The 54,212-nt window shown below is 43.7% G+C and carries 43 protein-coding genes, 7 tRNA genes and 1 pseudogene; 43 read left to right on the top strand and 8 right to left on the bottom strand.

Annotated elements, in window-relative coordinates; all coding sequences use genetic code 11:
• Positions 1-237: pseudogene (locus K5R16_RS17230) on the bottom strand (IS4 family transposase); the annotation flags it as partial.
• A gap of 506 nt (positions 238-743) precedes the next feature.
• On the bottom strand, positions 744-2,411 hold the full coding sequence (gene ettA, locus K5R16_RS17225) for an energy-dependent translational throttle protein EttA (protein WP_220738949.1): 1,668 nt from the start codon (positions 2,409-2,411) through the stop codon (positions 744-746).
• Between the two features lie 610 nt (positions 2,412-3,021).
• On the opposite strand from ettA, the gene glyA reads away from it, so the two are divergent.
• The 9 genes from glyA (at position 3,022) to K5R16_RS17180 (ending at position 10,769) form a co-directional block, all read left to right on the top strand.
• Positions 3,022-4,278, top strand: coding sequence for a serine hydroxymethyltransferase (glyA, locus tag K5R16_RS17220; RefSeq protein WP_220738947.1), 1,257 nt, complete (start codon positions 3,022-3,024; stop codon positions 4,276-4,278).
• Positions 4,279-4,396: 118 nt separating this feature from the next.
• A complete protein-coding gene (nrdR, locus tag K5R16_RS17215; protein ID WP_020911503.1) occupies positions 4,397-4,846 on the top strand; it encodes a transcriptional regulator NrdR in 450 nt (149 codons plus the stop codon).
• A gap of 46 nt (positions 4,847-4,892) precedes the next feature.
• Positions 4,893-6,014, top strand: a complete 1,122-nt coding sequence (gene ribD / locus K5R16_RS17210; protein WP_220738945.1) for a bifunctional diaminohydroxyphosphoribosylaminopyrimidine deaminase/5-amino-6-(5-phosphoribosylamino)uracil reductase RibD — start codon at positions 4,893-4,895, stop codon at positions 6,012-6,014.
• 4 nt (positions 6,015-6,018) lie between these two features.
• Positions 6,019-6,684 (top strand): riboflavin synthase, encoded by a 666-nt coding sequence (locus K5R16_RS17205; protein WP_220738943.1) that lies wholly within the window; start codon positions 6,019-6,021, stop codon positions 6,682-6,684.
• Between the two features lie 147 nt (positions 6,685-6,831).
• On the top strand, positions 6,832-7,935 hold the full coding sequence (gene ribBA / locus K5R16_RS17200; RefSeq protein WP_220738941.1) for a bifunctional 3,4-dihydroxy-2-butanone-4-phosphate synthase/GTP cyclohydrolase II: 1,104 nt from the start codon (positions 6,832-6,834) through the stop codon (positions 7,933-7,935).
• A gap of 145 nt (positions 7,936-8,080) precedes the next feature.
• Positions 8,081-8,557 (top strand): 6,7-dimethyl-8-ribityllumazine synthase, encoded by a 477-nt coding sequence (ribE, locus tag K5R16_RS17195; protein WP_220738939.1) that lies wholly within the window; start codon positions 8,081-8,083, stop codon positions 8,555-8,557.
• A 14-nt stretch (positions 8,558-8,571) separates the two neighbouring features.
• Positions 8,572-8,979, top strand: a complete 408-nt coding sequence (gene nusB, locus K5R16_RS17190; protein WP_220738937.1) for a transcription antitermination factor NusB — start codon at positions 8,572-8,574, stop codon at positions 8,977-8,979.
• A gap of 336 nt (positions 8,980-9,315) precedes the next feature.
• Positions 9,316-10,275 (top strand): thiamine-phosphate kinase, encoded by a 960-nt coding sequence (thiL, locus tag K5R16_RS17185; RefSeq protein ID WP_220738935.1) that lies wholly within the window; start codon positions 9,316-9,318, stop codon positions 10,273-10,275.
• The gene (locus tag K5R16_RS17180) at positions 10,275-10,769 is read left to right on the top strand and encodes a phosphatidylglycerophosphatase A (protein ID WP_220738933.1); all 495 of its coding nucleotides are present in this window, start codon (positions 10,275-10,277) and stop codon (positions 10,767-10,769) included. Before thiL ends, K5R16_RS17180 begins: the two co-directional genes overlap by 1 nt.
• An 84-nt stretch (positions 10,770-10,853) precedes the next feature.
• On the opposite strand, the gene recN is transcribed toward K5R16_RS17180, so the two are convergent.
• Together recN and K5R16_RS17170 are read right to left on the bottom strand one after the other, a co-directional pair.
• The gene (gene recN, locus K5R16_RS17175) at positions 10,854-12,515 is read right to left on the bottom strand and encodes a DNA repair protein RecN (protein WP_220738931.1); all 1,662 of its coding nucleotides are present in this window, start codon (positions 12,513-12,515) and stop codon (positions 10,854-10,856) included.
• A 268-nt stretch (positions 12,516-12,783) separates the two neighbouring features.
• Positions 12,784-13,740 carry an AEC family transporter gene (locus K5R16_RS17170; RefSeq protein WP_220738930.1) on the bottom strand — a complete coding sequence of 319 codons (957 nt, stop codon included), beginning with the start codon at positions 13,738-13,740 and terminating at the stop codon, positions 12,784-12,786.
• Positions 13,741-13,882: 142 nt separating this feature from the next.
• Here K5R16_RS17170 and K5R16_RS17165 point away from each other — a divergent pair, with 142 nt between their 5' ends.
• Positions 13,883-14,788 (top strand): LysR family transcriptional regulator, encoded by a 906-nt coding sequence (locus K5R16_RS17165; protein WP_220738928.1) that lies wholly within the window; start codon positions 13,883-13,885, stop codon positions 14,786-14,788.
• A 69-nt stretch (positions 14,789-14,857) separates the two neighbouring features.
• On the opposite strand, the gene K5R16_RS17160 is transcribed toward K5R16_RS17165, so the two are convergent.
• Positions 14,858-15,466 carry a YjaG family protein gene (locus K5R16_RS17160; protein WP_220738926.1) on the bottom strand — a complete coding sequence of 203 codons (609 nt, stop codon included), beginning with the start codon at positions 15,464-15,466 and terminating at the stop codon, positions 14,858-14,860.
• Positions 15,456-18,263, bottom strand: a complete 2,808-nt coding sequence (gene barA, locus K5R16_RS17155) for a two-component sensor histidine kinase BarA (RefSeq protein ID WP_220738924.1) — start codon at positions 18,261-18,263, stop codon at positions 15,456-15,458. Before barA ends, K5R16_RS17160 begins: the two co-directional genes overlap by 11 nt.
• Before the next feature lie 97 nt (positions 18,264-18,360).
• Between barA and rlmD the strand changes: the two genes are divergently transcribed.
• The 13 genes from rlmD (at position 18,361) to rpoS (ending at position 32,244) form a co-directional block, all read left to right on the top strand.
• Positions 18,361-19,698 carry a 23S rRNA (uracil(1939)-C(5))-methyltransferase RlmD gene (gene rlmD, locus K5R16_RS17150; RefSeq protein WP_220738922.1) on the top strand — a complete coding sequence of 446 codons (1,338 nt, stop codon included), beginning with the start codon at positions 18,361-18,363 and terminating at the stop codon, positions 19,696-19,698.
• Positions 19,699-19,836: 138 nt separating this feature from the next.
• Entirely contained in the window at positions 19,837-22,044 is a 2,208-nt protein-coding gene (gene relA / locus K5R16_RS17145) for a GTP diphosphokinase (protein WP_220738920.1), read from the top strand.
• Positions 22,045-22,060: 16 nt separating this feature from the next.
• Positions 22,061-22,864, top strand: coding sequence for a nucleoside triphosphate pyrophosphohydrolase (gene mazG / locus K5R16_RS17140; protein ID WP_220738918.1), 804 nt, complete (start codon positions 22,061-22,063; stop codon positions 22,862-22,864).
• A 115-nt stretch (positions 22,865-22,979) separates the two neighbouring features.
• Complete coding sequence (locus K5R16_RS17135) at positions 22,980-24,617, top strand: CTP synthase (RefSeq protein ID WP_220738916.1); 1,638 nt, start codon at positions 22,980-22,982, stop codon at positions 24,615-24,617.
• A 129-nt stretch (positions 24,618-24,746) separates the two neighbouring features.
• Positions 24,747-26,048 (top strand): phosphopyruvate hydratase, encoded by a 1,302-nt coding sequence (gene eno, locus K5R16_RS17130; RefSeq protein ID WP_220738914.1) that lies wholly within the window; start codon positions 24,747-24,749, stop codon positions 26,046-26,048.
• Between the two features lie 89 nt (positions 26,049-26,137).
• On the top strand, positions 26,138-26,434 hold the full coding sequence (gene ftsB, locus K5R16_RS17125) for a cell division protein FtsB (protein WP_044555715.1): 297 nt from the start codon (positions 26,138-26,140) through the stop codon (positions 26,432-26,434).
• Between the two features lie 30 nt (positions 26,435-26,464).
• Positions 26,465-27,160, top strand: a complete 696-nt coding sequence (ispD, locus tag K5R16_RS17120) for a 2-C-methyl-D-erythritol 4-phosphate cytidylyltransferase (RefSeq protein ID WP_220738912.1) — start codon at positions 26,465-26,467, stop codon at positions 27,158-27,160.
• Positions 27,161-27,214: 54 nt separating this feature from the next.
• The gene (gene ispF / locus K5R16_RS17115; RefSeq protein WP_220738910.1) at positions 27,215-27,694 is read left to right on the top strand and encodes a 2-C-methyl-D-erythritol 2,4-cyclodiphosphate synthase; all 480 of its coding nucleotides are present in this window, start codon (positions 27,215-27,217) and stop codon (positions 27,692-27,694) included.
• 16 nt (positions 27,695-27,710) lie between these two features.
• The gene (gene truD / locus K5R16_RS17110) at positions 27,711-28,775 is read left to right on the top strand and encodes a tRNA pseudouridine(13) synthase TruD (protein ID WP_220738908.1); all 1,065 of its coding nucleotides are present in this window, start codon (positions 27,711-27,713) and stop codon (positions 28,773-28,775) included.
• On the top strand, positions 28,775-29,524 hold the full coding sequence (gene surE / locus K5R16_RS17105; protein ID WP_220738906.1) for a 5'/3'-nucleotidase SurE: 750 nt from the start codon (positions 28,775-28,777) through the stop codon (positions 29,522-29,524). Before truD ends, surE begins: the two co-directional genes overlap by 1 nt.
• A 76-nt stretch (positions 29,525-29,600) precedes the next feature.
• A complete protein-coding gene (locus tag K5R16_RS17100) occupies positions 29,601-30,236 on the top strand; it encodes a protein-L-isoaspartate(D-aspartate) O-methyltransferase (RefSeq protein WP_220738904.1) in 636 nt (211 codons plus the stop codon).
• Positions 30,237-30,302: 66 nt separating this feature from the next.
• Positions 30,303-31,199, top strand: a complete 897-nt coding sequence (locus tag K5R16_RS17095) for a peptidoglycan DD-metalloendopeptidase family protein (RefSeq protein WP_220738902.1) — start codon at positions 30,303-30,305, stop codon at positions 31,197-31,199.
• 76 nt (positions 31,200-31,275) lie between these two features.
• A complete protein-coding gene (gene rpoS, locus K5R16_RS17090; protein ID WP_220738901.1) occupies positions 31,276-32,244 on the top strand; it encodes an RNA polymerase sigma factor RpoS in 969 nt (322 codons plus the stop codon).
• Between the two features lie 58 nt (positions 32,245-32,302).
• Here rpoS and mutS read toward each other — a convergent pair whose 3' ends face one another.
• Positions 32,303-34,885: a DNA mismatch repair protein MutS gene (mutS, locus tag K5R16_RS17085; RefSeq protein WP_220738899.1), complete on the bottom strand. Its 2,583-nt coding sequence runs from the start codon at positions 34,883-34,885 to the stop codon at positions 32,303-32,305.
• Positions 34,886-35,205: 320 nt separating this feature from the next.
• Between mutS and recA the strand changes: the two genes are divergently transcribed.
• From recA to K5R16_RS16985, 20 genes are all read left to right on the top strand, one after another.
• Complete coding sequence (recA, locus tag K5R16_RS17080) at positions 35,206-36,273, top strand: recombinase RecA (RefSeq protein WP_220738897.1); 1,068 nt, start codon at positions 35,206-35,208, stop codon at positions 36,271-36,273.
• A 645-nt stretch (positions 36,274-36,918) separates the two neighbouring features.
• On the top strand, positions 36,919-39,543 hold the full coding sequence (gene alaS, locus K5R16_RS17075) for an alanine--tRNA ligase (protein ID WP_220738895.1): 2,625 nt from the start codon (positions 36,919-36,921) through the stop codon (positions 39,541-39,543).
• Positions 39,544-40,017: 474 nt separating this feature from the next.
• The gene (gene csrA / locus K5R16_RS17070) at positions 40,018-40,215 is read left to right on the top strand and encodes a carbon storage regulator CsrA (RefSeq protein WP_020911533.1); all 198 of its coding nucleotides are present in this window, start codon (positions 40,018-40,020) and stop codon (positions 40,213-40,215) included.
• Positions 40,216-40,414: 199 nt separating this feature from the next.
• Positions 40,415-40,506, top strand: a tRNA-Ser gene (locus K5R16_RS17065).
• Between the two features lie 21 nt (positions 40,507-40,527).
• Positions 40,528-40,604: transfer RNA gene (locus K5R16_RS17060), tRNA-Arg, on the top strand.
• Positions 40,605-40,636: 32 nt separating this feature from the next.
• A tRNA-Arg gene (locus K5R16_RS17055) sits at positions 40,637-40,713 on the top strand.
• Positions 40,714-40,750: 37 nt separating this feature from the next.
• Positions 40,751-40,827: transfer RNA gene (locus K5R16_RS17050), tRNA-Arg, on the top strand.
• Positions 40,828-40,857: 30 nt separating this feature from the next.
• A tRNA-Arg gene (locus tag K5R16_RS17045) sits at positions 40,858-40,934 on the top strand.
• Between the two features lie 20 nt (positions 40,935-40,954).
• Positions 40,955-41,031 (top strand) — tRNA-Arg (locus K5R16_RS17040).
• An 8-nt stretch (positions 41,032-41,039) separates the two neighbouring features.
• A tRNA-Ser gene (locus K5R16_RS17035) sits at positions 41,040-41,131 on the top strand.
• 972 nt (positions 41,132-42,103) lie between these two features.
• The gene (locus K5R16_RS17030) at positions 42,104-43,654 is read left to right on the top strand and encodes an arylsulfatase (protein WP_220738893.1); all 1,551 of its coding nucleotides are present in this window, start codon (positions 42,104-42,106) and stop codon (positions 43,652-43,654) included.
• 102 nt (positions 43,655-43,756) lie between these two features.
• A complete protein-coding gene (locus K5R16_RS17025; RefSeq protein WP_220738891.1) occupies positions 43,757-44,734 on the top strand; it encodes a MoxR family ATPase in 978 nt (325 codons plus the stop codon).
• Positions 44,731-45,663 carry a DUF58 domain-containing protein gene (locus tag K5R16_RS17020; RefSeq protein ID WP_220738889.1) on the top strand — a complete coding sequence of 311 codons (933 nt, stop codon included), beginning with the start codon at positions 44,731-44,733 and terminating at the stop codon, positions 45,661-45,663. Before K5R16_RS17025 ends, K5R16_RS17020 begins: the two co-directional genes overlap by 4 nt.
• Positions 45,660-46,130, top strand: coding sequence for a DUF4381 domain-containing protein (locus K5R16_RS17015; RefSeq protein ID WP_220738887.1), 471 nt, complete (start codon positions 45,660-45,662; stop codon positions 46,128-46,130). Before K5R16_RS17020 ends, K5R16_RS17015 begins: the two co-directional genes overlap by 4 nt.
• A complete protein-coding gene (locus tag K5R16_RS17010; RefSeq protein WP_259649916.1) occupies positions 46,120-47,148 on the top strand; it encodes a VWA domain-containing protein in 1,029 nt (342 codons plus the stop codon). Before K5R16_RS17015 ends, K5R16_RS17010 begins: the two co-directional genes overlap by 11 nt.
• Positions 47,138-48,703: a VWA domain-containing protein gene (locus tag K5R16_RS17005; RefSeq protein ID WP_220738883.1), complete on the top strand. Its 1,566-nt coding sequence runs from the start codon at positions 47,138-47,140 to the stop codon at positions 48,701-48,703. The genes K5R16_RS17010 and K5R16_RS17005 overlap by 11 nt, the downstream gene beginning before the upstream one ends.
• Entirely contained in the window at positions 48,693-49,946 is a 1,254-nt protein-coding gene (locus K5R16_RS17000) for a BatD family protein (protein ID WP_220738882.1), read from the top strand. The genes K5R16_RS17005 and K5R16_RS17000 overlap by 11 nt, the downstream gene beginning before the upstream one ends.
• 515 nt (positions 49,947-50,461) lie before the next feature.
• Entirely contained in the window at positions 50,462-50,707 is a 246-nt protein-coding gene (locus K5R16_RS16995) for an OadG family protein (protein ID WP_220738880.1), read from the top strand.
• 18 nt (positions 50,708-50,725) lie between these two features.
• Positions 50,726-52,534, top strand: a complete 1,809-nt coding sequence (oadA, locus tag K5R16_RS16990) for a sodium-extruding oxaloacetate decarboxylase subunit alpha (RefSeq protein ID WP_220738878.1) — start codon at positions 50,726-50,728, stop codon at positions 52,532-52,534.
• A gap of 8 nt (positions 52,535-52,542) precedes the next feature.
• The gene (locus K5R16_RS16985) at positions 52,543-53,673 is read left to right on the top strand and encodes a sodium ion-translocating decarboxylase subunit beta (RefSeq protein WP_220738876.1); all 1,131 of its coding nucleotides are present in this window, start codon (positions 52,543-52,545) and stop codon (positions 53,671-53,673) included.
• 297 nt (positions 53,674-53,970) lie between these two features.
• Here K5R16_RS16985 and K5R16_RS16980 read toward each other — a convergent pair whose 3' ends face one another.
• On the bottom strand, positions 53,971-54,159 hold the full coding sequence (locus K5R16_RS16980; protein ID WP_220738874.1) for a hypothetical protein: 189 nt from the start codon (positions 54,157-54,159) through the stop codon (positions 53,971-53,973).
• Positions 54,160-54,212 lie beyond the last annotated feature (53 nt).

The raw sequence follows: 54,212 nt of genomic DNA, 5'->3' as shown, positions 1-54,212 counted from the left end.
GGTATAAATGAACTCGATATCGCGATGTAAATAGGTGTTACTACAAAGCCTATCTACGCGTTTAATCTTATGTTTTTCCATGGCTTTGCTCTCAATCTCACGACCAAGACCTGTGATTGAAAGTGAAGCACCGTTCATTGAACTTTCTATTGATGAGAATAAACTTTGTCGGCGAGTTTTGTGCATTAACGGGGTGACAAGGGATAGGCATTTTGATAAAACTTGTTTCGCATTCATGGCATTTACTCGTGGTAATTTTTGTTTGGCGATAAATTTGATCACCAAATGCCATGAATGTTCCTTATTATTTTGCCTATCTCATTATTTCTATTTGTCTTTTTGTGGGGATTCGTCAGGCTCAGAGTCTATATCATATTGGCTTTCAATTTGCTCAAACAGACCCTCTTCGGTAGGGGGAATCACTTTTAATTTTGCAAATGAGTTGCTTGAGAATCAACAAATAACCGCAAGGGGAATTAAACCGTATCTCACTGAAAACTCAGTTTAAAATTATTCACAGAATGACCAACGTTGGTAGTCTCGATGTACCAAAAACTCATCGAAGATTGTTTATGGTGGTATAATGCATAAAGTATATTGCTGCAGTTAAATTAACTATACAATTAGATTGTGCATTGTTGCGCTATTAATTTGACGGCAGGCAGAAAACTGGCGTGACAAACAGGCTGGTAGAAACAAAAACAGAGACCGAAGTCTCTGTTTTATATGAACTGAAGTTATGACTATTTAGTCATGCGTTTGTACTTTAAACGGTGCGGTTCAACAACATCAGTACCCAAGGTATCTTTTAGCCACGTCGAGTATTCGGTGTAGTTACCTTCGTAGAAGTTAACCTTACCTTCGTCGCGGTAATCAAGAATGTGCGTCGCAATTCTATCTAAGAACCAACGGTCATGGGAAATAACCATGGCACAACCTGGAAACTCTAATAACGCTTCCTCAAGTGCACGCAAGGTTTCAACATCTAGATCGTTGGTTGGTTCATCGAGTAGTAATACGTTGCCGCCAGCTTGTAATAACTTAGCCAAATGCACACGATTGCGTTCACCGCCCGATAGAGTGCCGATAATTTTTTGCTGATCGCCACCACGGAAATTAAAGCGGCCTACATAAGCACGGCTTGGGATTTCTGTGTTGTTGATACGCATGATATCTTGGCCTTCAGAGATCTCTTGCCATACCGTATTTTTATCGTTCATTGAATCGCGGAACTGCTCTACTGATGCTATTTGTACTGACTCTCCTAGCTCAACACTGCCGCTATCGGGTTGCTCTGCACCTGAAATCATCTTGAACAGCGTCGACTTACCGGCACCGTTAGCACCGATAATACCGACAATTGCGCCTTTAGGGACTGAGAAGCTTAAATCATCAATCAGTACTCGGTCGCCGTATGATTTAGTCAGGTTATTGATCTCAATAACTTTGTCACCCAAACGTGGCCCTGGTGGAATAAACAGCTCGTTGGTTTCGTTACGCTTTTGGTAATCGTTGGTATTAAGCTCTTCAAAGCGAGCCATACGCGCCTTACCTTTAGACTGGCGCCCTTTAGACCCTTGACGTACCCACTCTAGCTCTTTAGCAATCGTTTTTTGACGAGCGCTTTGGGTGGCAGACTCTTGTTGTAAACGAGCATCTTTTTGCTCTAACCAAGAAGAGTAGTTACCTTCCCACGGGATCCCTTCACCGCGATCGAGCTCCAAAATCCAACCCGCGGCATTATCAAGGAAGTATCTATCGTGGGTAATTGCCACCACAGTACCGGTATAATCTTGTAAAAATCGCTCTAACCAAGCAACAGATTCAGCATCCAAGTGGTTGGTCGGTTCATCGAGTAGCAGCATATCTGGCTTTTCAAGCAATAAGCGACAAATCGCGACCCGGCGTCTTTCACCACCTGAGAGTACTTCAATTTTTTCATCCCAATCTGGTAAGCGAAGTGCATTGGCTGCACGTTCTAATACCACATCAAGGTTATGTGCATCTTGTGACTGGATGATGGCTTCAAGCTGGCCTTGTTCTTTAGCTAGCGCATCGAAATCTGCATCTGGTTCAGCATAAAGAGCATAAACTTCGTCTAAGCGTACCAGTGCGTTTTTAGCATCAGAAACTGCTTCTTCAATCGCTTCGCGCACTGTTTGGGTCGGATCGAGTTTAGGTTCTTGCGGTAAGTAACCAATTTTAAGATCTTGCATTGGTCTAGCTTCACCTTCGATTTCGGTATCGAGGCCGGCCATAATGCGAAGTAGGGTTGATTTACCTGAACCGTTTAGACCCAAAACACCAATTTTGGCACCTGGGAAAAAGCTTAAGGAGATATCTTTTAGAATTTGCTTTTTAGGCGGAACAATCTTGCCCACTCTAAGCATGCTGTATACAAACTGAGCCATTTCATTTCTCTTTGACTGGGAATGGCGACAATTCTACTCGAATCATCACTGAACTTACAGCCGTTATACCTCAACAAAAGTGAAATCAATGAGAGTTCAATAGCTGTTCAGTGGGAATTTAAAGTGGATTAAACACTGCCTTACTGCTCGAGGCTGAACCTCATTATATCGATTTAGTTGAACAAGACTTTGACCGCAGTGGCACGCTGACCACGATTGATGACTGGTCTTTTTCATTTCGTGATGATGGTGATACCCCTACTCATCTGAAGTGCCTTTAATTATTAACATATCGATTATAGTGGGGATTATCCGGTGAACTGCTGACGCTATATCAGCAGACCGAAATGAATTAATAAGTGGTGAATCGACCCATTTTTAGAACAGAGTTTTCTGTGCTTACACTACAAGGTGATGAATCAATAGGGTAAAGGTGTTTTTACTATGTAATACAATCGCTGCGGCCGTTCATGTTTGCAATTTTGACTTCCCTAAACGCTACTCACTATTAAATGCAAGTAATTTCATGTTTCTAATGCTGGGATTGTGATCAATTGCGCTGTATCATACCGCGCAACCCTACTATAAGAATTTACAGCTGGAGTGAATAATGCTGAAAAAAGACATGAATATCGCGGATTACGATCCACAACTGTTTGCAGCGATTGAAGATGAAACTCGTCGTCAAGAAGAGCACATCGAACTCATTGCTTCAGAAAACTATACAAGTCCTCGCGTTATTGAAGCACAAGGTACTCAGCTTACTAACAAGTATGCCGAAGGTTACCCAGGCAAACGTTATTATGGCGGTTGTGAGCATGTAGATATCGTTGAAGAGTTAGCGATTTCACGCGCAAAAGAGTTGTTTGGTGCAACGTACGCAAACGTACAGCCACACTCAGGCTCACAAGCTAATGCGGCAGTGTTCATGGCACTTCTAGAAGGTGGTGATACCGTTCTAGGTATGAGCCTTGCTCATGGTGGTCATTTAACTCACGGTTCACACGTTAGCTTCTCTGGTAAGTTATATAATGCTGTTCAGTACGGTATTGATGAATCAACAGGCAAAATTGATTACGCTGAAGTTGAGCGCTTAGCTGTTGAACATAAGCCTAAAATGATTATTGCAGGTTTCAGTGCATACTCAGGTATCGTTGATTGGGGCAAGTTCCGTGAAATCGCAGATAAAGTCGGTGCTTACTTATTTGTCGATATGGCTCACGTTGCAGGTCTTGTTGCTGCAGGTATCTATCCAAACCCATTGCCGCATGCGCATGTTGTGACAACCACAACGCATAAGACACTAGCAGGCCCACGTGGCGGTTTGATCTTATCAGCCATTAATGACGAAGCTATTTACAAGAAGCTTAACTCTGCTGTATTCCCTGGTGGCCAAGGTGGTCCTTTAATGCATGTTATCGCTGCTAAAGCGGTTGCATTTAAAGAAGCACTTGACCCAGAATTTACAACATACCAAGAGCAAGTAGTTGTTAACGCAAAAGCAATGGCACGCACTTTCATTGAGCGTGGTTATGATGTTGTTTCTGGCGGTACCGATAACCACCTATTCTTGCTTGATTTGATCAGCAAAGATATGACGGGTAAAGATGCTGACGCCGCATTGGGTAACGCAAACATCACGGTTAACAAAAACTCAGTGCCGAATGACCCACGCTCACCATTTGTAACATCTGGTCTGCGTATTGGTTCTCCTGCTATTACCCGTCGTGGTTTTGGTGAACAAGAATCAGTATTACTGACTAACTGGATGTGTGACGTCCTTGATGATATTACTGATCTTGCAGTTAGCGAGCGAGTGAAAGCGCAGGTTCTTGAATTATGCGCTAAGTTCCCTGTTTACGGTTAACCTTAAGCGTTAAATCAGGTAAACTTTAATGGCCGCATTTATGCGGCCATTTTTGTTGGCATTTCAGCCAAATTTGATACCCGTATTTTGTTCCATTTATTAACTGACCGGAGGCCAGATGCATTGTCCATTTTGCAGCGCAACAGACACTAAAGTGATTGACTCGCGACTCGTCGCTGATGGTCATCAAGTACGTCGTCGTAGAGAGTGCGTGCAGTGCCATGAGCGTTATACTACTTTTGAAGGTGCTGAACTTGTTATGCCTCGAGTGGTGAAGCAAGATGGCAGTCGACAGCCTTTCGATGAAGAAAAGCTCCGTGGCGGCATGCTTCGAGCCGTAGAAAAAAGACCGGTATCGATGGATCAAATTGAACAGTCTTTAACTAAGATTAAATCAACACTACGCGCAACCGGCGAACGCGAAGTCAAATCAGAAATGATTGGTAACCTAATGATGGACCAATTGGTTAATCTCGATAAGGTGGCTTATATTCGTTTTGCATCGGTTTATCGCGCGTTTGAAGATGTGTCTGAATTTGGCGAAGCTATCGCGAACTTACAGAAATAGTCATACCCATTTATTATCTAATTGATTAATCGGAACTCGCTACATTATGTGGTCAACTGAAGACAATCAAATGATGAGCCTCGCTATTGAATTAGCACAAAAAGGGCTCTACACCACCAGACCCAATCCGTGTGTTGGCAGCGTTATCGTCAAAGATAGCGTGATTATCGGCGAAGGTTATCATATACGCGCAGGCGGTCCCCACGCTGAAGTTTACGCCCTTAATATGGCGGGGGATGACGCCAAAGGCGCAACAGCCTACGTTACTCTTGAACCCTGTAGCCATTACGGCCGCACCCCTCCTTGTGCTAAAGCACTGATTGACGCCGGAGTGAGCCGCGTTGTCGTTGCGGTTACAGACCCTAATCCGCAAGTATCGGGCCGCGGTATCGCGATGTTACAAGCGGCTGGAATTAAGGTTGATGTTGGTTTACTAACCGATGTTGCTAAGCAGGTTAACCTTGGTTTTTTAAAGCGTATGGAGCAAGGCTTGCCATGGGTAACGGTTAAGTTAGCCGCTAGCCTCGATGGTAAAACGGCATTATCTAACGGTGAGTCAAAATGGATTACAGGTCCTGAAGCTCGAAGGGATGTGCAGCGAGTTCGTGCGAGACACTGCGCTTTGATCACTGGCGTTGAAACGGTCTTAGCTGATAACCCTAGTTTAAATGTCCGTCACAGTGAATTAGGTTCTTTAGCAAATGAGATCGCACCAGCAGAAGTGCACCAGCCTTTACGTGTAATATTAGATAGCCAAGCTAGGCTGGGGGCTACGTTGAAAATGTTTAGTGTTACTAGCCCAATATTGCTTGTGAGCACTCGCGACTATCCGGAATCTGTAAAGTCAGAATGGCCTGCTCATGTGAGTCATCAAGTGTTGCCAGCTACAGATAATCGAGTGGATCTTAAAGCTTTACTCTCTCTGTTAGGTAAAACCTGTAATTCAGTGCTAGTGGAGGCTGGAGCCACGCTTGCCGGTGCGTTTGTAGCAAGTCATGCTGTCGATGAGATTATTTTATATCAAGCGATGAAGATACTAGGCGGTGGCGGTAGAGATCTACTCGCGCTGCCCGATTTCGAGAAAATGTCCGAAATCCCAAGTATTGATGTAATAGATGAACGAAAAGTGGGTAAAGATACCCGCTTAACATTAAGAATGAGTAACTAACCTTATGTTTACTGGAATTATTGAATCGGTAGGTCATCTGCGTAAAGTAGAACGCCGTGGTGATGACATTAGATTAACGGTCGCAAGTGCAAAACTTGATCTGTCGGATGTAAAGCTAGGTGATAGTATTGCGACAAACGGTGTGTGTTTAACGGTTGTAGAGCGTCTAGCTGATGGTTATGTTGCCGATATATCTGCCGAAACCGTTAGCTTAACTGGCTTTGCTCATTACGCCGTTGGTACTGCTGTAAACCTAGAGAAAGCGGTTACACCAACAACCCGTCTTGGTGGGCATATGGTTAGTGGCCATGTTGATGGAATTGCCCGTGTAGATGACAGGCAAGTGCGAGGCCAAGCCATAGAATTTTGGCTGACGCCTGCTGCTGAGCTCGGTCGCTACATTGCGCATAAAGGTTCAATCACAATCGATGGTGTCAGCTTGACGGTTAATGAAGTGCAAGGGCATCGTTTTAGATTGACCATCGTGCCTCATACCGCAGGCGAAACAACGTTAATAAATTTGAAGGCAGGGGATAGTGTCAATATCGAAGTTGATCTTATTGCCCGTCACTTAGAAAGGTTGATGAGCTATTCATCAGAGCAGCAAGCAGAGCAACCTAAGTCAGAAGTTACTATGGATTTGTTAGCTCGCTCAGGTTTTTTAAGATAAAAACTGGCTTAAGACTATTTTAACGATAGAATTTGTCATTAGAAAATCCTACAAAATAATCATTACATTTATTTACTGCTGTGCCACAAGCGGCTTATTGATTAGCGACCTCAGCTAACGCAGTAATACAAAAATAAAGGTCTAAACATGGCGTTACATAGTATAGAAGAGATCATTGAAGATATTCGTCTAGGTAAGATGGTTATCTTGATGGATGATGAAGACAGAGAAAATGAAGGCGACCTTATTATGGCTGCTGACATGGTGACGCCTGAGGCTGTTAACTTTATGGCTACCTTCGGCCGTGGTCTTATTTGCCAGACATTAACCAAAGAGCGCTGCCAGCAGTTAAATCTTCCGCTGATGGTGACAAATAATAATGCACAGTTTTCAACTAACTTTACCGTGTCTATTGAAGCGGCTGAGGGTGTTACAACCGGAATATCAGCTCAAGATCGTGCAGTGACTGTTAAAGCGGCTGTCGGTAAAGATGCAAAGCCTGCTGATATCGTTCAACCAGGTCATATTTTTCCATTGATGGCGCAAGAGGGCGGGGTGCTTATTCGCGCTGGTCACACTGAAGCTGGCTGTGATTTGGCAAGGCTTGCAGGCTTTGAAGCATCATCAGTTATCGTTGAGATTCTAAACGACGACGGCACAATGGCGCGTCGTCCCGATCTTGAAATCTTTGCTGAAAAGCACGGTTTAAAGATGGGCACCATTGCTGACTTAATTGAGTATCGCAACACGAAAGAGACCAGTGTGGTCCGTGAAGCACAGTGTAAGTTACCGACTCGTTTTGGCGAGTTTGATATGCTCACTTTCCGTGACACTATCGATAACCAATTACATTATGTGTTAGTTAAAGGTCCTGTTACCGAGAATGCTCTGGTTCGTGTTCACCTACAAAATACCTTTAACGACTTATTGCATTCTGAGCGTGATCAGCAGCGTAGCTGGCCGTTAGAGAAGGCAATGCAGCGTATTGGTGATGAAGGCGGTGTGCTTGTGTTGCTTGGTCATCAAGAGCATAGCAGTGATATTTTAGCTAAAGTTAAAGCATTCGAAGCTGAAGATAACGGCAGCGCACCTATTACAGCTAAGTGGCAGGGTACGTCTCGCCAAGTTGGTGTTGGCTCTCAAATACTCGCTAATGTGGGTGTAACGTCTATGCGTCTGTTGAGTTCACCAAAGCGTTACCACTCACTCTCTGGCTTTGGTCTAGAAGTGACTGAATATATAGCAGAATAAATTTTGCTCGCGGTGATTATTATTGCCCGAGGTACAATTTCACACTTTTCTTATAAATTGCATAGGGATCAGCGTTAGTGGCTGTGGTATCATACCGCCTCTTCCGCCCCCATGCTGGGTAATTAAGCTAATTTAGGTAAGATAAATGAACGTAGTTCAAGGTAATATCGAATCGAAAAACGCAAAAATTGCGATCGTAGTTTCACGTTTCAACAGCTTTGTAGTAGATAGTTTGCTTGATGGTGCGGTAGACACTCTAAAGCGTTTTGGTCAAGTTGCAGATGAAAACATCACTGTAATTAAAGTGCCTGGCGCTGTTGAACTGCCACTTGCTGCCCGTCGTGTTGCGGCAAGCGGAAAATTTGACGGAATAATCTCACTTGGTGCGGTTATCCGTGGTGGTACACCTCATTTTGATTTTGTTGCAGGCGAATGTAATAAAGGGTTAGCTCAAGTTGCACTTGAGTATGATATTCCTGTTTCATTCGGCGTTTTAACCACAGATACCATTGAACAAGCTATTGAGCGTTCAGGTACTAAAGCAGGTAACAAAGGCGGTGAAGCTGCTTTGGGTCTGCTAGAGATGGTTAACGTTTTGCAAGCACTTGAAGAACAGCTGTAATTTAGGACAATTTAATGAAGCCTTCAGAGCGCCGAAAGGCACGTCGTTTAGCGGTTCAGGCCATTTACTCTTGGCAGCTAAGTGGCAACAATATTGCTGACGTTGAGCATGAGTTTCTAACTGAACAAAATGTTGATGGTGTCGATATAGCTTACTTTCGTGAGCTATTAGGTGGCGTCGCAACAAAGAAAAGCCAATTGGATGAGCTTATCACTCCATTTTTGGTTCGTCCTATGGATGAAGTTGATCCGGTTGAGAAAGCGATTGTACGCTTAGCGACTTATGAATTGACTTTCCGTAAAGATGTTCCATATAAGGTAGCGATTAACGAAGCTATCGAGCTTGCCAAATCATTCGGCGCTGAAGATGGACATAAGTTCGTTAACGGTATTCTGGATAAGTTAGTAGCAAGAACTAAATAGTCAAAACGGCATCTTCGGATGCCGTTTTTGTATGGCTAAAAGAGCACCTTTGTTGCATAGCTCGTGGCGAGTACCAATCAGTATATAAATTTGAATACTCGGCTTTAATGAGTGTTTTTAGGCCTAGTTTAGCGCTGAATGAACGCATAATGGCATAGCCATTATGTCATCCATTGGTCTTGAATTAGTTCGCGAGAAATACTCTGAGTCGACCAAGTTCTTATACTGATTGGTATGATATGGCACCACTAGGTTACCGCTATTGGAATAGTTGCGATCCCCGATGACTATTTGGTTCTCTTTTTATCCGCCCACTTTTATATTGTGATTGGTATTGTGAAAGAATTTCAATTAATCGAAAGCTTTTTTACTGGGCGTGCCCAGTCTCGAAAAGACGTGGCAGTCGGCATCGGCGATGACTGCGCTATTGTTGAGCCTGCTGTTAATAAGTCTGTAGCGATATCTTGTGACACGCTAGTAGAAAACGTGCACTTTTTCCCAGATATGCCTGCTGATGCACTGGGATACAAATCTCTGGCGGTTAACTTGTCTGACCTTGCTTCTATGGGAGCGGAACCTGCTTGGATGACATTGGCGCTTACTCTACCTGAGGTTGACGAAAGTTGGCTGGCGGATTTCAGTTCTGGTATGTTTGAAATTGCTGAGTATTACGGTGTTGCGTTAGTGGGCGGTGATACGACTCGCGGGCCTCGCTCAATCACCATTACGATCAATGGCCAAGTACCTAAGCACACCGGTCTGACACGCAGTGGTGCAAAAAATGGTGACTGGATCTATGTTACGGGTACTCTAGGCGATTCAGCATTAGGCTTGGATCTGCTGCGGGACAAAGCACAGTGTAATGAGGCTGATAGAGCGTACCTTGTCAATCGCCATTACCGACCGACGCCAAGGGTGTTAGCGGGACAAGCACTACGAACCTTAGCTTCAAGCGCTATCGATATCTCTGATGGTTTAGTCTCTGATATACAGCATGTACTAAAAGCTTCTAATATTGGTGCTATGGTCAACGTCGATAAATTGCCTTTATCTAAAGAGTTGAAAGCCAATGTCACTGAAGAGATGGCATTGAGTTACGCTTTAACCGGCGGTGAAGATTATGAACTACTCTTTACTGTTTCTGAGGCGCAAAAGGGCGCATTAGAAATTGCATTGGCTGAAACGGGCGTTAAGTTTACTCAAATTGGCCAAGTATGTACTGGTGGTAAGCTGAATTTGCTGTTAGATAACCAGCCATTCGAACCTATTAACCTTGGATTTGAGCACTTTAATTGATGGATTTACTCTCAAAAGATAAAGCAGTGGCTAAGCTTTCCCTTAAGAACCCAATCCACTTTTTAGCATTGGGCTTTGGCTCCGGTTTAGCAGCAAAAGCGCCTGGCACGTTTGGCACCATCGCCGCGATCCCTGTCTTTTTACTTATGGCACCATTAAGCCTACCTTGGTACATAGGGCTTACGTTATTTAGTGTGTTAATTGGCTTTTATATCTGTGATAAAGCCGCTAAAGACATGGGCGTTCATGATCATGGCGCGATTGTATGGGATGAAATAGCAGGTTTACTCATTACCATGATTGCAGCCCCAGCTGGCTGGCAATGGTTGTTAGCCGGTTTTGTATTGTTCCGCTTTTTCGATATTTTGAAACCTTGGCCAATCCGTTGGCTTGACGCTAAAGTACATGGTGGTTTCGGTATTATGATTGATGACGTACTAGCGGGTATATTCTCGCTTATCTGTTTGCAAGTGGCCGCTTACTACTTGATTTAATCAAGTTTAGGGCATTAAAAAAGGAGCTTATTAGCTCCTTTTTTAATGCCCTAAACTTTCCAATGGCACTTAGTCCAATGGCATTTAGCTTAGCAGTAGCTCTTTAGCGTTAGCCAAGGTGTTGCTAGTTATGGTATCGCCGCCTAATAAGCGCGCCAGTTCTTCAACGCGTTGCTCTTTATCTAACTGCACCATTGAGGTTTCTGTCTTCCCCGCTTTGCTGCTTTTGTTTACAAACATATGTTGATGACCGTTACCAGCAACCTGCGGTAAATGGGTGACACAAAATACTTGTGTGGACTCGCCTAGACTACGCAACATTCGGCCGACAACTGCCGCTGTTGGACCTGAGATCCCTACATCAACTTCATCAAAAATTAGTGTCGGTGTCGCTACTTTCTTAGCGGTTATCACTTGAATTCCAAGCCCTATACGAGACAGTTCACCACCAGAGGCAACTTTTGCTATTGGTTGTAAAGGTTGTCCGGGATTGGTGGTGACTAAAAACTCTATTCCATCACAGCCGTGTGGGCTAATAACGCTTTCATTAAAGTTGACCGCAATACTGAACTTTCCTTTGGGCATACTCAGTTCATGTATTGATTGGGTGACCTTTTTATCTAGCTCTTTAGCGTAACGATTGCGGCTTTGGCTTAGTTTTCTTGCGTGGTTTAAGTAGGCTTGCTGGCTATTACCGAGTTGATTACGGATCTCATCAAGCTTATCTTCATCGGAATCTAAGTCATTAAGCTCTGTTAATAGAGCCTGATGATGAGCATATAGTTCCGCGGCGTTGACATGGTGCTTGCGTGCTAATTGCAACGCCTTAGATATGCGCAACTCTAACTGCTCAAAGTATTCAGGATCTAACTCTAAGCCATCTAAATAACGTTCAAGTTCGCTACTGGATTCTTGCACTTGGATCAGCGCTTCATTTAGCATGGCAACGACACTGCCGAGTTCAGCATCATAGCTCTCTAAATCTTGGCCCTGGCTGATAGAAGTATTGAGCAGAGACTCTACACTGCCTTGATCATTTTCTTGCAATATCTGTAACTGACTGCGGCACAGCTCTATGAGTGCAGTGCTGTTGGCAAGCTTTTTATGTTCGGCTTCAATGGTCTCAAATTCACCTTCGCTAATGGCAAACTCGTTAAGCTCTTCCACCTGATATTGCAGTAATTGCTTACGCGCCAATCTTTCGTGTTGAGCAAGCTCTAGCTGCTGCAGCTCTTTCTCTATCGTTTTACAGCGGTGATAACTTGCTGAAACCGAATCGAGCAGCATTTTATGGTTGGCATAGCTATCGAGCAATGTAAGCTGGTGCTCACTTTTAAGCATTGCATGGTGAGCATGTTGGCCATGGATCCCGATAAGCAGTTGGCCTAGAGATTTAATTTGGGCTAGTGGTACTGGATTACCATTAATGTATGCGCGAGAGCGTCCATCACTATTAATCGTACGCCTTAAGATGCACTCATTGTCTAGTTCGAGATCATGGTCCTCTAACCAGCGTTTAGCCAGAGGAATATCAGATAGGGAGAAGCGAGCACTAACCTCAGCTTTTGTGGCACCGGGCCTAATAGTATTGGCGTCAGCTCGATTGCCCAGACATAGGCCTAATGCATCAATCGCAATAGATTTACCCGCACCAGTTTCACCGGTAATACTGGTCATTCCGGCTTTAAAATCGAGTTCTAAAAAACGCACAATAGCAAAATTGTTAATGCTGAGTTGGCAAAGCATAGTGATGTCCTATCCAAAACACTGTATTTATAAACAGTATATACTGTTTTTCTATACAGTAAACTATTTGTTGCTAAATCAATCAATGTTTAACTTTTTACGATTGATTGAATATTAATATTTAATCTTTTCAGGGTGTTGTGCCATTAAATAGTATCCAAGCCATAGTGAAAATATATAGCCAGATTATAGCTCATAGTTAATCTAGTCGATGACACTGTACTTAGTTGCTGTTGTAGTAGCATCGAAAAATCGGTGTTAGTTAACTTTAGCCGAGCAACAATGCTTCTAATAACGGCAAACTTATGAAGGTCACAAGCGTGCCAAATAGTATTCCTTGAGCACTGGTTATCACTAGAGTGTTATAACGCTGGGCGAGTAAGTAAACACTTGCAGCCGTCGGCAGCGCCGCAAGCATAACGCCCATCGAAATTAACTGTGAGTCTACCTTTAAGCTGGTCATCAGCAGGAAAGTGATACAAGGCTGTATGAACAACTTAACCATGTTTACTGCGCTGATATCAATCAACTGTTGATAATTAATAAGCTGCTTTGATGTTTGATGTTGTGCAGATTTGGCTAATACCATACCTATAGCAAATAGTGCACAGGGACTTGATGTCATACCGAGTTGCTTAATCATAAGCGCCAGACTATCCGGCAAGGTCACAGTCATTGCAGATAGGCTTATCCCGATAACGCTGCCGACGACAATGGGGTTTCTAATTAAGGCGAGAGTAACGATTTTTAATGCCGAAGTCTGATTGTTGCTGCCTAAGACTTCTAAAGACACCAAAGCAAGGGCAAAAATTAACACCGACAATAGGCTGGCAATCGCTGCTGCGGCCAACGCAACTTGATTACCAGGAAATAGTATTGCCATGAGTGGCATACCGATGAAAGCGGTGTTGCCAAAGGTGGCATTAAGCGCTCGCATGGTCGCGACGGCTTTTTGAGTAGGGCTTGCAAGCAATGAGACGGCAAATGTTATGACGTAGCTAATTAGCATCGCAACGCTAAACCCTGCAATATATCCCCAGTGGAGTATGTCGTTGATAGGGGTTTGCGCAAGCGTGATAAGCATGATGGCCGGAAACGCAATATAATAAACATATTGGTTTAATACTTGGTCTGTCTCCAAGGGTAATAACTTTGTTTTTTGTACCAAAGTTCCTATCAACATAATGCCAAATACGGCGAGGAGCGGCGTCAATACTGCTGGCATGCTTTCTCTTCACTTGGGGATAATATGCGTTAATTACGGCTAACATTGAGCTAGAACATTATCATAGTTGCACTTTGGTATACTATTGACCTTAGGTCGTAGCCGCTCGTCACTTTATGTTTTAAACGCTAGGGTTTTATCGATGAATAGCAATTTAGGATTGGAACTACAGCTGATCTACCAATTTGTTCACTTAGTTAATGCAGGAAGCTTTTCCCAAGCAGCGAAAGAGCTTGAGATGCCAATTGCAACGGTGAGCCGTAAACTGACAAAATTGGAAACTCTGCTCGATAAACAACTTTTAATGCGTAATACGCGTAAGCTACGCTTGACCGAGGAGGGAATAGCACTGTTCCAGCAGTATCAGGCTATTGTGTCTCAGTTTGATAGCATTCGTGGCGCAGCGATCGATACGCCTGAAGGCACCCTTCGGATTGCAGCGCCAGTGTCAATTATCTCGATGATATTCATACATGCTATTAATGAGTTTTGTGAGAAGTACCCTGATATTCAGTTGCATATTGTGCAAAACAATAACGTGATTGATTTGATTGATGAAGGTGTTGATGTTGCCATCGTTGGTGGTACTCAGCCCGATTCATCTTGGATCTCAAGCTCTCTTGGCGTGCTTAACTACGGTTTATTCGCATCGCCTGATTATATTGCAAGTGCCGCTCCTTTTACTCACCCTAGCGAACTGGATAATCATGCATTAATCAAAGTATGGCCTCTTTTTAACTGGACGCTTAAGCACCCATCAGGAGAGAACTTTTACTATGATGGACCCGCTAAGTTAACATTGAGTGAGCTTAATGGTGCAGTCAGAGCGGCTGTGGATAATGGGGGAATACTGTATGGTCCTGCGCTTTTTGTAAAAAATGAGCTCAACTCTGGTCAGTTACAGAGCTTATTGCCAGAGTGGATTGGAGAAAAAAGACGGATTTCGATCTTATATCATCAGCGTAGTCATCAGCCGTTAAAGGTAAAGCTGTTTATTGAGTTTATGCATTCGAAAGCGGAGCAGCTGTTCTCAATGGAAAGTAAATAGCCTGATTAACAATAACTACGAGCAATAAAAAAGCCGTTCAGTGAACGGCTTTTTAGTATTGTCTTTTGTTTACGCTTCTGTGTGGCTAATGCCGATATTTGAAATGCCGACGGCGACAATTTCGCGGCGTAACTCTTTGACAAAATCAGCTTTAAGATGAGGGTTTTCTTCAATTGCTTGTAGAAGAATTGCTTGCATCTCTTTTTCTTCAACCATCACTTCATGGTTGAAAATATAGTCATCTAATTCAGATTCTTTATCAAACTCTTGCTCGCAGGTCGCTTCAATATAGTTAGCAACAGTGGCTGATGAAAGCTTACTGATATTAGTAATATCTTCCTCTACCTTGCTCTCTAATGCACTTAGCAAAGAGGTCAACGCGACAGCAGCATCCATTGCAGGGTAGACGCCATATACGTCAAAGTCAGCGGGCTCTGGTGTATTCTCTTCAATACGTTCCATTTGTAGCTCAATGTTCAGCTTAAGCTTATTGTCATACATAGACTGCCAAAGTAGATTAAGCAGTGTATCGAGTACTTTGGGGTTGCCAAATTCACACACTTCAGAAAAAAGCTGATAATTGGGCAGCATACGTTGACAGAGTGCAATAGCAAAAAGTTTCTTTTGCGCTAGCGTTAGCCCTTTAAGGCGTTGAAAAAAGCCCGTCTTATTTGTCATCTTTTACATCCACTGATAGCTGGGTGATCACTTGATTAGCCGCTGATTCTACCTTAGTTAACTCATCAAGTAACTCAAGGATTTCAGGTTCTACGTCTTCTACAGCAATGCCTTTCTTTAATCCTGACTCAATCTCTTGGCATAGCTGTTGTGTCGTCGGCACGCCGCAATAACAACTTGCACCGTGCAACTTATGTATACAGGTCAACATGCCTTGTTGATCGAAGCTCGCCAGTGCACTATTTATATGTTCAACAGACTCTGGCAACGACTTTAATAGCATCTTCAACATATCGAGTGCTAAGTCTGGCTTATTATTCGCCTGCGTCAAACATAGTTCCCAGTTAAGGGTACGCTGGTCAAAGTGAGTAAACTTAGGTTTGTTTTTCCATTTGTGGATAACATCTTTAAGTGCTGTTTCATCAATAGGCTTCGGTAGGTAGCCGTCCATTCCGCTAGATGATATGCGTTCGCGCTCTTCGGCAATAGCATGTGCGGTCACCGCAATGATTGGTGTGTTACGGTTGGCCGAGTTTTGTCTTATCTGTTTAGTGGCACTAATACCGTCGGTACCCGGCATCTGTATATCCATAAAGATAAGATCGAAGCTACGCTGCTTTGCCAGTTGTACGGCCGCATCACCGTTGTCAGCTATATGAACTTGAGTTACCAGTTCCTTGAGCAGGGTGTCAATTAACTTCAAATTGGCAGGATTATCGTCAACAGCCAGTACGGTCAAGTTCTCTTTTGCCGCGGGAATAGCAAATGGCATCGGCAGTGGCAAAGCTTCAGCTTCTAGCGTTGATTGCGGATCAATTAAGCTACTCGATAGCCTTTTTTCACCAATGGGCATAGTGAGTTGCTTATCGATGTAGGGGCGAAATTGAGAGAATACGTCTTCGCTTTCGACACAATTGGTGATCAACATTAAATAGTTAATCTTAGGCTTAGTTACCTTGAGTAATTCCGCTGCGTTACCTGAAGCTGCTAAGCCTTTACAGCTAAACAGGCCATAATCGAATAAGTGGCTCGATTGAGTGACTATAAATTCTAGTTGTTTGCTGGTGGCAGCTTTGGTGACTCTTAACCCCCAACGTACAAGCATTCGTTCAATAGCGTGATGTGATAACGGATTTGGTTCGAATACCAGAATACTTTTATTTTTCAACGTACCTAGGGGTAAAGTATCGCTAATAGGGTATTGGCTTAAATTTAACGGTAAAGAGAACCAGAAGGTCGAGCCTTGCTGCGGCTCTGAGTTACAGCCAATTTGGCCGCCCATTCGATTAACTAAACGCTTGGTGATCACCAGTCCTAAGCCTGTTCCACCAAAGCGCCGTGAGATAGAAGAGTCTGCTTGGCCAAAAGCTTGGAACAAAGATGCGAGTTTTTCCGCTTCGATGCCTATACCTGTATCAATAATCTCTGTGCGAACATGCACCTTGCCGTCAGCTATCTCTTCTAGTTGCATTTTTAGCTGTACGCTACCACTGTCAGTAAACTTGACCGCATTGCCAACTAAATTAGTAATCACTTGGCTAAAACGCATAGCATCGCCAGTGACATCCTCTGGAATGCGCGGGTCGACATCTATCACTAGATCGATCTCTTTTTCTCTGGCACTACTCGAGAGCATCGTCACCGTTTCTTCGATGACCTCCCGAAGTGAGAATGGCATATTCTCTAATACCATTTTACCGGCTTCGAGTTTAGAGAAGTCCAAGATATCGTTAATGATACTCAAAAGGTTCGTCGCACTGCGCTCGATCGTACGAATGTAGTCTTGCTGACTAGAGTGCAGTGGCGTTTTCAACAGCTGTTTAGCGAACCCTATCACTCCATTAAGTGGGGTACGTAACTCATGCGACATATTGGCAAGAAATTCAGATTTAATCCGGCTGGCTTCTAAGGCTCGTTTCTTTGCCATATCAAGCTCGACGTTTTGAATTTCAATCTGCTCTAATGTCTCACGCAGATCGGATGTGGCTTGGTCAATATTTTGCTGCATTTCGTCGTGATATTCAGACAACGAACCCGCCATGGCATTAATACCACGCTTGAGGAGGTCAAGTTCACCAATCAAATTACCCGTTAGCCGAGTATCAAGTTTGCCTTCTCGAATTTTGGCGACAACTCGTACCATCTCCGTAATAGGTTGGGTAACGTTTTTAACCAAACGAAAAGTAAAGAAGAGGTTTAGTTGAACCCCGATTAACACAATAATAAATGCCGCAACCGCAGCACGATGTTGCTCTAGTAGGGCATTCTCTTTATTGATCAATATAGATATGTAGCCCAATTTTATGACTTCAGGCTCAATGCGCTGGTTGTTCTCATCAAAGGTATCGATAGGCTTGATGGCACTATTATTAAAAATAGGGCTGCGTAAAATCATACTATCGCCAACTTGTTCAAGTTCGGTTCTTAGCATCGAGCTTAATGGCTTGTCATATCTCATGACTTCATGATTTTTGTAATGATGTGAGGTGACAACGACGCGGTTGTTGACGTCAAAAATGGCAATGAATTGCACTAAAGAAGCTTTATTGAGCTGAGCGGCAGTGATTAATCGCTTGGTGGTTTCAAAATCTTTACTGTCTAAACCAACCTCTGCTGCAATCGCCAGCGGTTCGATAATATTACTCGCTTGATCGATGAGCGTTTCTTCAAGTTCATAGAATCTATTTATGGTAAAATAGCTGCCCAATAAAATACCCACTAAAATAGTTGGAGCTAACGCCAATACCAGAACCCATGAACGTAGGCTGTATTTGGTCATATTGTTGGCTTCATTCATGAGATGATTGCGTTACCGATAAATATAGTGTGAGTATTCGATAGACTGCCAGTAACAGCCTGTGTTGGCCAGTTTTTTTATCTATTTAGAGAGTAAAATGGCACAATTTTTTAAAGCAAAACCAAATAGATCTAAACAATTATCGTCAAAGTTATCTTTGAATGTTACTCAGTTAGATCATCTTGGCGCAGGTATCGCTCACCATCAAGGCAAGATTGTTTTTATCAATGGTGCATTGCCAGGCGAAACCGTGCAGGTACAACTGACTGAGCAGAAGAAGAAGTTTTCCAGAGCTAAGCTATTAAAAGTCGAAACTGCGTCGAGTGAACGTGTTGCCCCCTTATGTGTTCATTATGAAAAGTGCGGTGGCTGTGATCTTCAACACCTTAATGTTGAATCACAACGAGCACATAAAGCGAAAGCACTGCAAGAGTTAGTCGCTAAGTTTGCCCAAACAACGGCAAGTCAAGTCTGTGAAACCTTAAGTGATTCGCCGTGGCATTACCGCAGGCGCGCTCGTTTAGCGACCTGGTTTGATAAAAAAACTAAGCATATCAGTTTAGGTTTCCGCGCGAGCAGCAGCAGTGATGTGGTTGAGATCCAATCTTGTGCTGTGTTGGCTAAACCTCTGTCTGCATTAATCCCTCAACTGGCTTTTTTACTCAATCAATTAAGTGGTAAAAAGGCGCTCGGCCATGTTGAACTCACGCTGGCTGATAACGGTATTTTTGTGGTGCTGCGAGTCACTAAAGCGTTATCGGATAAAGACCGTCAGCGTTTAGCTGAGTTCGGTGAGTCTCAATCATTAAATTTACTGCTACAAGATGACGATGCCAACACCGAGCATTTAAGTGGCCACGGACTGCAGCCGTTTTATGGTTTTAATGATTGCGATGCGGAGCTTAAATTCTCAGCGGGTAATTTTATTCAGGTCAATGCTTCAGTCAACCAAGCTATGGTTAAACAAGCGGTGGATTGGTTAGCGCCGCAAGCTGGCGAACGAGTGCTGGATCTTTTTTGTGGTATCGGTAATTTCAGTTTGCCGTTAGCTAAAGATGGTGCAGAAGTTATTGGTGTTGAAGGTGTGCCTGCAATGGTTGAACAGGCAACGATTAACGCTAAAAATGCAGCGTTAGATAAAGTTTCTTTTTACCATGCAGACCTAAGTGCTGATCTGTCACAACAGCCATGGTTAGGAAAAGTCGATAAGATGCTGATTGATCCTGCGAGAGCTGGCGCTTATGAGAGCATGCTGTCGCTCAATAAACTTAAGCCTAAGGCGTTAGTCTATGTCAGTTGTAATCCAGCCAGCTTGGCCCGCGACAGTGAAGTGATTTTAAAGCAAGGTTACACACTGAAAAAAATTGCGATGGTGGATATGTTTCCACAAACACACCATTTGGAATCGATGGCGCTATTCGAACTTGGTAAATGACACTTTTAGTTACGATAGTCAGCGTTTGTTCATTGACAATAAACGCTGAATGCTGAAGATAGAGAGTCTTAATTTTAAAAGGATTAGATTAGCCGTTTTAAGTTAATCAGCCTTAGGATTTTAAAGGAATAACAGATAATGGTATCAGTTCGTGAAGCACATTTTAGCGACCCAGACTTTCAACTCGAAGAGTGGGTGAAACGTTATATAAGTGATTCCAACGAAGCCAACACTCTTTTGGAGTTGATTGAGCAGGTGGAGCTGTTAGTTGGTCAAGACAAAGAGACCAAAGCGCCAGTGCTCGAACGTGCCCGAGAGATGATAGAGATCCTTGCTCCGCTCAATATGGACATTGAAACCCTGCAAGCGGCAATTCTGTTTGTCGTTTTTGATGCCGACTTGATCTCTGAAGAGGAGATCCAAGAGCGCTTCGGTGCAAAATTAGAGATTTTAGTTTCCAGTGTCCAAACCATGAATGCGATTGGCGCATTGAAGGTAGATAACCAAACTCGCAACGGCGAACCCCAAATCGACAATATCCGTAAAATGCTATTGGCGATGGTTGAAGATGTACGCGCCGTGGTCATTAAACTTGCCGAACGTATTTGTTTACTGCGTGAGATAAAAAACGCCGATGAAGAGGTCAAAGTACTCATCGCCAGAGAGATTGCCGATGTTTATGCGCCGCTGGCAAATCGCTTAGGTATTGGACAGTTAAAATGGGAGCTTGAAGATATCTCTTTTCGCTACCTGCATCCACAAACCTATAAAGATATTGCCAAGCAGCTTGATGGGAAGCGAATTGATAGAGAAACCTTTATCGATGACTTTGTCAGCCAACTACAAGCACGGTTAGATAAAGACCAAATTCGCGCCAAAGTTTATGGCCGACCAAAACATATCTACAGTATCTGGAAAAAGATGAACGGTAAGCAGCTTAAGTTTGATGAGCTGTTTGATGTGAGAGCGGTGAGAATCGTTACTGATAGGCTGCAAGATTGCTATGGTGCGCTCGGTGTTGTACATACGCTTTGGCATCACATTCCACGCGAGTTTGACGACTATGTGGCGAATCCTAAACCTAATGGCTATCAATCGATCCACACTATTGTTGTGGGGCCAGAAGGGAAGACTGTCGAGATTCAAATCCGCACCGAGCAGATGCATGAAGATGCTGAGCTAGGTGTCGCTGCGCACTGGAAGTATAAAGAGGGCAGCGCGAGTGGTAAGCAAAGCGGCTATGAAGAGAAAATAAATTGGTTGCGTAAGATTCTACAGTGGCAAGAAGATGTTGCCGAAAGCGGCAATTTAGTTGATGAAGTGCGCAGCCAAGTGTTTGAAGATCGCGTCTATGTGTTTACCCCAAGCGGCGAAGTCGTCGACTTACCACTCGGTTCCACTGTGCTCGACTTTGCCTACTATATCCATTCTCATGTCGGGCATAAGTGTATTGGCGCTAAAGTTGACGGCCGCATTGTGCAGTTTACTTATCAAGTTGAAACTGGCCAACGTATTGAGATTATTACTTCTAAGAATCCTAACCCGAAAAGAGACTGGCTAAACCCTAATTTGGGTTACATCAAAACATCTCGGGCGCGCTCTAAGATCCAGCACTGGTTCAAACAGCAAGATAGAGACAAGAACATTGTCGCTGGACGTGAGATGTTAGAAACCGAACTTGCGCGGACTAATTTAAAAATTAAAGATGCTCAATCAGCAGTAGAGCGCTTCAATATGGTAAGTATGGATGACCTACTTGCAGGTATTGGCGGTGGTGATGTTCGTCTTAATCAAGTGGTTAACCACGTACAAAGCAAGCTGCGCACCAACGAGCTGTCTGATGAAGAAGTGCTCGAAGATCTGGTTAAAAAGAGCCAGAGCAAGCCTGCTCGAAAAGGTAAAGGTCAGGTAGAGGTTAATGGTGTGGGTAATCTTATGAGCCACATTGCTAAGTGTTGTCAGCCTGTGCCGGGTGATGAAATCTTTGGCTTTATTACCAAAGGCCGAGGGATCTCTGTGCACCGCGCCGATTGTGATCAGGTTAAAGAGCTTATTCGTGCTCATCCTGAACGCTCTGTTGAAGTGGTTTGGGGAGAGAATTACTCTGGTGGCTACAAAATACGTATACGGGTTATTGCAAGTGATAGATCTGGATTACTAAGAGACCTGACCTCAGTATTAGCTGCAGAAAAGTCTAACGTATTATCGATGACATCTTCATCAGATGTTAAAACCCAAACAGCAGCCATTGAGCTTGAACTCGAACTGTATAACCTTGATGGCTTATCTCGGGTGATTGCCAAGCTGTCGCAGGTTGACGGTGTCAGCGAAGCGCGCAGAGTATAAAGGCAGAACAGAAGTTATGACAGTGCAAACCGGAAACATGCAGCCTTTGCTGACCATTATGCAAAAGCTGCGCGACCCAAAATCTGGTTGCGCTTGGGATAAAGCGCAAACCTTTCAAACCATCGTGCCGTTTACCTTGGAAGAAGCTTATGAAGTGGCGGATACGATTGAGCGTTTGGCGCTTGATGAGTTGCCTGATGAGTTAGGCGATCTGCTGTTTCAAGTCGTGTTCTATTGCCAGCTAGGCAAAGAGCAGGGCATGTTTGACTTTGATACTGTCGTTAGCCGTATTTGCGACAAGTTAACCCGCCGACATCCCCATGTATTTGCCGGTTTGGAAAATACTAGCAGTGAGCAGATTAAACACAACTGGGAACAAATTAAGGAATCCGAACGCGCAGAGCGAGAACTGCACTCTGTGTTAGATGACGTTCCCTTGAGCTTACCGTCGCTTTCTCGCTCGATAAAGATTCAAAAAAGAGTGGCTCGTGTAGGATTTGATTGGCCTGATTTGCCTCCAGTGGTTGCTAAAATCCACGAAGAGATAGATGAAGTGCTATTTGAGGTGGAGCAGGAAAAGGTTGTCCAAAGCAAAGTTGAAGATGAAATGGGCGACTTATTGTTTGCTGTTGTAAACCTCGCGAGGCATTTAGGTGTCGAGCCAGAAAAGGCCTTAAGGCAAGCAAATCAAAAGTTTGAAAGACGCTTTCGCGGTGTCGAAGAGTGTGTTGAGCAAGATGGCAGAGGCTTTGATAAACATACATTAGACGAGCTTGATGCATACTGGGATAAGGTTAAACAGAGCGAGAAGAGTAAATAAACTGAATTTTAGGTTAATTCTAGTTTGTCGAATCGGTGATGCTTTGGTATAATATTGCCCCGTCCTAGTGCTTTCTTACAAGCACATATTTCCAACTCATTTTCTCAGGTTCAGCATGACTACAAGGTATATCTTCGTTACTGGTGGCGTGGTTTCATCACTAGGTAAAGGCATTGCAGCAGCATCTTTGGCTGCAATATTAGAGGCTCGCGGCCTCAACGTAACCATTATGAAGCTGGATCCATATATTAACGTCGATCCAGGTACCATGAGTCCAACACAGCACGGTGAAGTGTTTGTGACAGAAGACGGCGCTGAAACTGATCTAGATTTAGGTCACTACGAGCGTTTTATTCGTACCAAGATGAATCGTCGTAATAACTTTACCACTGGCCGTATTTACGAAGAAGTATTACGTAAAGAGCGTCGTGGCGACTATTTGGGCGCAACCATTCAGGTTATCCCACATATTACTAACGCAATTAAAGAAAAGGTACTTGCTGGTGGCGAAGGCCACGATGTTGCTATCGTTGAGATTGGCGGCACGGTAGGTGATATTGAATCACTACCTTTCCTTGAGTCTATTCGTCAACTTGGCGTTGAGCTAGGTCGCGAAAGAACACTATTTATGCACCTAACGTTAGTGCCGTTCCTCGGCGCTGCTGGTGAAGTTAAAACTAAGCCGACTCAGCACTCAGTTAAAGAGCTCCGTTCAATCGGTATTGCTCCTGATGTATTAGTTTGCCGTGGTGATCGAGCGATTCCAGCTAATGAAAAAGCGAAAATTTCGCTTTTCTGTAACGTAGAAGAGCGCGCGGTTATCTCACTTAAAGATGTTGATAGCATCTATAAGATCCCTGCTTTACTTAAAGCACAAGGTCTTGACCAACTTGTGACTAAGCGTTTTGGTATTGATTGCCAAGAAGCGGATCTGCACGAGTGGGAAAATGTTATCTACCAAGAAGCCAACCCAACGGGTGAAATTACCATTGGTATGGTGGGTAAGTACATTGAACTGCCTGATGCCTACAAATCAGTAAATGAAGCATTAAAACATGCTGGTTTGTTTAATCGCGTTTCAGTAAACATTAAGTATATTGACTCACAAAACGTTGAAGCTAAAGGTGAAGAAGTTCTTGCCGGGCTTGACGGTATCTTGGTTCCTGGTGGATTTGGAGAGCGTGGCGTTGAAGGTAAGATCATGGCTGCAAAGTATGCCCGTGAGAATAACCTTCCTTACTTTGGTATCTGTTTAGGTATGCAAGTTGCTCTTATTGAGTTCGCACGTAATGTTGCAGGCCTAGAAGGCGCACATTCAACGGAATTCAATAAAGAGTCACCGCATCCAGTTGTTGGTTTGATCACTGAATGGATCAACGAAGAAGGTCAAGTTGAAGAGCGTCATGAAGAGTCAGATTTAGGCGGTACAATGCGCTTAGGTGCTCAACTGTGTCACCTTGAAGAGGGCACTAAAGCCGCGACAGCCTATAAAGGCATTAGCTGTGTTGAGCGTCATCGCCATCGCTATGAAGTGAACAACAACTATAAAGATCGTCTTGAAAAAGCAGGTTTAATATTTAGTGGTCTGTCTTCAGATCGCCAGTTAGTTGAAATGATTGAGCTACCAAACCACCCATGGTTTGTAGCGGGTCAATTCCACCCTGAATTCACATCGACACCTCGTGATGGTCAGCCATTATTCGTAGGGTTTATTGCAGCAGCCGCCGCGTATCAAAAACGCGATTTAGGCTAAACCAAAATACTGGCCGCTTCCATTTGATGGGAGCGGTTTTTTTGTTTTTGGTGATGTGAGTTTAGACATAAAGAAATTCGTTTTACTTTTAACTTTAAATTTATCTTTCAAACTTAAATCGAGGGCATTATGGCTAAGATTATTAACATTATCGGTCGCGAAATCATGGATTCTCGCGGTAACCCAACTGTTGAAGCTGAAGTTCATTTAGAAGGCGGATTCATGGGTATGGCTGCAGCACCGTCTGGTGCATCTACAGGTAGCCGTGAAGCACTAGAGCTACGTGATGGTGACAAAGCACGTTATTTAGGCAAAGGCGTATTGAAAGCTGTTGAAGCTGTCAATGGTCCTATCGCTGACGCGCTGAAAGGCAAAGATGCGACAGCGCAAGCTGAACTTGATCAAATCATGATTGATTTAGACGGCACAGAAAACAAAGCTAAGTTTGGCGCTAACGCTATTCTAGCTGTGTCTCTTGCGGCTGCTAAAGCGGCTGCGGCCTTTAAAGGTGTACCTTTATACGCACATATTGCTGATCTAAATGGTACTCCGGGTGTTTACTCTATGCCATTACCTATGATGAATATCATTAATGGTGGTGAGCATGCAGATAACTCTGTTGATATCCAAGAGTTCATGATTCAACCTGTTGGTGCTGCAAACTTCCGCGAAGGCCTACGTATGGGCGCAGAAGTATTCCACAGCTTAGCTAAAGTACTAAAGGCTGATGGTCACTCTACAGCTGTTGGTGATGAAGGTGGTTTCGCGCCAAACCTACCATCAAATGCATCTGCTTTGGCTGCAATTAAAGTTGCAGTAGCAAACGCAGGTTACGAGCTAGGTAAAGACATCACATTAGCGATGGATTGTGCAGCCTCTGAGTTTTATGACAAAGAAGCCAACATCTATGACCTTAAAGGTGAAGGTAAGAAGTTCACTTCAGAAGAATTCAACTTCTTCCTACAGGACCTAACCAAAGAATACCCGATTGTTTCTATTGAAGATGGTCTTGATGAGTCTGATTGGGATGGTTTCGCACACCAAACTAAACTAATGGGTGATAAAATCCAATTAGTTGGTGACGATCTATTCGTAACAAACACTAAGATTTTGAAGCGCGGTATCGACAACAACATCGCTAACTCAATCTTAATCAAGTTCAACCAAATCGGTTCATTGACTGAAACTTTAGCTGCTATCAAGATGGCTAAAGATGCTGGCTTCACTGTTGTTATCTCTCACCGCTCAGGTGAAACTGAAGATTCAACTATTGCTGATTTAGCAGTAGGTACCGCTGCAGGTCAGATCAAAACGGGTTCTTTAAGCCGTAGTGACCGTGTTGCTAAGTACAACCAACTGCTTCGTATTGAAGAGCAACTTGGCGAAAAAGCACCTTATAACGGCTTAAGCGAGATTAAAGGCCAAGCATAATTTGCTATAAAGTGTAAAAAGGCCACCACTCGGTGGCCTTTTTTGTTGTACTATCTGTTTACTATTCCCAAATTCTTATCATTGTTATAATGAAACGCCTTCTCTTTGCCCTTATTGTGTTACTTGCCATGCTTCAATATCGCCTTTGGTTAGGAGATAAGAGTCTTGCTGACTCTATTCATCTGCAAGAGCAGATAAAGCTACAACAAGAAAGTAATGCGCAGCTTGTGGCAAGAAACCAGGTGTTAAGAGAGGAGATAAATGATCTGCGTAGTGGAACAGAAGCGCTTGAAGAGCGGGCTCGTAACGAATTAGGTATGGTTAAAGAGGGTGAAACCTTCTTTCGAGTTGTTGGTGGCGATCGGCTAACCAAACAGAATAATTAATACATTTTCACCTGCTAGCGAGATCCTCTAATGAGTCAATCAACCAATCAAATTATTGCTATCGTGCCAGCGGCGGGTATCGGTAGCCGAATGGGCGCCGAAGTGCCTAAACAATATCTAGCACTCAATGAGCAAACTATACTTGGTCATACTTTGGATTGTTTATTGAATCATCCTCAAATTACACAGGTTATCGTTGCGCTAAACCCTGAAGACAAGCACTTTTACCTGTTGCCACAAGCGCAACATAAGAAATTGCAGACTGTCACAGGCGGCAGTGAGCGCGCTGATTCGGTTTTAGCTGCACTGCAACAGGCTGATGAAAATAGCTGGGTTCTGGTCCATGATGCAGCGCGCCCTTGTTTAAGCCATTTAGATATTGATAAATTGATTGCATCAACAAACACTTTTCCGCAGGGAGCAATACTAGCTGCCCCAGTACGAGACACGATGAAACGTACTGGAAACAGTGGTGAGATCAACGCGACTGTTTGTCGTGACAACTTGTGGCATGCATTAACCCCACAATATTTTCAAGCAAAGCAGCTTAAACTTAATCTTCGGGCAGCACTCGCTGCAGGAGCTAAAATCACCGATGAAGCTTCAGCAATGGAATGGGCCGGGGTAATGCCCGGTATCGTTAGCGGTCGCGCAGATAATATTAAAGTTACCCACCCAGATGATCTGCAATTGGCTTCACTGTTTCTTAAAAACTTAGGCCACTAGGCTGACTACTAACGATTAGCTTGAGTATAAGCTTTACCGTTACGAGGAATTGAAATGAAAATTAGAATCGGCCATGGCTTTGATGTGCATAAATTTGGCGGCGAACCACCACTTATTTTAGGCGGCGTGACAGTCCCCTATGAAGTGGGTCTTATTGCACATTCAGATGGTGATGTCGTGCTACATGCTATCTCTGATGCCATATTAGGTGCTATGGCGTTGGGAGATATCGGCAAGCATTTTCCAGATACTGATGCTGAATTTAAAGGGGCTGATAGCCGGGTGTTATTAAAGCATTGCTATCAATTGGCATTAGATATGGGCTTTAGCTTGTCCAATCTCGACGTGACGGTTATTGCTCAGGCGCCGAAAATGGCGCCGCATATCGAAGCGATTAGATCGGTATTAGCCGCAGATCTGCAATCAGATATCGATGATATTAATGTTAAAGCGACTACCACCGAAAAACTCGGGTTTACCGGTAGAAAAGAGGGTATTGCAGTTGAAGCTGTGGTACTGATGACCAAGATTTAAAGAGAGCAAGATTGAGATGAGCGAACTTCACTACTTATACGGCAAGCCTAACGCTAAAGCTGATTTACGTACCCAGAATAGCGACTTCTTGGTGCAGGAGATCTTACCGTTTGCGCCAACAGGCGAAGGTGAGCATCATCTGCTACATATTCGAAAAGATGGTTTAAACACCGTTGAGGTCGCTAAAATGCTTTCAAGTTTTGCTCATGTGCACCCGAAAGAGGTGACTTATGCAGGGCAAAAGGACAAGAATGCGGTAACTGAACAGTGGTTTGGCGTGCGGATCCCAGGCAAAGAAACACCGGATTGGCAAAAAATAAATAGTGATCAACTCACGCTGTTGTCTTCATCTCGTCATGGAAAAAAGTTGCGGATCGGCGCGTTAGCAGGAAATCGTTTCACCTTAGTGCTAAGGAATGTATCAGAGGTTGAAGATGTGGTCGCTCGTCTAGACAAAATCGCGCAAATAGGTGTGCCGAATTACTTTGGAGAGCAGCGCTTCGGCCATGAAGGAAAAAATATTGTTTTCGGTCGACAGATGTTTACTGGGCGCAAAGTAAAAGATAGAAAAAAGCGCAGTATGTATCTATCTGCAGTGCGCTCTAACTTGTTCAACTTAGCGAGTTCAGCAAGATTAGCGGCTCATGGCGCCGCAACACTTGCGGGCGATTGCGTGATGCTTGCAGGTAGTAAGAGTTACTTTACCGCTGAGCATTGGGATGAAACATTAGTAGAGCGTTTAAACAAGAAGGACATTCAGCTATCGGCACCTTTATGGGGGCGAGGAGAGCCTCTGGCACAATTAGATGCGGCAGAGCTTGAATCAGTAGCGTTAGCAGAGTTTTCTGTCGATAGAGATGGATTAGAGCAAGCAGGCCTCAATCAAGAGCGTCGGACTTTGCTACTTGAACCGCAACATTTGCAGTATCAAGTTGAAGATAATACCATTACTCTTAAATTTGCTTTACCATCAGGCTCTTATGCCACATCGGTATTACGTGAACTGGTTGACTACCAAGATGTACAGGAAGTCGCAAGAAAAGCGATGCTAGCAGCACAACAGGATAACGTTTCAATCTAATGAAAATCTTAATTAGTAACGATGACGGGGTGAATGCAGCAGGCATTGCTGCATTAACCAACGCCTTAACGCTGATAGCGGAAACTTTAACGGTGGGGCCAGACAGAAACTGCTCAGGTGCTAGTAACTCTTTGACCTTGACGAATCCATTGCGGCTGAATAAGTTAGATAATGGTTATATATCAGTGAGCGGTACGCCTACTGATTGTGTTCACTTGGCGATAAGAGAGCTGTATCAAGATGAACCGGACATGGTGGTGTCGGGTATTAATGCTGGCGCTAATATGGGAGATGATACTCTCTATTCTGGAACCGTAGCTGCTGCAATGGAAGGGCGCTTTTTAGGCTTTCCAGCAATTGCAATTTCGTTAGTGGGATCTGAGCTAAAACACTATGATACAGCAGCACATTTTGCATTGAAGATAGTTCAGGGCTTAAAGAAGAGCCCTATCGCACAAGACAAAATCTTAAATGTAAATGTGCCTGATCTGCCTATCGAGGATATTAAAGGCATTAAAATCACGCGACTTGGTGCCAGACATCGAGCAGAAGGGATGGTAAGAACACAAGATCCTGCCGGTAAAGAGATCTTCTGGTTAGGCCCTCCTGGTGACAAACAAGATGCCAGCGAAGGCACTGATTTTTATGCTGTAGAGCATGGCTATATTTCTATTACACCCTTAACTGTCGATTTAACGGCATTTGAACAGCTGCCAGAGATGGTGACATGGCTTGAATCGTTAGCTTAATAGCAACAATTAGCCCCGCCAATAATTGGTTTGGGTGCTGCAACTTAATGACTCATTTAAATTGGAACTGTTATATATGGATCGGCTCGCGTCAACATCGGCTTTAAACCTAGCAAGAAGTTTGTATGAAGCTGGTATTCGTGATGAACCGGTTTTAAAAGCGGTAGCCAATACGCCCAGAGAGCGGTTCTTGGATGCGGCTTTGGGACATAAAGCTTATGAAAATACTGCTTTGCCTATCGGCCAAGGACAGACAATATCGCAGCCTTACATTGTTGCGCGGATGACCGAAATAATATTGCAATGTCAACCTCAAAAAGTGCTAGAGATCGGTACTGGTTCTGGTTACCAAGCGGCGATATTAGCGCAGTTGGTTCCTCAATTATGCACTGTAGAGCGTATTAAAAGTTTGCAAATACAAGCACGGCAGCGTTTAAAGAAGTTAGATCTACACAATATTGCCTTTAAATATGGTGACGGCTGGCAAGGTTGGCCAAGTAAAGGGCCATATGATGCCATTATGGTTACTGCCGCTGCAGCAAGTGTACCGACTGCATTGGTTGAGCAGTTAACCGACGGTGGAGTGCTGGTTATTCCTGTGGGTGAAACTTCACAGCAATTACTGAAAGTCACTCGTCAAGGCACTCAATTTGTTTCTGAGGCGATAGAAGTCGTGCGGTTTGTGCCATTAATTAATGGCGAGCTTGCTTAGTCATTTTAAATTTGCGAAATATTTCAGTTATCGTCGCAGACTAGCGATTTGGGGTGGCCTGTTTATATGAAGTTTTTATCACACTTCACTATCGTTTTTACTTTGTTGTTAGCTGGTTGTAGCTTTCAGGCTGATCGCCCTGCGCCTGTAGAATCGCTCAATTACCCTAGCAAACCTGCACACGATAAAGGCTCTATTACTGCTAGTCGCTATAAGGTGAAGCAGGGGGATACACTTTACTCTATCTCTTGGGGGGCAAATAAAGATTTTGCCCATGTAGCAAAGATAAATAATCTAGCAAAGCCTTACACCATCTACCCTGGACAGGTATTGAGTCTAAACTCTAAAAAATCTGTTACAAATAGCAATACTGCCAAAAAACCGTCAAAACAAGCATCTAAACAGCGAGTGAAGACATCTAAATCTGTTGATAAACAACCAGTTGTGGCTTCTTCCTCATCTCAAGTGACCGCTAAAACCGCGTCAAAAAAACAGCTTGATCATGTGGCAAAGTCTGCGTATTCTGTTACAGACAGTCAACAAGCTGTTAACCGAGTTATCCACAGGCAAGAGTCAACACTGCCGAAAAAGGTAAGTCGTTGGTCCTGGCCAGTGAAAGGTAAGATGATTGGTACTTTCTCAGCCAAAGAGCAGGGAAATAAAGGAATAAAGATCGCGGGTAATCGTGGTGACGCAATTAAAGCTGCTGCTAGTGGTAGAGTGGTTTATGCAGGAAGTGCACTACGAGGATATGGTAATTTAGTTATTATAAAACATAGTGACGATTTCCTCAGTGCTTACGCACATGCTGATAAGATCTTAGTAAAAGAAAAGCAAGTTGTTAATGCTGGACAGACAGTTGCTAAAATGGGTAGTACAGGCACGAATCGGGTCATGTTACATTTTGAGATCCGTTATCATGGGAAGTCAGTAAACCCACTTAAATATTTGCCTAAGCAATAATTGATTAGGCTGCCAATTTGGCAAATCGGAGGATAGTAAAGTGCAGTAATTAAATTGAAAATTCGGGAGATATATTATGGGCAGAACTAATAACGCCGTTATGGCAGAAGAACCTACGAATGTTTCTGTAAAGGAATCCAAATTAGACCTCAGTAAAAAAGCAGTTAAAGAAGCAGAATTAGAACAACAAGTACAAGATGATTTACAAAAAAACCTCGATGCAACTCAACTGTATCTTGGCGAAATCGGATTTTCCCCCCTTCTCAGTGCAGAAGAAGAGGTGTTTTTTTCACGCAAGTCTCTTAAGGGCTGTGAAAAATCACGTAACCGCATGATTGAAAGTAACCTCAGACTCGTGGTCAAAATTGCTCGCCGATACAATAATCGTGGCTTAGCGCTGCTCGATCTTATCGAAGAGGGAAATTTAGGCCTAATTCGAGCCGTTGAAAAATTTGATCCTGAACGCGGTTTTAGATTCTCTACCTACGCCACTTGGTGGATTAGACAAACAATTGAACGAGCAATAATGAATCAGACTCGTACGATTAGATTACCTATCCACGTTGTTAAAGAACTCAATGTCTACTTGCGTACAGCACGAGAACTCGCACACAAACTTGATCACGAACCCACAGCGGAAGAGATTGCTGAGAAGCTTGATCTATCAAGTAGTGATGTTAGTCGTATGCTTAAGCTCAATGAACGCATTACCTCTGTGGATACCCCATTAGGCGGTGAAAGTGATAAAGCACTACTCGACGTATTAGCCGATGATGACAACGTTGGTCCTGATTACAAAGTTCAGGATGAAGATATGTCAAAATCAGTGGTGAAATGGTTAGATGAACTCAATACCAAGCAAAGAGAAGTGCTAGCGCGCCGATTCGGGTTATTAGGTTATGAGCCATCAACACTTGAAAATGTAGGCAAAGAGATTGGTTTGACACGTGAGCGTGTACGCCAAATCCAAGTAGAAGCGTTAAAGCGTTTGAAAGATCTACTCGGGGCTCAAGGGCTGTCAGTTGAAGCTATCTTCAGAGTGTAGTTGCTTTAAATAAATTAAAGGCGCCAATGGCGCCTTTTTTGTACCTCTTGATTACAAATTACCTAGTCATTTTCTTCAAGTTGTATAGGTAATCGAGAGCTTGTTTTGGTGTTAGTTCATCAGGGTTTAGCTTTTCAAGTGCTTCTATCACTGGTGATGTCGGCTGAGTTGGGAAGCTCATTGTCTGCTGCACAGCCATCTCTCCATTTTTAGATTGCTCTAATGCGTGATCGCGGCTTTCTAAATGGTGAAGTTTTTGTTTGGCCGCATTGATAACGCTGTTAGGAACACCTGCAAGTGCAGCAACTTGTAGTCCATAACTACGGCTCGCTGGACCTTCCTGTACTGCATGCATAAATACAATACTGTCACCATGTTCAACGGCATCTAAATGCACGTTTTCGACATTTCCCATCTGTTCTGGCAGCTGGGTCAACTCGAAATAATGAGTGGCAAATAGGGTCATAGCGTTTAAATTATTTGCTAAGTATTCAGCTGCTGACCACGCAAGTGAAAGACCATCATAGGTTGAGGTTCCACGACCAATTTCATCCATTAGCACTAAGCTATTTGGCGTCGCATTATGAAGGATATTTGCCGTTTCAGTCATTTCCACCATGAAGGTTGAGCGGCCAGATGCTAAATCATCAGATGCACCAATGCGCGTAAATATCCTATCAACTGGGCCGATAACCGCGTGTTCTGCGGGAACATAACAACCTATATGGGCCATTAATGTAATGAGGGCAATCTGTCTCATATAGGTGGACTTACCCCCCATATTAGGTCCTGTCACAATCAGCATCTTACGCTGTGCATTTAGCGTCACTGGGTTGGCGATAAATGGACTCTGACTGACTTGCTCGACGACAGGGTGGCGGCCTGCTTCAACGTGTATGCCTGATATGTCAGAAAGCTCTGGGCAGGCATAATTAAGCGTTTCAGCGCGCTCAGCGAAATTGCATAATACATCTAACTCTGCCGCCGCAGTGGCAAACTCTTGCAGTTCATGCAGCTTAGGTAAGATGAGATCAAACAACTGTTCCCATAACTGTTTTTCGAGTGCTAACGCTTTGCCCTGGCTAGAAAGCACTTTCTCTTCATGCTCTTTTAGCTCAGCAATAATATAACGTTCAGTGTTTTTGAGTGTTTGACGTCGCTGATAGCTCAGTGGTACTAAATCAGACTCACGGCGGCTGACTTCAATATAGTAACCGTGAACTCGGTTATAACCGACTTTGAGGGTCGATATACCTGTTTGCTCTTTTTCTCTGGCTTCAAGCTGAGTTAAGTAATCAGTAGCCCCGGCGCTCAGTACGCGCCACTCATCCAACTCTGCATCGTAACCGTCTCGTATTACACCGCCATCGCGAATAAGCATGGGCGGATTGTCGACAACAGCCCTAGAGAGCAATGCTAACTCTTCAGGAAACTCTCCAATAACCTGCGACAAATATTGTAGATGAGGCTCTGAGGAGGTTTTTAACGTTTGTTGTAGCTGAGGTAATAAGCCTAATGCCTGACGCAAACGGGCGAAATCTCTTGGTCGGGCGTTTCGAAGCGCGATACGTGCAGTAATTCGCTCAACATCCCCAAGCGCTTTTAAATCGTCAGCCAGTAGCTGATAATTCTCTGTTGCAATTAACTCGGCTATTGATGATTGCCTTGCTTTAATCACTTGGTGATCTCGCAGTGGTTGATGCAACCAGCGCTGCAACATGCGACTGCCCATAGCGGTAACAGTACTGTCTAAAACTGATGCTAAAGTATTAGTGTGCCCACCTTGTAAGTTAACGGTTAGTTCAAGATTACGGCGGGTTGCTGCATCAAGCACTATGCTATCTGTTTGGTTAAAACGTACGATAGAGTTAATGTGTGGCAGTGCGGTACGCTGAGTATCTTTAACGTATTGCATCAAACAGCCAGCAGCTTGTAGCGAAAGTCTCGCACCTTCAATACCGAAACCATTAAGATCTTTTGTACCGAACTGATTTAGTAGTAAACGTTGGCAGGTATCAAAGTCAAACTCCCATTCAGGACGACGGCGAGTACCATTCATGCCGGCAATAAGGCTCATCTGCGAAAAATCTTCGCTATATAGTAACTCTGCTGGGTTGGTTCTTTGCAGTTCAGCTTCTAGCGCTTCGGTATCTGCAAGCTCTGTGACTACAAAACGACCCGATGCGATATCTAGAGTGGCGTAGCCGTAACCGCTCTTCCCTTGATAGAGCGCGGCTAACAAATTGTCTTGTCGCTCCTGCAGTAATGCTTCATCGGTTAGTGTACCTGGGGTGACAATGCGAACGACTTTACGCTCAACTGGGCCTTTTGAAGTCGCGGGATCACCTATTTGCTCACATATCGCAACCGAGACCCGTAATTGAACAAGCTTAGCTAGATAGCCTTCTACTGCATGGTAGGGAAGGCCAGCCATGGGGATAGGATCACCGCCGCTTTTGCCTCTCGCTGTTAATGATATCCCTAACAGCTCCGATGCAAGCTTGGCATCTTCGTAGAAAAGTTCGTAGAAATCCCCCATGCGATAAAATAGCAACATGTCTGGATGTTGCGCCTTTAACGTCAAATATTGACGCATCATTGGGGTATGTTTTTCTAAGTTTTGCGGTTCAATTGCAGTCATTGATTTGCTTTGCCTGTACTTTTACTGCGGCCGTCGTGAGCCATGAAACAATTATGGGAGCCAATCTTAGCAATTTTTTACGCATTTTAGTGTGGATTATTGCAATGAAATACTGCTATTTCTTGCCTATGTTGAACAGTGATTAACTATCTTATTGATTTATAGGTCTTTGTAAAAAAATCTTGCACAGTACTTGATACTGTATGATTGTACAGTATACTAGTTTCATATTGAGGCTCTAGAGAAGGCATTAGAGTCATCACCTAAATGATAATGCAGTGCTGATACTGTATTAGCACTGAGATCCAAAGGACATAAGAATGAAGACTGATCCAAATAAAGAGAAAGCGTTAAATGCCGTTTTAGGTCAAATTGAAAAGCAATTTGGTAAAGGTTCAATTATGAAATTGGGCGAAGATCGCTCAATGGATGTTGAAACTATCTCGACAGGCTCTCTATCTTTGGATGTCGCATTAGGTGCTGGCGGCCTACCAATGGGGCGTATCGTTGAGATCTATGGTCCTGAATCATCAGGTAAGACGACGCTTACTCTTGAAGTTATCGCAGCAGCGCAAAAGCAAGGCAAGACTTGTGCCTTTATCGATGCGGAGCATGCCTTGGATCCTGTATATGCTCAAAAGCTAGGTGTTGATATTGATAACCTACTTTGTTCACAGCCTGATACGGGTGAACAAGCGTTAGAGATCTGTGATGCATTGACTCGCTCAGGCGCTGTAGATGTGATTATTGTTGACTCGGTAGCAGCACTAACACCAAAAGCTGAAATTGAAGGCGAAATTGGTGACTCTCACATGGGCCTTGCTGCACGTATGATGAGCCAAGCTATGCGTAAGCTTGCAGGTAATCTTAAGCAGTCTAATACTTTACTTATCTTTATTAACCAAATTCGTATGAAGATTGGTGTGATGTTTGGTAACCCAGAGACGACAACGGGTGGTAATGCACTTAAGTTTTACGCTTCAGTTCGTTTAGATATCCGCCGTACCGGTGCTATTAAAGATCGTGACGAGGTTATTGGTAACGAAACACGCGTTAAAGTGGTTAAGAACAAGATTGCTGCACCATTTAAGCAAGCTGAATTCCAAATTCTTTACGGTCAAGGTATTAACAGCACTGGCGAGTTGGTTGACCTTGGTGTTGTGCATAAATTGATTGAAAAGTCAGGTGCATGGTATGCCTATAAAGGCAGCAAAATCGGCCAAGGTCGCGCAAATGCGGGTAAGTACTTAATCGAGAACCCAGAAATATCTGATGAGATTGAAACAGCGTTGCGCTCTATGCTTTTAGGCAGTGGCGAAAAAGTTGAAGCTGGCGCCACTGATACGGCTGGTGATAATGTCGATATGGAAACTGGTGAAGTTTTTTAAACGACTGCCATCACTCTATAAATCCTAAACATTTAGGGTTATAAATGCCAACTACGGCGCGCTTATAGCGCGCCGTAGTTGTTTTTTAGCTGCAATTTTTAAGGTGTCGATGAATGTGTTGTCTATATGCGGATAACAGGCTGCTTTTACGCTCATATCTATTAGTTACCGTGTAATACCAATTGTATTAAAAGTCTGACCATTCAGCGGGAATTCAAAACGCTGCAGGCAAGTCGTGGGGGTTGAACTAATCGTTATTCTTTGTTCTGGCATGCTGCTTCGTTCTCGATAATTTCTGCTGCATTATTCTACCTTCGAGCATCCTTGGTCTCGTGCCTGCTAAATCTGACCGTCAAGGAGGGCCGGATTGTCTTATTTTGTATGGAACAAAATAGACCGTTTAGTCGTATATCCATATGCCATAGCGAAGCGTGCAGCGTTTTGCTAATTTTTTACCTCAGCCGCACTGAACGGGTCAAATACTTAATGCAATTGGTATAAGATCCATTTTATTTTTAACTGTCTAGCTAGTTTTACATCGACAGGGCTGGTTGTTAGCCATGACACTGCTTATAATGCTGTTCATAAAAATTTATCATTAGGCTCTTTTCGAGCTAGTTGCACAACCTAATTCAGGACGGTTTCATGTATCAAACCACTGCAGCACTGCGTAGTGCTTTTTTGGAATATTTCCGCACAAATGGTCACCAGGTCGTTGATAGTAGTTCTCTCGTGCCGGGTAATGACCCAACACTGTTATTTACCAATGCGGGCATGAACCAGTTCAAGGATGTATTTCTTGGCGAAGACAAGCGTAACTATACCCGTGCCACCTCTTCTCAGCGTTGCGTTCGCGCAGGTGGTAAGCATAATGATTTAGACAATGTTGGTTATACAGCACGTCACCATACATTTTTCGAAATGTTGGGTAATTTTAGCTTTGGCGATTACTTTAAAGAAGATGCAATTAACTTTGCATGGAACTTCTTAACTAAAGAGTTAAAGCTGCCTAAAGAGCGTTTATGTGTAACGATCTACGAAACAGATAATGAAGCGTATGATATTTGGACTAAGAAAGTCGGTGTAGCGCCTGAAAATATTATTCGCATTGGTGATAACAAAGGTGCTGCTTATGCGTCAGATAACTTTTGGCAAATGGGTGATACTGGTCCTTGTGGTCCTTGTACTGAAATATTTTATGATCATGGTGAACATATCTGGGGTGGACGCCCAGGCACGCCTGAGGAAGATGGCGACAGATTTATAGAGATCTGGAACATTGTATTCATGCAGTACAATCGCCAATCTGACGGTGCGATGAACCCGCTACCAAAACCTTCGGTTGATACTGGCATGGGTATTGAGCGTATCGCAGCTATTATGCAGGGTGTGCACTCTAACTACGAAATTGACATTTTCCAAGCACTTATCAAAAAGACTGCAGAAATTCTTGGCGTGACTGATTTAGAGAATAAATCTTTGCGAGTTATTTCAGATCATATTCGTTCATGTGCCTTCTTAATCGCTGATGGCGTTATGCCATCAAACGAAGGTCGCGGCTATGTACTTCGTCGAATTATTCGTCGTGCGGTACGTCATGGCAACAAGCTGGGCGCAACGAGTAGTTTCTTCTATAAATTAGTACCAACATTAATCGAAGTGATGGGTGATGCTGCTAAAGGTTTAGTTGCAACACAGGCTATCGTAGAAAAATCACTTAAAGCTGAAGAGGAGCAATTTGCTCGTACTCTAGAGCGTGGTCTAGGTATTTTAGATAATGCACTATCTAGCTTGAAAGGCGATGTACTCGACGGTGAAACAGCATTTAAGCTGTATGACACATACGGCTTCCCTGTTGATTTGACTGCTGATGTTTGTCGTGAGCGCGATATCACAGTTGATGAAGCGGGTTTCAAAACTGCAATGGCTGAGCAGCGCAGTCGTGCTCAAGCAGCCGGTCAGTTTGAAACTGATTACAATGAAGGCCTGAAAATTGAGGAGCAGAGCGGTTTTGTTGGTTACCAAGAGCTCAATAACCAAGCGACCGTTACCGCTATTTATAAAGCGGGCGAGCCGGTTGATGTGCTGAATGTTGGTGATGAAGCGGTTATCGTACTTGATAACACACCGTTTTATGGCGAATCAGGTGGCCAGTGTGGTGATAAAGGTGTGCTGCTAGCTGACGGTATCGAGTACCAAGTAGCTGATACACAGAAATATGGCCAAGCAATAGGGCATATCGGTAAGCTTGCTGAAGGCTCAATTGCCGTTGGGCAAAGTATCGCAACCAATGTCGACAAGAAGCTACGTCATCGCACTGAGTTAAATCACTCTGTGACGCACCTTTTACACGCAGCATTGCGTCAAGTACTCGGCACTCATGTTACTCAAAAAGGTTCATTAGTTGATCCAGAGCGTTTACGTTTTGACTTCTCTCATTTCGAAGGTGTTAAAGCCTCAGAGATTAAAGACGTTGAAGAGTTGGTTAATACTCAAATTCGTCGCAACCATGAGCTTAAAGCTGAAGTGATGGATATTGAGCAAGCCAAAGAAAAGGGCGCTATGGCGTTATTTGGCGAAAAATATGACGCCGAAGTACGCGTCGTAACTATGGGTGACTTCTCCATTGAGCTTTGTGGTGGAACACACGTAGGTCGAACGGGTGACATTGGTTTGTTTAAGATCACTTCTGAAGGTGGCATAGCTGCAGGAATACGCCGCATTGAAGCGGTAACTGGCGCGGCAGCAATCGCATATGTAGCTAAACAGCAAGCTTCACTTGAAGAGGCCGCAGCACTGCTTAAAGGCGACAGCGCGTCTGTTGTGGTAAAACTTAAGGCTCAGCTTGATAAGTCGAAGGCTCTTGAGAAAGAACTTGCGCAGCTAAAAGATAAGTTAGCTGCAGCGACCAGTGCCGATCTTGCCGGAGAAGCGGTTGATATTAACGGTATAAAAGTTTTAGTTAAGCAACTTGAAGGTGTTGATGCAGGTTCACTCCGTGGCTTGCAAGATGAGCTCAAGCAAAAGCTTAAGTCAGGTATCGTAGTATTAGGCATCGCTGGAGACGCCAAGGTTAACTTGATTGCTGGTGTGACTAAGGATCTCACGGGTAAAGTGAAAGCAGGCGAACTTGTTGCCTCTATCGCTGTTCAGGTTGGCGGCAAGGGCGGCGGACGCCCAGATATGGCTCAGGCGGGTGGTAGTCAGCCTGAGAACCTTAAAGGTGCATTAGATAGCGTAATCCCGTGGATTACAGATAAGCTTGCTTAATGACACTGATTGTTGAATGAAAACACCAAAAACGCTCTTTATGAGCGTTTTTTGTTGTTAGAAGCTTAAAAAGTAGAATGTTAACAAGGTTCATGCGAGCGTTTCGCCAACTAATGGCATAAATATCACTGTTTACGAGAAAACTAGTAGATATCACAGTTAACTTTGGTATGGTTGAATGTGACAATTAAGAGTTGTGTGGCTATAGACACGGTTAAGTCATGATGAGGAAGCTATTGGTGCTTTTTTCATACTTGTTTAATCTAGATGTTTGATAATGGCCTTTTAGTGCAGTTTTTTCTTAATATGGCTTATAGGGTTTAGTCTTCAAAATAGTGTAAACCGTTTTAAAGATGTAATTAATTGGCTTATTTCAAATTGAATACTGTTAATTTGTACTAAGCTAACTCTATAATATGTATCTAACGGAATAATGCCGTATAAAGCAGATTTAGGAACTAAAGGAGCAAAATAATGCTGATATTGACTCGTCGTGTTGGTGAAACACTGATGATTGGTGATGAAGTTACTGTCACTGTATTAGGCGTTAAAGGTAACCAAGTTAGAATTGGTGTTAATGCACCTAAAGAAGTCTCTGTCCATCGTGAAGAGATTTACCAACGCATTCAATCTGAAAAATCAGGCTCTGCCCCTGAAGGCGGAAATTTCTGATTGTAGTTTGATGAATACTGAGAATTTTAGAAGCTAGTTTTTTAACTGGCTTTTTTATTTTTTGGTTTTTAAAAGTCTGATAATAGGCGTTCTTAGGCGGATATACAGTCAACATGCTTAAAAACAGTTCAAACGGATATTGTTTCTTAAAAATGGTTTGACTTATTTTCGGCAAACAGTAATATGTGCGCCAAGAAACGGAGAGGTGGCCGAGTGGCCGAAGGCGCTCCCCTGCTAAGGGAGTATGGGCTTTAACTCCCATCGAGGGTTCGAATCCCTCCTTCTCCGCCATTTCTTAAAGTAGACGACGATGCGGATGTAGCTCAGCTGGATAGAGTACCTGGCTACGAACCAGGCGGTCGGAGGTTCGAATCCTCCCATCCGCACCATAATCTACTGTTGTGTTTAAATGTTTTAGTGAGCGGATGTAGCTCAGCTGGATAGAGTACCTGGCTACGAACCAGGCGGTCGGAGGTTCGAATCCTCCCATCCGCACCATTAATCATTTAAAAGCTAGACCTAAAACTTAATATGCGCGGATGTAGCTCAGCTGGATAGAGTACCTGGCTACGAACCAGGCGGTCGGAGGTTCGAATCCTCCCATCCGCACCATTAAGTCTTAGTAGATATACCTTTATATATGCGGATGTAGCTCAGCTGGATAGAGTACCTGGCTACGAACCAGGCGGTCGGAGGTTCGAATCCTCCCATCCGCACCATATAAAGCTTACAGAATTTAGCGCGTGTAGCTCAGCTGGATAGAGTACCTGGCTACGAACCAGGCGGTCGGAGGTTCGACTCCTTCCACGCGCACCAAGTTTTGCGGAGAGGTGGCCGAGTGGCCGAAGGCGCTCCCCTGCTAAGGGAGTATGGGCTTTAACTCCCATCGAGGGTTCGAATCCCTCCTTCTCCGCCATTCTTTAAATACAAAAAAACCGCTTCTAGAAGCGGTTTTTTTGTGCCTGTAATATATTTGTCTGTAAATCTTATCATTGTAAGCTTCCTCAAAATAATCACTCCATGTGCCCTCAACAGCTCGTTATCCGCAAACACTAATACGTTGGACTTTATCTGCTTTGACGAGAGTGTTCATGCTCTAGGGCAACTACACAGTTGAAGAAGAGTATTTGGAGGCTTGAAGCGAGCTGTTGTCGGCTAGGATAACTTTCACATACGACGCTTGTTTTATTTTGCTCCCCTTTATACCAATTGCATTAAGTATTTGGCCCGTTCAGAGCCCCTCAGTCTTTTCAATTCAAAGTGCATTGGTAAAGAAATGGTTATTGCCTTTTAAGCCAATGCAAAGCAGAAAGACTGAGGGGCTCACGCAGTGCGACTGAGGTAAAAAATTGGCAAAACGCTGTAGGCTTCGCTATGGGATTTGGGTATGCGACTAAATGGTCTATTTTGTTCCATACAAAATAAGACATTCCGGCACTTCTTTGGCGGTCAGATTTAGCAGGTACGAGACCAAGGATGGTCGAAGGTAGAATAATGCAGGCGCAATTATCGAGAGCGAAGCAGGATGCCAGAGCCGAGAATAGCTATTAGCTCAAACCCTACTACTTGCCTACAGCGTTTTGAATTCCCGCTGAATGGTCAAACTTTTAATGCAATTGGTATTAAATATCACAACTCCCCTAACAACTTTTTTTGTGACCTACACTTGGCTTTGATACGTACTAACAAGAAATTGATAATTGTAGTTGCTAGCTAGTCCATCTGTAAATTTATGGAATTAAGCGTGTTTTTAGTTGATTACACCTTGAGAACGTGTGATTTTAAAGTGAGCAACTATATTTGTCATAGTCATTCTGGAAGTCGCATTGCGCAGAATGAATTCAAGTTTGCATAAAAACAAGTTTGTACTAAAGAACGGAGATCTTTTATGACGCTACTTCGCAATAAGTTTACCAAAAAACTGGCATTACTGCCCCTAACTGCAGGGTTAATGTCCTTTGCTGCTGCGGGAGCTGACAAGCCAAATATTCTCGTTATTTGGGGGGATGATATTGGCCAGTCTAATATCAGTGCTTATACCTTCGGTGTAATGGGATATAAAACACCTAATATTGATAGTATTGCCAAAGAGGGAATGATGTTTACCGACTATTACGGTGAACAGTCCTGTACTGCTGGGCGCTCAACCTTTATCACCGGGCAAAGTGTATTCCGCACAGGCTTATCAAAAGTAGGTATGCCAGGTGCTGATGTCGGTCTACAGGCAACCGATGCCACTATCGCTGAAATTCTGAAACCTATGGGGTACGCCACAGGCCAGTTTGGTAAAAACCATCTTGGTGACAAAGATGAATTTTTGCCTACAAATCACGGTTTCGATGAGTTTTTTGGTAACTTATACCACTTAAATGCTGAAGAAGAGCCGGAAAATGCCGATTACCCTAAGAATCCTGAATTTCGCAAGAAGTTCGGCCCTCGAGGCGTTATCAAGTCATCTGCTGACGGCAAGATTGAAGATACAGGGCCGTTAACCAAAAAGCGTATGGAAACAGTCGACGATGAAACGGTTGCTGCTGCTATCGACTTTATGGAGCGAACAGTAAAAAGCAAAAACCCATTTTTCGTCTGGTGGAGTGGCACACGCATGCATTTTCGTACGCATGTTAAACCTGAACTGCAAGGTTCAAGTGGTTTAAGTAATTATGCTGATGGCATGATAGAGCACGATAATCACGTAGGGCAATTGCTAGATACCGTAGATAAGTTAGGTATCAAAGACAATACCATCGTATTTTACTCTACCGACAATGGCCCACATATGAATACTTGGCCGGATGCGGGAACAACACCTTTCAGGGGCGAGAAAAATACAAACTGGGAAGGGGCTTACCGAGTGCCCGCTATGATCCGCTGGCCTGGAGAGATAGAAGCAGACTCTGTTTCAAATGAAATAATGCATCATATGGATTGGTTGCCGACATTTGCAGCCGCTGCTGGCGACAGCAAAGTTAAGGACAAACTATTAAAAGGGCATAAAGCAGGTAGTAAGAAGTTTAAAAACCATCTCGATGGTTACAATTTCCTACCATACTTAACCGGTAAAGATAAAATGGGTCCACGTGAAGAGATATTTTATTTCACTGATGATGGCGATCTTGCTGCATTGCGCTTTAAAGATTGGAAATTAGTGTTTATGGAGCAGCGTCTTGCTGGGACATTAGCTTTATGGGCTGAGCCTTTTGTAGTGCTCAGACTTCCCAAAATCTACAACCTCAGAATGGACCCGTACGAAAACGCAGATATCACCTCTAATACTTATTGGGATTGGATGTTAGATCGAGCGTTTATGTTGGTTCCTGCTCAAGTTTATGTTGGCAAATTCCTGGAAACCTTCAAGGAGTATCCACCAAGTCAAAAGGCCGCAAGCTTTAGCTTAGATCAGGTGATGGAGAAGTTGCAGCAACCTGCGAGTAAATAGGCATAAAACTGACAAAGGGCGCTTGCGCCCTTTTTCTATTTTAACAAGGCTAGCCGATGAGCCTTTTTAAAATAGAAAATGTGTATTAAGGATATTCACTGTATGGACAGCCAAGCTATATATTCTCAGCTTCATGAGTTACAAGCCGCACTGCAGCAGCAGGTTCTCGGTCAAGAGCATGTGGTAAAAGGGCTAGTGTTAGCTTTGCTAGCCGATGGACATGTTTTGCTTGAAGGTCTACCTGGTACCGCTAAAACCCGTTCTGTAAAAATCCTCGCTGACTTACTGAACTTATCTCAAGGTCGAGTTCAATTTACTCCGGATCTATTACCATCTGACGTTATTGGTTATGAGGCGCTAGCGTCATCTGAAAGTAACAAAATCGATTTTAAACCAGGACCCATTTTTAACCATATTTTACTCGCTGATGAAATCAACCGAGCACCGCCCAAGGTTCAGTCTGCGTTACTTGAAGCGATGGAGGAGCGTCAAGTCACCATCGGAAATACCAGTCATCCCATGCCGGCAGTATTTTTAGTCTTAGCCACTCAAAATCCGGTTGAGCAAGAAGGAACTTACCCTTTACCTGAAGCACAGATGGACCGATTTCTGTTTAAAGTGGTTATTGATTACCCTGATGATGAAACTGAACTGGCAATCATCCGCCTCACTCGTGGGCAGGAAACGCAAAATGAAACTGAGTCACTCAACATCGATAATGCTGAAGAGTTAATCACGCAGGGACGGCAGTTAGTGCATCAAGTGTTTATGTCAGAAAGTATCGAAAAGTATATTGTTGCGTTAGTGATGGGCACCCGAAAGCCTGAAAGGTATCCAAACAGTGAGTTACATAAATATATTAAAATAGGCGCCAGCCCCAGAGCATCAATAGCGCTGGATAAAGCATCTAGAGCCCATGCCGTCCTTGAGGGCAGAGATTATGTTGACCCTGATGATGTGCGAGCGGTGGTATTGGCGGTGCTGAGTCATCGATTGATGCTATCTTATGCCGCTGTAGCCGATGGCTTGAGTGCTCAAGACGTAGTTAGAGAGCTTGTCAGCGTGACGCCGGTGTTATGAAAAACCAAGACCCTAGGATCTATACCAATTTAAGCGCTTTATTAGCACTTAGAGAAGAGAGTCGTCAATTGTCGTTATCTCCTCGATATAGGCCTGCGGGAATGCTTTCTGGTAGACATGCGTCGCGGATAAAGGGTCGCGGATTGAATTTTGAAGAGCTGAGGCAATATCAAGCTGGTGACAACATACGTCAAATTGACTCAAGAGTCTCAGCCCGCTTAGGCAAACCCTATGTGAGAGTCTACTCTGAAGAAACGGATAGACCTGTTCATATCATTGTCGATCAGCGCTTGCCGATGTTTTTTGGCAGTCAAGTTAACACTAAGTCAGTAACAGCAGCGCATTTAGCTGCGCTGTTAGCATGGCAAGTATTTGATGCTGGTGACAGAGTTGGAGGCGTTGTATTAGCCAGTAATGATTTGGTATCAATATCACCAAAGCGTTCAAGTCATAATGTTGTTCATCTGCTCGAAGCAATAGTCACTGCTAATAATGGATTACAGTTGTCATCGGCGGGCAACACAGTCGATGCTTCACAATCAATATTCTCAATGGTTAGGCCACTCATTTCGACTTTAAGTAGTCAGAGCGTATTGATCTTGATAACTGATATTGAAGGCATTGAAATTGAAGAATTGGCTGAGTTGGAGGTTTTATCTCAGAAAACAAACGTATTACTTTTCGTCATTCAAGATCCGTTAGAAGATGATTTAACCCGTGCCCATGGTTTGAGTGTATCCCATGGTGAGCAGCAGATTAATATCCAAGCAAGTGCCGACAACCAACTTAAATATGAAGAGCTTTACCAGCAAAGGCTAGTCAGTCTTAAAAAGGCCGTGGTTGGCAGTATATTACCAGTAGGTATTGTCAATACCTATGAGCCAGTCATCAGTCAGTTAAGTCACTTATTGATGGGAGAACCTGAATGAATCAGGTGATGCAGTTGGTTGAGATTCCGCTACCTGAGCCTATCTCATGGTGGCCTTTGTCTGCTGGTTGGTATGTCGTGCTTATTGGGATTTGTCTTGTACTTGGTTTACTTATTGCCAGAAAAAGGCGGCGCTGGGTTGCAAATAGATACCGCAGAGTCGCTTACCGCGAGCTGCAAACACTCACATTGGATAATGCTAGTGGCATGAACCAAATCCTTCGTCAGGCAGTTTTGAATGGAAAATCATCCATTGTGCTCAACCATACTGGCACAGCGTGGTATCAATTAATTACAAGCAGTTGTGAGCAACCAATATTGAGTGAATCGCAACTTAATTTACTTGAGCAGTTGAATTATCAGCCGGCTCAAAACGTGGCAAACCATCTGTCACAAACTGATTTCGTCACGCTAAAAGAGTTATGCCTACGTTGGGTAAAGGAGCATCATTTTGAACATGAGTCTTGAGTATCCATGGATGCTGCTACTGCTCATTTTACCTTTTATTTTTTTCAAGGTCTCGTCGGCATATAGGCAGCCGGCAGCCTCTATTTATTTGCCATTTTTCTCACGTATTGTCGCAGCTACGGGGCAAGCACCCACCTCTGGTAGCCAAATAAAGCAGCGCAAACGAATTCAAGCACTAGCACTGCTCTTGAGCTGGTTTGTTATTACTCTTTGTATTGCGCGACCAGTACTCATTGGAGAGCCTATTGTGACCCAAAAGGCAGGTAGAGACATGATGATTGCAGTGGACTTGTCTCAGTCAATGGAACAGAAAGACTACTTGTTACCGAGCGAACAGCCATCTCAAGGTGGTCAATTGAAAGCTGCCAGTAAGGTATCTCGCTTAGTTGCACTTAAATCACTACTCAGCACCTTTTCACAGCAACGCGATGGTGACAGGCTTGGTTTAATCGTATTTGGCTCTGGCGCCTACTTGCAAGTCCCTTTTACTGAGGACGTTAGCTTATGGCAAACATTGCTAGAGCAAATGGATACGCAGATGGCTGGGCCCGCGACAGCTATTGGTGATGCTATAGGTTTAAGTATTCGCGCATTTGAGCGTTCCAATACCAGCCAGCGCATTCTTTTATTGGTCACTGATGGCAGCGATACCAGCTCTAGACTCGATCCTGTCGATGCCGCCCGAGTAGCGGCTAGCGAGGGAATTGAAATATTCACTCTGGGAATGGGTTCAATTGATACGGAGGGCGAAGACCAAGTTGATTTTAATACTCTTAATAAAATAGCTAAGATCACTAATGGCAGAGCGTTTGAAGGCAATAGTAGTACAGCTATCGCCGAGATACTGGCTCAAATTGACACAATCGCACCTGCTAAGTATCAGCAAAATAGTTATCTACCCAAATCAGACCTCTACCCTTGGCTACTTGGGCCTATGCTCGTCATTTATATTTGTGTTTGGTTGTCATTGACGATTTCAGCGGCGGTTAGAGTGAGGAGGGGGGCTTATGTTGACTAGCTTTCAGTTTTCAGAGCCTGCCTGGTTATTACTCTTTTTTCCGATAGCTTTGTTGATGTATGGGCTGTGGCGAAACAGGGTGTTAGCTGAAGAGCAGGCTGGTGAAGGGATCATCGCTGCTCATCTTGCAAAGACCTTCTCTATGCAAAATAGCCACAAAACGGCAACAGCGCCAATTACCTTAACACTACTTTGCGGCAGTTTGATTGTGATTGCCTTGGCGGGACCCAGCTGGCTAAAGACCAGTGGCGATAGCATTAAAGCGCCGTTGGTAATAGCTCTAGATTTATCACCTTCGATGCAAGAACAGCAACAAGGTATTGAGCATTTAACTCGGGCAAAGTTAGCGATTACCACCTTGTTACAGCAGGGAAATGCAAGGCCTATCTCCTTGGTGGCATTTTCGGGGAGCAGTCATCAAGTATTACCCGCATCAGATCAATTAGCATTGCTAACTTTGTATCTAGGGTATTTATCACCAGATATGATGCCTATTGAAGGGGATGATATTGATAGTTTGGTCGGCACTATTAGTGCTATGCCAGAGACTGAAGAATTCGGTTTCGATCTGTTGATTTTTTCTGATGGTTTTAGCGGTGGTAGCGAGTTATCTCGTTTGGTTGAACGTCTAAAAGCGCAGGTAGTATTTGCTGCATTGACCGCAGAGGCCGAAGAGAGGGCCAAAAAGCTTGGTTATAGCGTTATTAGTCGTGACAATTTGCTCGATACCCCTGATAAGTTACTTGCCAAAGTGGCTAGTTTGGAACAGCGTGCGCTAGGAGAATCGAGTCAACGGGTCAATGTTGGCTATTGGTTGCTCTATCCTGCAGCGCTTATTTTGCTGCTGTTTTTTCGCAAAGGTTTTAGTCTTTATTGGGCAAGCGCCATTGTACTATGCGTCAGTTTACAGCCTGTTCCCGCACACGCAAGTTGGCTTGATTGGTTTTTCAGTGATAATCAACAAGCGCAGTACTATTACAATCAAGGTGATTATCAGACCGCGGCAATCCTCTTTACTGACCCACATTGGAAAGCACAGGCGCATTACCAAGCCAAAGAGTACAGCAAAGCGGCAAAAATATATCGCCAACAAAACGATTTGCAAAGTCTATTTAATCTAGCGATGACATACACTCGTGGTCGGAATTACAGTAAAGCGCAATCATTGTATCAACTGTTGATTGAAATCGATGCAAACTTCCCCGGCGCTGAAACTAATTTACGCATTGTTAGCCAACTAATTAAAGATATTAAACAGCTTGGAGAAAGTCAGCAGGAGGAGAATCCGCCTGAGTCAATTAATCCCGATGACATGACCGATCCCGAGCTTGGCGCAGATAAACCGCAGATGGGTAAGATTACGGTTGAGATCCAACAGTTATCGGTTGAAGAACTATTAAATAGCGAGACTAAAAAACAGCAGTGGTTGACCGATATAAGTAAAGACCCTCAGCAGTTTTTAGCGGCAAAATTTCAGGCTGAATATAACCGCTCTCAATTGCAAAGTCCTTTATCGTCTGATCAAAGTTCTGAGGCGGTGACTAATGAAAAATAGACGAGGGCGTTATTCAAGTCGACTAAACCGATGCTTCGCTTTTTTACTAGGGCTATTCGCTCTTTTTCAGCTTACTGCCTTCGCTGATAACCATAAAGTAACTGAGATAGATAATGCGATAGTCACTAGCCAAATATTAACGCAAGTGTCTAATGTTCACCCTGTGGTCGGGGAACAGGTGGTCTTGCGCTTTGAGTTGTTGGTTAATGGCTTTTTTAATGGCGGAACTCAATTTGAACTGCCCTCTATGTCGACGGCAAGATTGTCACAGGCATCATCATTCGCCATTAATGGTAATCAAACAGTCGCGGGGATAACATACTCTTCTCAGTTATGGGAGATATATCTTTATCCCGAGCAACAAGGATTAATAGAGTTGCCGAGTGTCAGATTTGATATCACATTTATGGATAATGTTAGCCATAAATCAAAGACGTTAAGTTTGCTCTCTGAAGCTAAAGTGTTCTACGCCTATAAGCCAGCGGATATTCCCAATAATGAGCCCTACATAGTCGCAGAGCAGGTTTCAATCGACGAACAATGGTCCGAACCTAAACAAAGCTACCAAATAGGCGATGTGATTGAACGCGAAATCACTATCTCGGTTAGTAATTTGCCCTCTATGAATATTCCAAGACTTAAGGTTGCTGCGCCTGAGGGGGTTAAGCTTATTGCGCAAGAAGCTAAATTGAGGGACGAAAATAATCGCGGTGAAAGTACTGCAATTGTTAGCCAAATTTACCGCTACATCATCCATCGAGGCGGGGAATATGTGTTGGGTGGTGAAAATCTTAATTGGTGGCAGCCAGAGGTTGGTTTACATCAGCTGAAATACCCGACATATCACATTGCTGTAGCGGGCAGTTCGGTTAATAGTAAATGGCTCCATGCTGTTAGTGTATTGGTGTTGGTGCTCGCGGGCTTAATGTTGATCCGCAAGTATAAAAAATGGAAACTGCCGCATAGGGTGCAACTATCCCAAGCATTATTGCTAAAAGATTGGCGAGGGTTTATTAACTTACTTTATCAGCGTGGTGATAAAGTATCAGCTCCTGCGCAAATGAAACCCCATGTTGCCGATAAGCAGCCAGTAGCTGATGAGCTAATACACAAGTATCGAGCGATATCTAGTTTGTTTGAATATTGCTTTGGGCCTCGTTCGACTGAAGAGCGTGAACAGATAAAGACTAAACCTGCGGATAAATTGTCTATTAAAAGGCTGTTTCGGTATGTTGTAAAGTAACTCCCCCTTCGTTAAGAGGTACGGCATGCGCTACAAATTGGCGATAACTTCCCGCTCCTAATTACAGCTTTTCTTTGTGCATAAAACCTCATGTTGGTATGGTTGCTCGCCATCTGTTCTCATATCTGAAATCAATTTCCATCAATTTAGCGAGCTAATTGATTAAATAAGAAGATAATCGCTTTTTGATTGGGCTATTATCAAATTTAAAGGGTTTTTTTTATCAAATCATCATCAGGTGGTGTTTGCTTTTGTTTTTATTGGTATGACCAATTTACAAACTACTCGCTATTTTGTTATAGATTAGTTATTGTTTTTGCCTATGATAGCGCTAACTAACTATAAGCTCTTTTAGCCGCTATCAACAGAAATGCATAGTATGTGAATGAATAGTGAATAAATATCTATTTTATTCCAATGAGTTCACATCGTTAGCTAAATGAATTGTACATGTGACTCTTCATTTAGCGATTTTGTTTGCACTTCGGCAATTTTATGGTTGGTGAGAGGATTAGATGGAAGCAATATCAGAACAGTTAACCGATGCGCTAGGAATAATGATCCTCGGCATGTGTTTGGTTTTTGTATTTTTAAGTGTATTGATTTTGGCGATGAAGTTAGTTGCTAAGAAATATGCTCCAGAGCCCCAAGAAAAAGCCAGCAACAATGCTCTCCAGCCGATAGCAAGCAAGACTACAGTGAGCCCTTTAATGGCTGCTGTAATCGCTTCTGCAATTCATCAACACCGTCAAAAAGCATAATAAAGTAGGGAGTTTACCATGAGCAAGCCACTGGCTTTAACCGATGTCGTCTTAAGAGATGCTCACCAATCAATACTCGCTACTCGATTGCGTACCGAAGATATGTTACCTATTGCACCACTGCTCGATAAAGTTGGCTTTTGGTCGCTTGAGTCATGGGGAGGTGCTACGTTTGATTCCTGTATTCGTTACCTTGGTGAAGATCCTTGGGAACGTATTCGAGAACTAAAAAAAGTGATGCCTAACACGCCTCAGCAGATGCTACTTCGAGGGCAAAACCTTTTAGGCTATCGTCATTATGCGGATGATTTAGTCAACCGATTTGTAGAACGCGCTCACACCAACGGTGTTGATGTATTCCGTGTATTCGATGCAATGAATGATGTGCGAAATCTTGAAACTGCGGTTAAGTCTGTGGTTGAAGTTGGCGCTCATGCACAAGGGACACTGTCTTACACTACCAGTCCTGTACATACGACAGCGACTTGGATTGATATGGCCAAACGCATCGAAGATATGGGCTGTCACTCATTGTGCATTAAAGATATGGCCGGGCTCTTAAAGCCATTTGAGGCTTATGAGATGATAAGCCAAATCAAATCTCAAACTAACTTAATCGTTTCTCTTCATTGCCACGCGACAACAGGGCTTAGCACTGCAACCTATCAAAAAGCGATTGAAGCGGGTATTGATGTTCTCGATACTGCTATCTCTTCTATGAGTCAAACCTATGGGCACAGCGCCACTGAAACCGTGGTCGCTATGGTAGAAGGTACTGATAGAGCCACTGGCTATGATATGGAATTGCTGGAAGAGATCGCTGCTTATTTCAGAGTAGTACGTAAAAAATATGCAGCATTTGAGGGCGAACTGAAAGGAATTGATTCACGAATACTTCGCGCACAAGTGCCTGGTGGCATGTTAACTAACATGGAAAGCCAGCTCAAAGAGCAAGGCGCGGCAGATAAGTTAGATTTGGTGTTGGAAGAGATCCCGCGTGTTCGTGAGGATTTAGGTTTTCTGCCACTGGTCACACCCACCTCGCAAATTGTAGGTACCCAGTCTGTCATCAATGTTTTAACGGGTGAGCGTTATAAGTCGATGACAAAAGAGACGGAAGGCGTACTAAAAGGCGAGTACGGTGCGACACCTGCGCCAGTCAATAGTGAATTACAGCAGCGGGTACTTGATGGCGCTGAAGCTATTACTTGTCGTCCTGCTGATCTACTCGAAGCTGAACTTGATAGGTTGCGAGTTGAGCTTGCTGAGAAGGCCACAGCAGAGGCTATCACCCTGTCAACTGAGCTCGATGATGATGTATTAACCTATGCGCTATTCCCACAGATTGGACTTAAGTTTCTTAAAAATAGAAATAACCCGGATGCGTTTGAGCCAAAACCAGAAGTGGCCGCTAAGGCATTAGAAGAAGCTAAAAAGGCTGAGGTTGCCAGTGCAAGCAAATCGGGTCCTGAAACTTACACGGTGACGGTACAAGGGCAACGTTTTGTGGTTGAGGTCGCTGAAGGTGGCGATATTAGTGAAATTACCCCCGCTGAGAATGTGGTGCCTTTTGCAACGCCAGCACCAGCTGCAGCTGTTGATACCTCAGTGGTAAAGCTTGAACAAAATGCACCGTTATCAGGTAACATTTTTAAGGTGCATGTATCTCCAGGTGATAGCGTCAAAGAGGGCGATGTTGTCATCATTCTTGAAGCGATGAAGATGGAAACGGAAGTTAGAGCTGAGGCCGATGGAGTGATCTCTCAGGTTTGGGTGAAAGAGGGTGATTCGGTAGCTGTTGGTAGTCAACTGCTAGCCTTAGCTTAGGAGTCTTCATGGAAGGATTATTAGCCTTTTGGTCAGAGTCTGGCATTGCCAACTTTACGTTAGGCCAAATATTTATGATGGGCATTGGCTGTCTGTTACTGTTTTTAGCCATTGCTAAGGGATTTGAACCGTTACTATTGCTGCCTATTGGTTTTGGTGCAATTTTGGCGAATATTCCCAATGCAGGTTTTACTGATGAAGGTGGGCTGCTCTACTTTGCTTATCATGTTGGTATTGAAACTGGGATATTCCCGTTGCTTATCTTTATGGGGGTAGGCGCCTTAACCGATTTTGGTGCGCTGATCGCGAACCCTAAAATGTTGTTGCTGGGCGCTGCTGCGCAATTTGGCATTTTTGCCACCTTGCTTGGTGCTATCGGCTTAAACCTTATTCCAGGTTTTGAGTTTTCGATGCAGGATGCGGCTGCGATTGCGATTATCGGCGGTGCCGATGGGCCAACGGCTATATTCTTGGCGTCCAAACTGGCGCCTGATCTACTGGGTGCTATTGCCGTTGCTGCATACTCTTATATGGCGCTGGTACCGCTTATTCAGCCGCCAATTATGAAGCTGCTAACGACAGAGTCTGAACGTCAAATTAAGATGGAGCAGTTACGAGAAGTCAGCAAAAAGGAGAAGATCATTTTCCCGCTGATGGTACTTGGACTCACCATTCTCTTCTTGCCGGCAGCAACGCCGCTGGTGGGTATGTTCTGTCTCGGTAACTTGATGCGTGAATCTGGCGTGGTCGACAGATTGTCGAGCACAGCCCAAAATGAGCTTATCAATATCGTGACTATCTTTTTAGGCCTAGCGGTTGGCTCTAAGTTATCAGCAGATAAGTTCTTGCAAGTCGAAACTCTTGGTATTTTGGTATTGGGCGCTGTAGCGTTTGGTATCGGCACGGCGACAGGAGTGTTAATGGCTAAGCTTATGAGTAAGCTATCAGGTGGTAAGATCAATCCGCTACTGGGCGCAGCAGGCGTTTCAGCAGTGCCAATGGCTGCACGAGTCGTGAACAAAGTGGGGCTAGAAGCGAATAACCAAAACTTCCTCCTTATGCACGCGATGGGGCCTAATGTGGCTGGTGTATTAGGTAGCGCTGTTGCCGCTGGTGTATTGCTTGCAGTGCTTGGCTAAAAAAATGTTTGGCTAAATAAGTCAAAAATGTGTGAGCTAAATTAATCCCGTACCTTTAAGTGCGGGATTTTTTTTTTGCTAATTCAGGACGCTGCTGTGCTAGTGCTTTGATTAGCATTGATGTGTTTGCGTGTAAGTTGAGCGTAGATCTGTGGCAGCCTGCTGCAGCGAATATGGGGAGCTACACTCATTGGTGAAGTTAGGCTGAATTTAATCGAAGTAAATGACAGCGGGTAGATAAACGGCCGTAGCGCCTTGCCTAAAAGGTTCGGCGTCTATTTAAAGATTTTAAGAGAGTTACCAGCTACGAATATTCTGGTCGGCAGTAAGCCAAAGCAAGAAGCCTAAGGCGAATATAACCGTTAAACTAATACCGACGATATACAGAAAGCCTTTTCTTCCTTGTTTAAGAGGCACGCCGTTGTAGTTGAGAAATAGTGCCCATGCGAGAGAGAGTAGCAGTGGAAGAAAAAACAGCTTTGCCATACTTAACATCCTCAATATTAGTCGCGTAGCGATATGATTTGAAAGTATATAAT

Origin of the sequence: Shewanella sp. c952, assembly GCF_019654975.1 — a bacterium.
Taxonomy (GTDB): Bacteria; Pseudomonadota; Gammaproteobacteria; order Enterobacterales; family Shewanellaceae; genus Shewanella.
This window is presented reverse-complemented; position numbering and strand designations above follow the sequence as displayed.

Coding starts and splice junctions, on each gene's coding strand:
- K5R16_RS17135 (WP_220738916.1), top strand. CDS start 22,980: ATGACTACAAGGTATATCTTCGTTACTGGTGGCGTGGTTTCATCACTA.
- glyA (WP_220738947.1), top strand. CDS start 3,022: ATGCTGAAAAAAGACATGAATATCGCGGATTACGATCCACAACTGTTT.
- K5R16_RS16995 (WP_220738880.1), top strand. CDS start 50,462: ATGGAAGCAATATCAGAACAGTTAACCGATGCGCTAGGAATAATGATC.
- K5R16_RS17005 (WP_220738883.1), top strand. CDS start 47,138: ATGTTGACTAGCTTTCAGTTTTCAGAGCCTGCCTGGTTATTACTCTTT.
- ispD (WP_220738912.1), top strand. CDS start 26,465: ATGAGTCAATCAACCAATCAAATTATTGCTATCGTGCCAGCGGCGGGT.
- recA (WP_220738897.1), top strand. CDS start 35,206: ATGAAGACTGATCCAAATAAAGAGAAAGCGTTAAATGCCGTTTTAGGT.
- oadA (WP_220738878.1), top strand. CDS start 50,726: ATGAGCAAGCCACTGGCTTTAACCGATGTCGTCTTAAGAGATGCTCAC.
- ftsB (WP_044555715.1), top strand. CDS start 26,138: ATGAAACGCCTTCTCTTTGCCCTTATTGTGTTACTTGCCATGCTTCAA.
- K5R16_RS17165 (WP_220738928.1), top strand. CDS start 13,883: ATGAATAGCAATTTAGGATTGGAACTACAGCTGATCTACCAATTTGTT.
- K5R16_RS17000 (WP_220738882.1), top strand. CDS start 48,693: ATGAAAAATAGACGAGGGCGTTATTCAAGTCGACTAAACCGATGCTTC.
- nusB (WP_220738937.1), top strand. CDS start 8,572: ATGAAGCCTTCAGAGCGCCGAAAGGCACGTCGTTTAGCGGTTCAGGCC.
- K5R16_RS16985 (WP_220738876.1), top strand. CDS start 52,543: ATGGAAGGATTATTAGCCTTTTGGTCAGAGTCTGGCATTGCCAACTTT.
- ettA (WP_220738949.1), bottom strand. CDS start 2,411: ATGGCTCAGTTTGTATACAGCATGCTTAGAGTGGGCAAGATTGTTCCG.
- rpoS (WP_220738901.1), top strand. CDS start 31,276: ATGGGCAGAACTAATAACGCCGTTATGGCAGAAGAACCTACGAATGTT.
- K5R16_RS17160 (WP_220738926.1), bottom strand. CDS start 15,466: ATGACAAATAAGACGGGCTTTTTTCAACGCCTTAAAGGGCTAACGCTA.
- ispF (WP_220738910.1), top strand. CDS start 27,215: ATGAAAATTAGAATCGGCCATGGCTTTGATGTGCATAAATTTGGCGGC.
- truD (WP_220738908.1), top strand. CDS start 27,711: ATGAGCGAACTTCACTACTTATACGGCAAGCCTAACGCTAAAGCTGAT.
- K5R16_RS17180 (WP_220738933.1), top strand. CDS start 10,275: ATGGATTTACTCTCAAAAGATAAAGCAGTGGCTAAGCTTTCCCTTAAG.
- K5R16_RS17025 (WP_220738891.1), top strand. CDS start 43,757: ATGGACAGCCAAGCTATATATTCTCAGCTTCATGAGTTACAAGCCGCA.
- ribBA (WP_220738941.1), top strand. CDS start 6,832: ATGGCGTTACATAGTATAGAAGAGATCATTGAAGATATTCGTCTAGGT.
- K5R16_RS17095 (WP_220738902.1), top strand. CDS start 30,303: ATGAAGTTTTTATCACACTTCACTATCGTTTTTACTTTGTTGTTAGCT.
- K5R16_RS17100 (WP_220738904.1), top strand. CDS start 29,601: ATGGATCGGCTCGCGTCAACATCGGCTTTAAACCTAGCAAGAAGTTTG.
- K5R16_RS17010 (WP_259649916.1), top strand. CDS start 46,120: ATGAGTCTTGAGTATCCATGGATGCTGCTACTGCTCATTTTACCTTTT.
- K5R16_RS17205 (WP_220738943.1), top strand. CDS start 6,019: ATGTTTACTGGAATTATTGAATCGGTAGGTCATCTGCGTAAAGTAGAA.
- relA (WP_220738920.1), top strand. CDS start 19,837: ATGGTATCAGTTCGTGAAGCACATTTTAGCGACCCAGACTTTCAACTC.
- nrdR (WP_020911503.1), top strand. CDS start 4,397: ATGCATTGTCCATTTTGCAGCGCAACAGACACTAAAGTGATTGACTCG.
- mutS (WP_220738899.1), bottom strand. CDS start 34,885: ATGACTGCAATTGAACCGCAAAACTTAGAAAAACATACCCCAATGATG.
- barA (WP_220738924.1), bottom strand. CDS start 18,263: ATGAATGAAGCCAACAATATGACCAAATACAGCCTACGTTCATGGGTT.
- K5R16_RS17170 (WP_220738930.1), bottom strand. CDS start 13,740: ATGCCAGCAGTATTGACGCCGCTCCTCGCCGTATTTGGCATTATGTTG.
- ribD (WP_220738945.1), top strand. CDS start 4,893: ATGTGGTCAACTGAAGACAATCAAATGATGAGCCTCGCTATTGAATTA.
- recN (WP_220738931.1), bottom strand. CDS start 12,515: ATGCTTTGCCAACTCAGCATTAACAATTTTGCTATTGTGCGTTTTTTA.
- K5R16_RS16980 (WP_220738874.1), bottom strand. CDS start 54,159: ATGGCAAAGCTGTTTTTTCTTCCACTGCTACTCTCTCTCGCATGGGCA.
- mazG (WP_220738918.1), top strand. CDS start 22,061: ATGACAGTGCAAACCGGAAACATGCAGCCTTTGCTGACCATTATGCAA.
- K5R16_RS17030 (WP_220738893.1), top strand. CDS start 42,104: ATGACGCTACTTCGCAATAAGTTTACCAAAAAACTGGCATTACTGCCC.
- ribE (WP_220738939.1), top strand. CDS start 8,081: ATGAACGTAGTTCAAGGTAATATCGAATCGAAAAACGCAAAAATTGCG.
- rlmD (WP_220738922.1), top strand. CDS start 18,361: ATGGCACAATTTTTTAAAGCAAAACCAAATAGATCTAAACAATTATCG.
- alaS (WP_220738895.1), top strand. CDS start 36,919: ATGTATCAAACCACTGCAGCACTGCGTAGTGCTTTTTTGGAATATTTC.
- surE (WP_220738906.1), top strand. CDS start 28,775: ATGAAAATCTTAATTAGTAACGATGACGGGGTGAATGCAGCAGGCATT.
- K5R16_RS17015 (WP_220738887.1), top strand. CDS start 45,660: ATGAATCAGGTGATGCAGTTGGTTGAGATTCCGCTACCTGAGCCTATC.
- csrA (WP_020911533.1), top strand. CDS start 40,018: ATGCTGATATTGACTCGTCGTGTTGGTGAAACACTGATGATTGGTGAT.
- K5R16_RS17020 (WP_220738889.1), top strand. CDS start 44,731: ATGAAAAACCAAGACCCTAGGATCTATACCAATTTAAGCGCTTTATTA.
- eno (WP_220738914.1), top strand. CDS start 24,747: ATGGCTAAGATTATTAACATTATCGGTCGCGAAATCATGGATTCTCGC.